Source organism: Peribacillus simplex NBRC 15720 = DSM 1321 (genome assembly GCF_002243645.1).
In the GTDB taxonomy this organism is placed as follows: Bacteria; Bacillota; Bacilli; order Bacillales; family DSM-1321; genus Peribacillus; species Peribacillus simplex.
This window is the reverse complement of the sequence record NZ_CP017704.1, coordinates 2440382-2498052: the sequence shown is the minus strand read 5'-3', so window position 1 is coordinate 2498052 and position 57671 is coordinate 2440382. Positions and strand designations below refer to the sequence as shown.

At 42.2% G+C, this 57671-nt stretch carries 49 protein-coding genes, 1 tRNA gene, 3 rRNA genes and 2 other annotated features (2 of these 55 running past the window's edge); of the genes, 52 read left to right on the top strand and 1 reads right to left on the bottom strand.

All coding sequences use genetic code 11. The features are described 5' to 3' along the window. Nucleotides 1-37: transfer RNA gene (locus BS1321_RS11880), tRNA-Met, on the bottom strand; it reaches 37 nt to the left of the window's first position. Nucleotides 38-364: 327 nt separating this feature from the next. Between BS1321_RS11880 and spoIIE the strand changes: the two genes are divergently transcribed. The 52 genes from spoIIE to rplC form a co-directional block, all read left to right on the top strand. After that, on the top strand, nt 365-2839 hold the full coding sequence (gene spoIIE / locus BS1321_RS11875; protein ID WP_063235925.1) for a stage II sporulation protein E: 2475 nt from the start codon (nt 365-367) through the stop codon (nt 2837-2839). Between the two features lie 192 nt (nt 2840-3031). Continuing rightward, nucleotides 3032-3769, top strand: coding sequence for a VWA domain-containing protein (locus tag BS1321_RS11870; RefSeq protein WP_063235926.1), 738 nt, complete (start codon nt 3032-3034; stop codon nt 3767-3769). Further along, entirely contained in the window at nt 3735-4733 is a 999-nt protein-coding gene (locus BS1321_RS11865) for a protein kinase domain-containing protein (protein ID WP_326152352.1), read from the top strand. The genes BS1321_RS11870 and BS1321_RS11865 overlap by 35 nt, the downstream gene beginning before the upstream one ends. Nucleotides 4734-4826: 93 nt before the next feature. After that, nucleotides 4827-6221: a tRNA lysidine(34) synthetase TilS gene (gene tilS / locus BS1321_RS11860; protein WP_063235927.1), complete on the top strand. Its 1395-nt coding sequence runs from the start codon at nt 4827-4829 to the stop codon at nt 6219-6221. Between the two features lie 32 nt (nt 6222-6253). After that, entirely contained in the window at nt 6254-6793 is a 540-nt protein-coding gene (hpt, locus tag BS1321_RS11855) for a hypoxanthine phosphoribosyltransferase (protein WP_063235942.1), read from the top strand. Between the two features lie 117 nt (nt 6794-6910). After that, on the top strand, nt 6911-8971 hold the full coding sequence (gene ftsH, locus BS1321_RS11850; protein ID WP_081113083.1) for an ATP-dependent zinc metalloprotease FtsH: 2061 nt from the start codon (nt 6911-6913) through the stop codon (nt 8969-8971). A gap of 167 nt (nt 8972-9138) precedes the next feature. Further along, complete coding sequence (locus tag BS1321_RS11845; protein WP_063235928.1) at nt 9139-9918, top strand: type III pantothenate kinase; 780 nt, start codon at nt 9139-9141, stop codon at nt 9916-9918. A 26-nt stretch (nt 9919-9944) separates the two neighbouring features. Beyond that, nucleotides 9945-10826, top strand: coding sequence for an Hsp33 family molecular chaperone HslO (gene hslO, locus BS1321_RS11840; RefSeq protein ID WP_063235929.1), 882 nt, complete (start codon nt 9945-9947; stop codon nt 10824-10826). 18 nt (nt 10827-10844) lie between these two features. Beyond that, nucleotides 10845-11741 carry a peptidyl-prolyl cis-trans isomerase gene (locus BS1321_RS11835; RefSeq protein ID WP_063235930.1) on the top strand — a complete coding sequence of 299 codons (897 nt, stop codon included), beginning with the start codon at nt 10845-10847 and terminating at the stop codon, nt 11739-11741. Nucleotides 11742-11871: 130 nt separating this feature from the next. Then, nucleotides 11872-12798, top strand: a complete 927-nt coding sequence (cysK, locus tag BS1321_RS11830; RefSeq protein WP_063235931.1) for a cysteine synthase A — start codon at nt 11872-11874, stop codon at nt 12796-12798. 163 nt (nt 12799-12961) lie between these two features. Then, the gene (folP, locus tag BS1321_RS11825) at nt 12962-13798 is read left to right on the top strand and encodes a dihydropteroate synthase (RefSeq protein ID WP_063235932.1); all 837 of its coding nucleotides are present in this window, start codon (nt 12962-12964) and stop codon (nt 13796-13798) included. Nucleotide 13799: 1 nt separating this feature from the next. After that, nucleotides 13800-14159, top strand: coding sequence for a dihydroneopterin aldolase (gene folB / locus BS1321_RS11820; protein WP_063235933.1), 360 nt, complete (start codon nt 13800-13802; stop codon nt 14157-14159). Between the two features lie 2 nt (nt 14160-14161). Next, nucleotides 14162-14689: a 2-amino-4-hydroxy-6-hydroxymethyldihydropteridine diphosphokinase gene (gene folK / locus BS1321_RS11815; protein ID WP_063235934.1), complete on the top strand. Its 528-nt coding sequence runs from the start codon at nt 14162-14164 to the stop codon at nt 14687-14689. Continuing rightward, nucleotides 14641-14853, top strand: coding sequence for a helix-turn-helix domain-containing protein (locus tag BS1321_RS11810; protein WP_063235935.1), 213 nt, complete (start codon nt 14641-14643; stop codon nt 14851-14853). The genes folK and BS1321_RS11810 overlap by 49 nt, the downstream gene beginning before the upstream one ends. Before the next feature lie 23 nt (nt 14854-14876). Next, a complete protein-coding gene (gene dusB, locus BS1321_RS11805) occupies nt 14877-15875 on the top strand; it encodes a tRNA dihydrouridine synthase DusB (protein WP_063235936.1) in 999 nt (332 codons plus the stop codon). A 188-nt stretch (nt 15876-16063) separates the two neighbouring features. After that, nucleotides 16064-17563 (top strand): lysine--tRNA ligase, encoded by a 1500-nt coding sequence (lysS, locus tag BS1321_RS11800; RefSeq protein ID WP_174524198.1) that lies wholly within the window; start codon nt 16064-16066, stop codon nt 17561-17563. 423 nt (nt 17564-17986) lie between these two features. Then, nucleotides 17987-19537: ribosomal RNA gene (locus tag BS1321_RS11795) — 16S ribosomal RNA — on the top strand. Nucleotides 19538-19712: 175 nt separating this feature from the next. Then, nucleotides 19713-22645, top strand: a 23S ribosomal RNA gene (locus BS1321_RS11790). A gap of 64 nt (nt 22646-22709) precedes the next feature. Further along, nucleotides 22710-22825 (top strand): 5S ribosomal RNA (gene rrf / locus BS1321_RS11785). The 16S, 23S and 5S rRNA genes sit together here, the layout of an rRNA operon. A 361-nt stretch (nt 22826-23186) precedes the next feature. After that, nucleotides 23187-23648: a CtsR family transcriptional regulator gene (locus tag BS1321_RS11780; protein WP_048677843.1), complete on the top strand. Its 462-nt coding sequence runs from the start codon at nt 23187-23189 to the stop codon at nt 23646-23648. Nucleotides 23649-23669: 21 nt separating this feature from the next. Further along, nucleotides 23670-24221, top strand: a complete 552-nt coding sequence (locus BS1321_RS11775; RefSeq protein ID WP_063235776.1) for a protein-arginine kinase activator protein McsA — start codon at nt 23670-23672, stop codon at nt 24219-24221. After that, nucleotides 24218-25294, top strand: a complete 1077-nt coding sequence (locus BS1321_RS11770) for a protein-arginine kinase McsB (protein ID WP_063235777.1) — start codon at nt 24218-24220, stop codon at nt 25292-25294. The genes BS1321_RS11775 and BS1321_RS11770 overlap by 4 nt, the downstream gene beginning before the upstream one ends. Nucleotides 25295-25424: 130 nt before the next feature. Continuing rightward, complete coding sequence (clpC, locus tag BS1321_RS11765) at nt 25425-27866, top strand: ATP-dependent protease ATP-binding subunit ClpC (RefSeq protein WP_063235778.1); 2442 nt, start codon at nt 25425-25427, stop codon at nt 27864-27866. 197 nt (nt 27867-28063) lie between these two features. Continuing rightward, nucleotides 28064-29452, top strand: a complete 1389-nt coding sequence (gene radA / locus BS1321_RS11760; protein ID WP_063235779.1) for a DNA repair protein RadA — start codon at nt 28064-28066, stop codon at nt 29450-29452. Between the two features lie 2 nt (nt 29453-29454). Continuing rightward, a complete protein-coding gene (gene disA, locus BS1321_RS11755; protein WP_063235780.1) occupies nt 29455-30528 on the top strand; it encodes a DNA integrity scanning diadenylate cyclase DisA in 1074 nt (357 codons plus the stop codon). A 226-nt stretch (nt 30529-30754) separates the two neighbouring features. After that, entirely contained in the window at nt 30755-31852 is a 1098-nt protein-coding gene (locus BS1321_RS11750) for a PIN/TRAM domain-containing protein (protein WP_063235781.1), read from the top strand. A gap of 21 nt (nt 31853-31873) precedes the next feature. Beyond that, nucleotides 31874-32560, top strand: coding sequence for a 2-C-methyl-D-erythritol 4-phosphate cytidylyltransferase (ispD, locus tag BS1321_RS11745; RefSeq protein WP_063235782.1), 687 nt, complete (start codon nt 31874-31876; stop codon nt 32558-32560). Nucleotides 32561-32574: 14 nt separating this feature from the next. Beyond that, on the top strand, nt 32575-33054 hold the full coding sequence (ispF, locus tag BS1321_RS11740; RefSeq protein WP_063235783.1) for a 2-C-methyl-D-erythritol 2,4-cyclodiphosphate synthase: 480 nt from the start codon (nt 32575-32577) through the stop codon (nt 33052-33054). Nucleotides 33055-33144: 90 nt separating this feature from the next. After that, nucleotides 33145-34602: a glutamate--tRNA ligase gene (gene gltX / locus BS1321_RS11735; RefSeq protein ID WP_063235784.1), complete on the top strand. Its 1458-nt coding sequence runs from the start codon at nt 33145-33147 to the stop codon at nt 34600-34602. A gap of 42 nt (nt 34603-34644) precedes the next feature. After that, nucleotides 34645-34893, top strand: a binding site (T-box leader). A gap of 84 nt (nt 34894-34977) precedes the next feature. Further along, nucleotides 34978-35628 (top strand): serine O-acetyltransferase, encoded by a 651-nt coding sequence (gene cysE, locus BS1321_RS11730; RefSeq protein ID WP_063235785.1) that lies wholly within the window; start codon nt 34978-34980, stop codon nt 35626-35628. Between the two features lies 1 nt (nt 35629). Beyond that, nucleotides 35630-37027: a cysteine--tRNA ligase gene (gene cysS / locus BS1321_RS11725; protein ID WP_063235786.1), complete on the top strand. Its 1398-nt coding sequence runs from the start codon at nt 35630-35632 to the stop codon at nt 37025-37027. A 3-nt stretch (nt 37028-37030) separates the two neighbouring features. Beyond that, nucleotides 37031-37453, top strand: a complete 423-nt coding sequence (locus tag BS1321_RS11720; protein ID WP_063235787.1) for a Mini-ribonuclease 3 — start codon at nt 37031-37033, stop codon at nt 37451-37453. Continuing rightward, nucleotides 37450-38193: a 23S rRNA (guanosine(2251)-2'-O)-methyltransferase RlmB gene (rlmB, locus tag BS1321_RS11715; RefSeq protein ID WP_063235788.1), complete on the top strand. Its 744-nt coding sequence runs from the start codon at nt 37450-37452 to the stop codon at nt 38191-38193. The genes BS1321_RS11720 and rlmB overlap by 4 nt, the downstream gene beginning before the upstream one ends. A 4-nt stretch (nt 38194-38197) precedes the next feature. After that, a complete protein-coding gene (locus BS1321_RS11710; RefSeq protein WP_063235789.1) occupies nt 38198-38707 on the top strand; it encodes an NYN domain-containing protein in 510 nt (169 codons plus the stop codon). Nucleotides 38708-38792: 85 nt separating this feature from the next. Continuing rightward, nucleotides 38793-39425 carry an RNA polymerase sporulation sigma factor SigH gene (gene sigH / locus BS1321_RS11705; RefSeq protein WP_094246690.1) on the top strand — a complete coding sequence of 211 codons (633 nt, stop codon included), beginning with the start codon at nt 38793-38795 and terminating at the stop codon, nt 39423-39425. 202 nt (nt 39426-39627) lie between these two features. Next, the gene (gene rpmG, locus BS1321_RS11700; RefSeq protein ID WP_081113075.1) at nt 39628-39777 is read left to right on the top strand and encodes a 50S ribosomal protein L33; all 150 of its coding nucleotides are present in this window, start codon (nt 39628-39630) and stop codon (nt 39775-39777) included. Between the two features lie 51 nt (nt 39778-39828). After that, nucleotides 39829-40011 carry a preprotein translocase subunit SecE gene (secE, locus tag BS1321_RS11695; RefSeq protein WP_034305062.1) on the top strand — a complete coding sequence of 61 codons (183 nt, stop codon included), beginning with the start codon at nt 39829-39831 and terminating at the stop codon, nt 40009-40011. Nucleotides 40012-40268: 257 nt separating this feature from the next. Continuing rightward, nucleotides 40269-40802: a transcription termination/antitermination protein NusG gene (nusG, locus tag BS1321_RS11690; RefSeq protein WP_063235790.1), complete on the top strand. Its 534-nt coding sequence runs from the start codon at nt 40269-40271 to the stop codon at nt 40800-40802. Nucleotides 40803-40976: 174 nt separating this feature from the next. After that, nucleotides 40977-41402: a 50S ribosomal protein L11 gene (gene rplK, locus BS1321_RS11685; RefSeq protein ID WP_063235791.1), complete on the top strand. Its 426-nt coding sequence runs from the start codon at nt 40977-40979 to the stop codon at nt 41400-41402. A 104-nt stretch (nt 41403-41506) separates the two neighbouring features. Next, the gene (rplA, locus tag BS1321_RS11680) at nt 41507-42202 is read left to right on the top strand and encodes a 50S ribosomal protein L1 (RefSeq protein ID WP_061440375.1); all 696 of its coding nucleotides are present in this window, start codon (nt 41507-41509) and stop codon (nt 42200-42202) included. Nucleotides 42203-42248: 46 nt separating this feature from the next. Continuing rightward, nucleotides 42249-42399: a sequence feature (ribosomal protein L10 leader region), on the top strand. Nucleotides 42400-42438: 39 nt separating this feature from the next. Further along, nucleotides 42439-42939: a 50S ribosomal protein L10 gene (gene rplJ, locus BS1321_RS11675; RefSeq protein ID WP_063235792.1), complete on the top strand. Its 501-nt coding sequence runs from the start codon at nt 42439-42441 to the stop codon at nt 42937-42939. 63 nt (nt 42940-43002) lie between these two features. Beyond that, nucleotides 43003-43362 (top strand): 50S ribosomal protein L7/L12, encoded by a 360-nt coding sequence (gene rplL / locus BS1321_RS11670; RefSeq protein ID WP_053349071.1) that lies wholly within the window; start codon nt 43003-43005, stop codon nt 43360-43362. 193 nt (nt 43363-43555) lie between these two features. After that, on the top strand, nt 43556-44161 hold the full coding sequence (locus BS1321_RS11665; protein ID WP_063235819.1) for a class I SAM-dependent methyltransferase: 606 nt from the start codon (nt 43556-43558) through the stop codon (nt 44159-44161). A 238-nt stretch (nt 44162-44399) separates the two neighbouring features. Continuing rightward, entirely contained in the window at nt 44400-47969 is a 3570-nt protein-coding gene (rpoB, locus tag BS1321_RS11660) for a DNA-directed RNA polymerase subunit beta (RefSeq protein ID WP_054398383.1), read from the top strand. Between the two features lie 180 nt (nt 47970-48149). Further along, nucleotides 48150-51749 carry a DNA-directed RNA polymerase subunit beta' gene (rpoC, locus tag BS1321_RS11655; RefSeq protein WP_063235793.1) on the top strand — a complete coding sequence of 1200 codons (3600 nt, stop codon included), beginning with the start codon at nt 48150-48152 and terminating at the stop codon, nt 51747-51749. A gap of 291 nt (nt 51750-52040) precedes the next feature. After that, nucleotides 52041-52289: a 50S ribosomal protein L7ae-like protein gene (locus BS1321_RS11650; RefSeq protein WP_034305040.1), complete on the top strand. Its 249-nt coding sequence runs from the start codon at nt 52041-52043 to the stop codon at nt 52287-52289. Between the two features lie 104 nt (nt 52290-52393). Then, nucleotides 52394-52816: a 30S ribosomal protein S12 gene (gene rpsL, locus BS1321_RS11645; RefSeq protein ID WP_053349068.1), complete on the top strand. Its 423-nt coding sequence runs from the start codon at nt 52394-52396 to the stop codon at nt 52814-52816. Nucleotides 52817-52857: 41 nt separating this feature from the next. After that, a complete protein-coding gene (gene rpsG, locus BS1321_RS11640; RefSeq protein ID WP_034305035.1) occupies nt 52858-53328 on the top strand; it encodes a 30S ribosomal protein S7 in 471 nt (156 codons plus the stop codon). Between the two features lie 44 nt (nt 53329-53372). Continuing rightward, nucleotides 53373-55451, top strand: a complete 2079-nt coding sequence (fusA, locus tag BS1321_RS11635; protein WP_061440380.1) for an elongation factor G — start codon at nt 53373-53375, stop codon at nt 55449-55451. A 120-nt stretch (nt 55452-55571) separates the two neighbouring features. After that, nucleotides 55572-56759 carry an elongation factor Tu gene (gene tuf / locus BS1321_RS11630; protein WP_063235794.1) on the top strand — a complete coding sequence of 396 codons (1188 nt, stop codon included), beginning with the start codon at nt 55572-55574 and terminating at the stop codon, nt 56757-56759. A 422-nt stretch (nt 56760-57181) separates the two neighbouring features. Next, nucleotides 57182-57490: a 30S ribosomal protein S10 gene (rpsJ, locus tag BS1321_RS11625; RefSeq protein WP_019244375.1), complete on the top strand. Its 309-nt coding sequence runs from the start codon at nt 57182-57184 to the stop codon at nt 57488-57490. A gap of 40 nt (nt 57491-57530) precedes the next feature. Beyond that, nucleotides 57531-57671, top strand: the 5' end (the start) of a protein-coding gene (rplC, locus tag BS1321_RS11620; protein WP_034305028.1) for a 50S ribosomal protein L3. It continues 489 nt past the right edge of the window; only the first 141 of its 630 coding nucleotides appear in the window; its start codon is at nt 57531-57533; its stop codon lies beyond the right edge, outside the window.

The window sequence follows — 57671 nt, the reverse complement described above, 5'->3', positions numbered from 1 at the left end:
ATGAACCGTACGCTCTAGCCAGCTGAGCTACGCCGCCATAATGGTAAGTGCTACTGAAGCACAAGTTATATCTTACATTCGTGAAGGAAAAATGTCAACAAAAAAAATAAAGTTTGTCGGTTTCCATTTCCTGATTATTTATTCGTGTTATTTTCCGCAAAAATAACCTAAAAACTTTGCTTTTCTTCAAAAAAAAAAGAACACCCGTTTCTGTATTGAAAAAAAAGGCACAAAAACCTGTATACAAATGATTGTTCAAGAAGAATTTCGTCGAACGTTTTTCTTATCCGCTTATAAAATTCTGACAAAAAAATGGACAAGCCCTCTATATAATAAAAATCACTAATACGAATGGGGTGTTGAAATGGAAAAAGTAGAAAGACCTATGATGGAACCTCTTGGAGATGTTCAGTTAAAAGAAGCGAAGGCAGGGGCCATCAATTGGATCCAACAACTGCAAATGAAGACGGAAGATATATTCATAAAAAAAGGCATCTCTTTAGCAATTATCGGTTTTTTATTAGGACGGGCATTAATTCTTTCGCAGCTGGCACCATTTGGACTTCCGTTTTTCGCAGCCGTTTTTCTCATGAGACGTGACAGGGCGCCACTGGCTTTATTCGGATTGATTGCAGGTGGGCTGACCGTTCACTATTCCAACAGTTTAGTAATCTTTGCATCGGCGTTCCTGCTTCTGTTATTTCATAAGATTAAGAGGCCCGCCGTAGAAGGACAATTCAAGACGATGTCGATGTACGTCTTTGCTTCACTATTCCTGGTCAACCTGGCTGAGCAATATCTGGTATTTCGAACGATTCAGCTGTACGACTTGATGATGATAGGAGTAGAGGCGGGACTCGCAATGATTTTAACCTTAATCTTCATACAGTCCATCCCGATGCTGACCATTCGGACTAAGTCCCAATCATTAAAGACGGAGGAAATCGTCAGCATCATCATCTTGCTGGCTTCGGTGATGACCGGAACCATCGGCTGGATGATATACGATTTATCACTCGATCATATATTCTCGCGATACCTGGTCCTCCTCTTCGGGCTGGCGGGAGGGGCCGCCATAGGCTCCACTGTAGGTGTAGTTACTGGATTGATATTCTCCTTGGCAAGTATTGCGAGTCTTTATCAAATGAGCCTTCTTGCATTTTCAGGGCTTCTGGGCGGTTTGTTGAAGGAGGGAAGGAAGATAGGGGTTGCCGCAGGCCTCTTGATTGCTACGTTACTGATAGGTTTATATGGTGAGGGCACCAGTAATATTATGGTGACCCTTTATGAATCACTTATAGCTGTGGCCCTATTTATATTGACACCGTCATCCATAATCAACAAAATAGCGAAACATATACCGGGCACAGTCGAGAATTCCGATGAACAGCAGCAGTATGCCCGGAAAGTGAGGGATGTCACCGCTCAAAGGGTGGAGCAATTCTCACATGTATTTGAGGCGCTCTCTAATAGCTTTTCCCAAGTGGATGAAAGGGGGAGATTGGAGGAAGATGAGAAAGAATTCGACTACTTCTTAAGTAATGTAACGGAAAAAACGTGCCAGCTTTGTTTTAAAAAAGAACAATGCTGGTCCAAGAACTTTAATACAACCTATGACGGCATGCAGGAAATTATGCTTCAATTAAGTGAAAATAATGGTCAGCTCCCTCAAAAAACTTCGAAAGAATGGGGGAAATATTGTAGCCGCGGGCCTCAGGTCATTGGGGCGATATCACAGGAGCTTACTTATTTTGAAGCAAACCAAAAATTAAAAAGGCAGGTGAAGGAAAGTCGGAAACTAGTGGCGGATCAACTGCGGGGCGTTTCAGCAGTAATGGATGATTTTGCGAAAGAAATTCAAAGGGAAAGGAAGAATCATCATGTACATGAAGAATCCATTTTGGAAGCCATCCAGGATTTTGGACTGCACATAGGTCATGTTGAAATATACAGTCTAGAACAAGGGAATGTTGATATAGAGATGAGTGTCCCATACTGCCAGGGCAGAGGGGAATGTGAAAAGTTGATTGCACCTATGCTTTCTGACATTTTAGGGGAAACGATAGTCGTTCATTCAGAAGAGTGTGCAACGTATCCAAACGGGCAATGTGAGGTGATATTTAGGTCAGCAAAAAAATTCACGGTCGAAACGGGTGTGGCTCATGCTGCCAAGGGGGGAGGGCTTGTATCAGGAGATAGTTATACGACCATGGAAATTGGCTGCGGCAAATTCGCAATAGCCATTAGCGATGGAATGGGAAATGGGGAAAGGGCCCATTTTGAAAGTACAGAGACATTGAAGCTGCTTCAAAAATTTTTACAATCGGGAATAGAAGAAAAAATAGCCATTAAATCCGTAAACTCCGTATTATCTCTACGCACAACCGATGAAATATTTTCGACTCTTGATTTGGCAATGATTGATCTTCAGGACGCAAGGGCTAAGTTTTTAAAAATCTGTTCGATACCGAGTTTCATTAAAAGGGGGGATAGGATAATAAAAATTGAATCAAGTAACCTCCCTATGGGAATCATCCAGGATTTCGATGTTGATGTTGTATCAGAAGAGCTGAAGGCAGGGGACATATTAATCATGATGAGCGATGGAGTGTTCGATGGCCCCTCACATGTCGAAAATATCGAGTTCTGGCTTAAACGAAAAATTAAGGAAATGGAAACAGACGATCCGCAGGAAATCTCTGATTTAATACTGGAAGAGGTCATCCGAACAAAAGGGATCATAGATGATGACATGACAGTGGTAACATCGAAAATTAAGCATAACACACCGAAATGGGCATCCATTCCCGTTTCTCCAAAACGCAAAAAGGCCCAGTAGGGGCCGTTTATATATATATAATAAATAAAACCAAAAATGAGGTGGTGAAATGGAAGAAGGATAAAAGGTAAAGAGATGAACTCTTTTCAATCACTCCACTCTATGATATGACTTGATGCGATGTCTTTGGCGTATAATTTCCCCCTTTTTAGTCAATTATGGTAACAAATTGATAGGAAGGGAGAGCAAAACATGAAAGCAGGAACATTAAGACAGATTTTGCTTATAACCGACGGATGTTCAAATCATGGTGAGGAGCCGTCTGCCATGGCTGAATTAGCAAGGGAGCAAGGCATAACCATCAATGTCATAGGTGTAATGGAAAATGATGTGATAGATGAAAAGGGGCTTAAGGAAATCGAGAAGATTGCTGGTTCAGGAGGTGGAGTAAGTCAAATAGTCTATGCCCAGCAGTTGTCCCAAACCGTCCAAATGGTGACCCAAAAGGCAATGACTCAAACTATACAGGGAGTTATCAATCGCGAACTTCAACAAATACTTGGAGATTCAAAAACGATGGAAGATCTTCCGCCTGATAAACGAGGAGAAGTGATGGAGGTGGTCGATGAGCTTGGGGAAACAAGCAAGCTCGAAGTGCTGATTCTTGTTGATACCAGTGCAAGCATGAAACATAAACTGCCTACAGTAAAAGATTCCTTATTAGATCTTTCCCTTAGTATGAATGCAAGAATGGGTGACAGTCGTTTTTCCGTATTCGTATTTCCTGGGAAAAGAAATGATGTTGAAAAGTTGCTGGATTGGACCCCGAACCTTGAAGCCTTGACGGCAACTTTTCCTAAGCTTAGTACAGGGGGACTCACTCCGACAGGTCCAGCCATTCGTGAAGCTTTAACATATTTCAATAAAAAACGTTCATTGAGGGGATTGTTATCACATGATGATGAACAATACTTTGAGGAATCAATGTAAACTCCTGCCTGGCAGTTTGGTCACCGGAAAATGGAATAAAAACCAGTACAAAATAATTAAGGAATTGGGGTGTGGAGCGAACGGGATCGTCTATTTGGTTGAAAGCGAAAATCGTCATTATGCTTTAAAGCTCAGTGATAATGGGACGTCCATTATTTCGGAGATGAATATCCTAAAATCCTTCTCAAAGGTCCAGGGGTCTACCCTTGGACCTTCCTTTTTGGAAGCAGATGATTTCATGAAAACAGGAAAACAGCTCCCTTTTTATGTCATGGAATATATCCACGGACACGATTTTTTGCGTTTCATCGATAATAAAGGGTCATCGTGGATTGGGGTCTTAATGCTTCAGCTTTTAACCAGTTTGTCTGCCTTGCATACCAATGGCTGGGTGTTCGGGGATTTAAAACCTGAGAATTTGATCGTGACTTCACCAGCCTATAAGGTACGGTGCGTGGATGTTGGCGGAACCACCTTAATTGGGCGATCAGTTAAAGAATTCACCGAGTTCTTTGACAGAGGTTACTGGGGACTTGGATCAAGAAAGGCCGATCCGCAATATGACTTGTTCGCTGTGGCGATGATTATAATCAATTCTGCCTATCCTGGACGTTTCCACAAGAAAGGGGAAGGGTATAGACAGCTTAACGACTTGATTAAGCAGAAAAAGGAATTGCACCCATATAGAAAGATGTTGGATAAAGCACTCCATGGGCAATATGATTCTGCCCTCCAAATGCGGGAGGATTTAGTCACGGTGCTAAGTAAGCAAAACCACTCGAAGAAAAAGGGCCCGATTCAGGCAGCGACAGGTCAGCCACAAACAATGCAACCTTCAACGAGGCAAGCAAGAAGGTCCCAAAACCATTCAAATAAAAAAAGTGGCGGTTTTTTTGAAACTTTCTTGCTGGTTGCCATCATATCGATGCTCTATGTTCTTTACATATATGAACAGTTGTTATGATATAGTTATTAGGTGAATGCCATGGAATAGTTGAAACCATTTCATGTTTGAATCGTATAATACTAATACCTGTCCATAAAGAAGGAAGATTGTATGTTAAAGGAAAAAGTTCTGAGCACCATTTATAGAAACGAATTGATTGAGGAAAACTCGAAGTTGCTAATAGGCGTTTCCGGAGGACCGGACTCGTTAGTTCTTCTCCATATCCTTAAGGAAATTCAATCTCTTTTTCATTACGAGATGATCGTTGCAAGTGTTGACCATATGTTTCGTGGTGAAGAATCCTATGAGGATTATAAATATGTCGAGCATATATGTGAACGATGGGGCATTACATTTGAGGGAAAAAGAATCGATGTTCCTGCCCGGATGGAGCAGACGGGGGAAAGTTCACAAATAACGTCAAGAAAATTGCGTTTTGCTTTCTATGAAGAAATGATGGATAAGCATCAAGCCTTCACTCTTGTCCTGGGGCATCATGGAGATGATCAAATCGAAACGATGCTCATGCGTTTAACTAGAGGCGCGACAGGTAAGGCAAGAGCAGGTATTCCTATAAAGAGACGTTTCCATACCGGGAATCTGATCAGGCCTTTTCTTGAGATCACGAAAAGCCAAATAATCGCATATGCAGGCCTTCATAGTATTGAACCAAGGTTTGATCCGAGCAATGAAACGGGTGTCTATGCAAGAAATCGTTTTAGACATGAAGTTCTTCCATTTTTAAAGAAAGAAAATAGAAAGGTTCATGAGCATTTTCAACGTTTCAGTGAAGAGCTTTATGAAGATGAAGAGTTTTTTTTGAACCTGGTTTCAAGCAAAATGTCCGAGGTTTGGATCCAACAGGATAAAGATCAAGCGGTTATTCAGATTGATAAGGTTCTCGCGATGCCTAAACCTTTACAAAGAAGGGCGATTCAACTAATATTAAATTATCTTTATTTGGAGAGACCTTCATCGCTTTCGGCATTACATATTGACCAACTTTTAGTTTTGTTTTTGAATCCTCAACCATCTGCAGAATTGCATCTTCCGGAGGGCCTTATTGTGGAAAAATCATATCAAACTTGCACTTTTAGATTTTTCCGGCAAAAAAGCCATAAATATTCCCTTAAATTACAAATTCCCGGTGAGACTATTCTTCCGAATGGATATAAGATTAAAGCGCACTATATAAAAGAAGAAATTCCGGTACTTAGAGGAAATCATTCTTTTATTCTTCCCGAATCAGCTGTTCAGTTTCCTCTTACAGTCCGAACCAGGAATGAAGGCGAACGGATGGCCGTCAAGGGATTAGGTGGAACTAAAAAGTTGAAGGATATTTTTATTAATGAAAAGATCCCGATGCTAGAAAGAAATGTGTGGCCGGTCATCATCGATCAAACGGGAACGGCCATTTGGCTACCTGGTTTAAAGAAATCGAATGTTGAGCCGGATATAATTTCTGATGAAAAATCTTTAATCTACTTAGAATATAAAAAAGCTTAATTCTTCATGGGGGGCAATTAATTACAATGACCATGCAAAACGACATTGAAAAGGTTTTAATAACAGAGGAAGAACTTCAAAAAAAAATCAGGGAATTGGGTGCGCAGATTGAAGCTGATTACCAAGGTAAGTTCCCGTTGGCCATCGGAGTGCTGAAAGGCGCCATGCCATTTATGTCAGATTTACTGAAGCGTGTGGATACACATCTTGAAATGGACTTTATGGATGTTTCAAGCTATGGTAACTCCACTGTATCTTCCGGTGAAGTGAAAATCCTCAAAGATCTTGATACATCAGTTGAAGGCCGGGATATTTTAATCATCGAAGATATTATCGACAGCGGTTTAACTCTTAGCTATCTAGCGGAACTTTTCCGTTATCGAAAAGCAAAATCAATTAAAATCGTTACCTTATTGGATAAACCAACAGGCAGGAAAGCGGATATCACTCCGGACTATGCCGGTTTTATCGTTCCGGATGCATTTGTTGTCGGATATGGTCTTGATTTCGCGGAAAAGTATCGTAATCTCCCGTATATTGGCATATTGAAGCCTGAAATTTACTCGAATTAATCGTACCTGTTTGAAAGAGATGACCAGATAAAAACAGCGGTGTTAAATTATTGTAATTCATTAATTTTGTATGATAGTATTTACTATAGTTTGTTTACCCGTGGGAGGAGGTAAGGGATGAATCGGATCTTCCGTAATACCATATTTTATTTACTGATCTTTTTGGTCATCATTGGGATTGTAAGCATTTTTAATAATAACAATGAACCAAACGTAAAATTGACCCAAGATGAATTCTATAAGCATTTGGAGAGTGGGGACGTTACATCACTTACGATGCAGCCCGAAAGCAGTGTATTTGAAATCACAGGAAAGCTCAAAGGTTATGAGGAAAACAAATTCTTTGTGACGTACGTGCCTTTCAGTGAGTATTCGCAAAGCCGAATCAATGACGCTGTAACTAAGCTGGATAAAGACATCATTACTGTCGAACCTCCAGAAAAGACAAGTGGCTGGGTGACATTTTTCACTTCCATCATTCCATTTGTAATCATTTTTATCCTCTTCTTCTTTTTACTTAACCAAGCTCAAGGCGGCGGTGGTGGCCGCGTCATGAACTTCGGGAAAAGTAAGGCGAAATTGTATAATGATGATAAGAAAAAAGTACGCTTCAATGATGTTGCCGGAGCGGACGAAGAAAAGCAGGAACTTGTCGAGGTCGTTGAATTCTTGAAAGATCCTCGCAAATATGCCGAGCTTGGAGCCCGTATTCCTAAAGGGGTACTTTTGGTTGGGCCTCCTGGTACAGGTAAAACTTTACTAGCACGAGCAGTAGCTGGTGAAGCCGGAACTCCTTTCTTCTCAATCAGTGGTTCTGATTTTGTTGAAATGTTTGTGGGTGTCGGTGCATCCCGTGTTCGTGATTTGTTTGAAAATGCTAAGAAGAATGCACCATGTATCATCTTTATCGATGAAATTGATGCAGTCGGACGTCAACGTGGAGCAGGTCTTGGTGGCGGTCACGATGAACGTGAACAGACATTGAATCAACTCCTGGTGGAGATGGATGGTTTCGGTGGTAATGAAGGAATCATAATCATTGCTGCGACTAACCGTGCTGATGTATTGGATCCGGCATTATTGCGTCCAGGACGTTTTGACCGTCAAATAACGGTAGGCCGCCCTGATGTTAAGGGCCGTGAAGAAGTGCTGAAAGTGCATGCGCGTAATAAACCTTTAGCGGAAACAGTCGATTTGAAAGCGATCGCTCAGCGTACTCCAGGATTTTCTGGTGCAGATCTTGAAAACTTACTGAATGAAGCGGCGCTTGTTGCTGCCCGTCAAGATAAGAAGAAGATCGACATGTCCGATTTGGATGAAGCTTCGGATCGCGTTATCGCTGGACCTGCCAAGAAAAACCGTGTCATTTCCAAAAAGGAAAGAAATATCGTAGCGTGGCATGAAGCAGGCCATACCATTATTGGATTGGTTCTGGATGATGCTGAAGTCGTTCATAAAGTTACGATTGTCCCTCGTGGTCAAGCTGGCGGTTATGCAGTTATGCTGCCGAAAGAAGATCGTTTCTTCATGACGGAACCTGAGCTTAAAGATAAAATCGTAGGACTATTGGGTGGCCGTGTATCCGAAGAAGTTACATTCGGAGAAGTGAGTACCGGTGCGCATAACGACTTCCAGCGTGCAACGGGCATAGCTCGGAGCATGGTTATGGAGTATGGTATGAGTAAGCTCGGACCACTTCAATTCGGTAATTCTCAAGGTCAGGTCTTCCTAGGCCGCGATTTCAACAATGATCAAAACTATTCAGATGCAATAGCATATGAAATCGATCTTGAAATTCAACGTATCATCAGGGAAGCTTACGAAAGATGTAAGAAGATTCTTACTGAAAATCGTGAAAAACTTGATTTGGTTGCAAAAACCTTGCTTGAAGTGGAAACACTTGATGCTGAACAAATCAAAAGTTTATTCCATAATGGTAAATTGCCAGAGCGGGATTATACGGCTCTGAATGGGAATTTAACCACTGATGAGAATGTCAAGGTGAACATCAATACGAAGAAGGAAGAAAAAGAGGCCTTATTAGATCCATTGGATAAGAGAGGACCTGAGGACCTTGAAATAACGGAGGAAGGATTGAATACTCCTCCAATCAAAGAAGGTGCACCTCAAGATCAGCCGCTTTCCTTCCCGAACGAAGATGACAATAAAAAGTCTTAAGTTGACTAAATTCAAAAGGGTATTTCCGCCTCGGAAATACCCTTTTCTTAACTCTTAAATTAATTATGATAAAGTTTCTGGGATACCTTTCGAAAAGTGCGACTAATAGCGTGGGAAATAACAGTGTGGTATGATGTTGGAGAATAATTTACCGGAGTGATGAAACGATGATTTTTGTATTGGATGTTGGGAATACGAATACTGTATTAGGCGTATACGATGAAGATATTTTAAAATATCATTGGCGAATAGAGACTAACCGTCACAAAACAGAAGATGAGTATGGAATGGTCATAAAGTCTTTGTTGCAACATGAAGGTCTTTCGTTTGATCAATTTGATGGAATCATTATTTCTTCGGTAGTTCCGCCAATTATGTTTGCGCTTGAACGCATGTGCAAAAAATACTTTGGAATTAAACCGCTTATAGTTGGACCTGGAATAAAAACTGGATTGAATATCAAATACGAAAATCCCCGTGAAGTGGGAGCGGACCGAATCGTTAATGCTGTTGCAGGCATTCAGGAATATGGAAGCCCTCTCATTATCGTGGATTTTGGCACGGCAACGACATATTGCTACATAAATGAGGATAAACAATACATGGGCGGAGCCATTGCTCCGGGTATAAACATTTCTACTGAAGCACTTTATTCAAAGGCAGCCAAACTTCCAAGAATAGAAATCAGCCGGCCAGAAGGGATTATTGGGAAAAATACGGTATCCGCCATGCAGGCTGGTATTTTGTATGGGTATGTTGGACAGGTAGAAGGAATCGTTAATCGAATTAAGGCGCAAAGTAATCTAGAACCAACGGTAATAGCGACAGGTGGACTGGCAACCTTAATTGCTAATGAGTCTACTGTGATTGACGTTGTGGAGCCATTTTTGACCTTGAAGGGGTTGCAGCTGATTTATAAACGTAATCGTGAGCAAGTGAAGAAGTAATACACAGCATGGAAGGAGCAAAATAAATGAAGGATTATCTAATCAAGGCGTTAGGCTATGAAGGACAGGTTCGGGCATATGCTGTTTCAACAACAGACACCGTAGGAGAAGCTCAACGACGCCATTATACATGGCCTACTGCTTCAGCTGCCCTTGGACGGGCTATGACAGCAGGCGTTATGATGGGTGGAATGTTAAAAGGTGAAGAAAAGCTGACGATTAAAATCGAGGGCGGTGGACCGATTGGTTCCATCCTGGTCGACAGCAATGCAAAGGGAGAAGTCCGCGGATATGTCACTCACCCGCAAACCCACTTTGATTTGAATGAGCAAGGAAAGCTGGATGTAAGGAAAGCGGTAGGCACCGATGGATTGTTGACTGTTGTCAAAGATATTGGTCTTCGTGATTACTTTTCAGGGCAAGTACCGATTGTATCGGGAGAATTGGGTGAAGATTTCACTTATTACTTTGTTACTTCCGAACAGGTGCCTTCATCTGTGGGGGTTGGGGTTCTGGTGAATCCGGATAACTCAATCCTTGCAGCGGGAGGATTTATCATTCAGTTGATGCCAGGTACATCCGAAGATACGATTTCCAAAATCGAAAATCGACTAAGCACGATAACTCCTGTTTCTAAGATGATTCAAAGTGGCATGACTCCTGAAGAAATCCTAACCGAAATTTTAGGTGAGGGCAATGTGAATATACTAGAAAAAATGGATGTCCAATTCTCCTGTCAATGTTCTAGGGAAAGAATTGCGAATGCATTGATTAGCCTAGGGAAAGCTGAGATTCGTGATATCATTGAGACAGAGGGACAAGCCGAGGCACAATGTCATTTTTGTAATCAGACCTACCAATTCTCGAAGGAAGAACTCGAGGAACTAGAAGCAGAAACCAAAAATTAATATACGGGGGATAAGGGTTTGCCAAAACAAAAGCTTCGGGCGATTATTGCCGGCCTTGCCTTGTTGAACCTATTGACTATCATTATCTTTGTCATAAAACCACTAATCATTTCTAAATCCGTCATTGGGGAAGAAACGGCCGCAAAGGTTGGATCCAAGGATATTTCCCGGGACGCATGGATGACTGAGCTCGAAAAAAGATATGGGGAAGATGTACTTGAGGAAATGGTCGATAAAGAGGTAGTGAAACAGGCAGCTGAAAAATACAAAGTGAAAACTTCTGATAAAGAGCTTGATCGGGAACTTAAAATGATGAAAACGATGTATGGAACTGCTGGTCAGAACCTTAATAAAAGTAACGATCAACTGAGGCAGGAAATTCAGTCGAGTCTCCTCCTCGAGAAGCTCCTCACCAAGGACGTTTCGGTTTCTGAAACAGCAATGCGGAATCATTATGATAATAATAAGGATATCTACAGAATTCCTACTGCTTTCCATATTTCCCATATTACCTCGTCTACAAAAAAGCAGGCAGACCAAATCATCCGTGAATTGGAGAAAGGTGTCTCCTTTGATGTCTTAGCGATGGAAAAGTCCCTTGATGAATTCACTGCCAATCAAGGAGGGGACATGGGTTATATATCAGAGGATAACGAGCAAGTCTCCAAGGAGTACATTACCGCTGCCGAGAAAATGAAGGTAAAAAAGTGGAGTGATGCAATCCAAACGGAAGATGGCTGGGCCGTTCTCTATCTGCATGAAAGGATAGAGGGCAAGCAGTATGAATACGAAGAAGTTAAAGACAAGATTCACCGCCAAATAGCTCTTGAACAGATTCAGTCACCGGTCTCAGGGAAAATTTTCTGGGACGAATTTGATGTAGATTGGTTTTATGGATTGAAAGAACAAAAGTAGGTCAATGGTTGTGTGAGAAAATTTAGAATATAGTATATAATTATTGACAATGAACTATTAAAACTGGTAACTTTAAATAAATAAAACCAATAAACATACTCGGTATTGAAAATGATAAGGAGTGGAGAAAATGGCACGTATAGCTAATTCTGTAATCGATTTAATTGGACAAACACCTATTGTGAAGTTAAACAAGCTTCAAAGTGAAAACAGTGCAGATATTTATCTAAAACTTGAGTATTTTAACCCAGGCAGTAGTGTAAAAGACCGTATCGCCCTTGCGATGATCGAAGCGGCAGAAAAAAATGGTAACCTTAAACCAGGTGATACGATCATTGAACCTACAAGCGGAAATACTGGAATAGGACTAGCGATGGTAGCTGCGGCAAAGGGCTATAAATCAATTCTGGTTATGCCGGAGACGATGAGTTTGGAACGCCGTAACTTGCTTCGCGCTTATGGCGCAGAGTTAGTTCTTACTCCTGGACCTGAAGGAATGAAGGGTGCAATCGCAAAGGCGACTGAGCTGTCTAAAGAAAAAGGTTACTTCATTCCACAGCAATTCGAGAATGAAGCCAACCCTGAAGTTCATCGGAACACTACAGGCCCTGAAATCGTTGAAGCCTTTGGTGATGAAGGCCTGGATGCATTCGTTGTCGGAATCGGTACTGGCGGAACCATAACAGGTGCTGGTGAAGTCCTACGTGAAAAATACCCTGACATTAAAATTTATGCTGTTGAGCCTGCGGACTCTCCGGTATTATCGGGTGGGACTCCAGGACCACATAAAATCCAAGGAATCGGTGCAGGCTTCGTTCCAAGTATTTTGAATACAGATCTCTATGACGAAATCATTCAAGTCAATACAGAGGAATCGTTTGATTATGCCCGCCGCGCAGCAAAAGAGGAAGGAATCCTCGGTGGAATTTCTTCTGGTGGCGCAATTGCAGCTGCCATTAAAGTGGCTGACAAACTGGGAAAAGGCAAAAAGGTACTTGCTATCATACCAAGTAATGGTGAACGCTACTTAAGTACACCATTATATAACTTTGAGTAAGAGCAGACACTAATAATGAGAAGCGAAGTTCCTTAGGGGCTTTGCTTTTCTTTTTGTAGTAAAGTCTGCAGAAGTGTTCCAAATCTTCATGGAGCTTGCACTATGCCTATGTAAATGGGTAAACTCGTATATATAGATTTCTTTAGGCGAAGGAGAACGTTGAATGTCATTAGCTGGAGCGTCAAAAATAAAATGCGGTTCATTTGATTTGGATTACAGCAATAAAACCTTAATTATGGGGATTTTGAATGTTACGCCGGACTCCTTTTCGGATGGCGGGAAATATAATCGGATAGATGCTGCTTTGAAGCATGCCGAACGGATGGTCAACGACGGAGCGGATATATTGGATGTGGGCGGAGAGTCCACCCGTCCTAACTATGAGAGGATATCGGATGACGAGGAAATAGAGAGAGTCGCCCCAATTATTGAAGCCATATCCCGTAATATTGAGGTTCCAATATCGGTCGATACGTATAAATCAAGAGTTGCAGAAGCGGCGGTAAAAGCAGGAGCCCATATATTAAATGACATTTGGGGAGGTAAAGCCGATTCCTTGATGTCAAATGTTGCTGCGGAATATAAGGTGCCGATTATCTTGATGCATAACAGGGATAATATGGGTTATGAACATTTTGTCCGGGATGTACTTCAAGATTTATTCGAAAGCATCATGATGGTGAAGGATGCGGGAGTCAAGGATGAAAACATCATTCTCGATCCAGGTATTGGTTTTGCGAAAGATTTAAAGTTAAATTTGGAAATGATGAGGAATCTTGATAAGCTGGTATCATTAGGTTATCCTGTGCTGCTAGCCACATCAAGAAAGTCCATGATTGGACATGTTCTGGACCTGCCGCCTAGTGAGCGGATGGAAGGAACAGCCGCTACAATCTGCCATGGAATTCAACAAGGCTGTCAAATGGTTCGTGTACATGATGTGAAGGAAATGGCACGGACTGCAAAGATGATGGACGCTCTATTAGGAAAAGGTGAATGAAATGGATAAGATATATGTGAATAGAATGGAGTTTTACGGATATCATGGAGTTTTTCCGGAAGAAACGAAGCTTGGTCAGCGGTTTAAAGTGGATTTAATCGTCCAGACTGATTTAGCCAAGGCTGGGAAGAGTGACAATCTGGAAGACTCAATCAACTATGGCGAGTTATATGAAGTGTGTAAAAGTGTTGTTGAGGGAGAACCTTTTAAGTTAGTGGAAGCTGTCGCTGAAAAAATTGCCTCTGAACTACTTAATAAATATTCTTCCATCGAGACATGCACCGTGAAGGTCTATAAACCAGACCCTCCAATAGCAGGTCACTATGATTCGGTTGCTATAGAGATTGTAAGGGGACGCTGATTGTGGGAAATATTGCTTACCTTTCAATAGGGTCGAACTTAGGGGATCGCCTTGAAACATTCCAGAGGGCTTTCCAATTATTGTCTGAAAATCCGCATATCAAGTTAGTGGCCTGCTCTTCTTTATATGAAACGGACCCGGTAGGATATGAAGACCAGGACTGTTTTTTAAATGCTGTCCTTAAAGTGAAAACCGATTTAGAACCCGAAAAATTACTTCACGCTTGTATGAAAATTGAACAAGATTTAGGGAGAAAAAGGGAAATTAGGTGGGGTCCCCGTACTTTAGACCTTGACATTTTGTTATATAATCAAGAAAATATTGAGACAGAGATTCTTTCAGTCCCGCACCCTCGTATGCACGAGAGGGCTTTTGTTATTGTGCCTTTAATGGAAGTGGACTCTGATATATCACTTCCGCAAATGCATGCACCTTTGAGCGACCTGCTTGAACAGATTTCGGATAAAGAAGGAGTTCGATTATGGAAGGTGAAAAATGGGGAAGGCGTATTCGCGCTTTTCGAAAGTTAAAGGGTTATACCCAGGAAGGGTTTGCGAAAGAAATAGGCGTTTCCGTTTCCTTGTTGGGAGAAGTCGAACGAGGGAACCGCAACCCTTCAGAAGCATTTTTACTGGAAGTGGCGGAAATTCTTCATGTTTCCATTGAGGAGCTTCAGCCACCTGAGGATAAATGAAAGAATGTTATAGGAGGCACAAAGTGTTAAAAATAGGCGATATAGAAATGAAGAATCCGGTAGTGCTAGCACCGATGGCGGGAGTCTGTAACTCGGCATTTCGCTTGACCGTTAAGGAATTTGGTGCTGGCCTTGTTTGTGCGGAGATGGTCAGTGACAAGGGAATCGTTCTTCAAAATGCTAGAACGATGAATATGCTTTATATAGATGAAAGAGAAAAGCCGTTAAGTTTACAAATATTTGGCGGTGAAAAGAAATCTTTGGTGGAAGCTGCACAATTCGTAGATAAAAATACAAATGCTGATATCATTGATATCAACATGGGTTGCCCTGTCCCTAAGATCACTAAATGTGACGCAGGGGCAAAGTGGCTTCTCGATCCGAATAAGATTTATGAAATGGTTTCAGCTGTGGTCGATGCCGTTGAAAAGCCGGTAACGGTGAAAATGCGCATAGGCTGGGATGAAGAGCATGTCTTTGCTATTCAAAATGCCCAGGCTGTTGAACGCGCAGGTGGTAAAGCTGTTTCCATGCATGGCAGAACTCGAGTGCAAATGTATGAAGGAAAGGCTAACTGGGACATCATTCGTGAAGTGAAGAAATCGATCAATATTCCTCTTATTGGGAACGGTGATGTGGAAACTCCACAGGATGCCGAAAGAATGCTGAAAGAAACTGGTGTTGACGGAGTCATGATCGGCCGTGCGGCTCTAGGTAACCCATGGATGATTTACCGAACTGTAAAATATTTAGAAACCGGACAATTGATGGATGAGCCTTCTGTTCGTGAAAAGATGGATGTTTGCGTTCTTCACATGGATCGTCTAATTGCATTGAAGAATGAAAATGTCGCCGTTCGTGAAATGCGCAAGCATGCATCTTGGTATTTAAAAGGTGTTAAAGGGAATGCTAAGGCTCGTAAAGGGATCAATGATTGTGAAACAAGGGAAGATGTTGTAAGTCTTCTTTATGGACTTGTTGATGATATTGAAGCGAAGCAACAGAATATCCAAATGGTCTGATGTTTGACATTACCTTCCTGTTTTCCTATAATACGCTTATCTTGAACTGCCAGTAATCCTGGCAGTTTTTATATGTACATAAACAAGATTTTAAGATAAAAAGCTGTTGAATTCCTTTACTTTATGTAAGAATAAATAAGTATGCAAAAGAATTTTTGATTAATTATATAAGGCTTTTATTAATAAAGATGGAGATGATTTTCGTGAGTCATGAAGAATTGAATGACCAACTGCAGGTAAGACGCGATAAAATGCAGACCATGATTGATAATGGTCAAGACCCTTTCGGGAGCAGATTCGAGCGCACCCATACAACTAAGGAGATAGTCAGTGCCTATGGGGAATTAGAAAAAGAAGACCTTGAGGAAAAAGAAATTGAGGTTACGATTGCTGGCCGTGTCATGACGAAGCGTGGAAAAGGGAAAGCGGGATTTGCCCATATCCAGGATATTAGCGGTCAAATCCAAATCTACGTCCGTTTGGATAACATAGGTGAAGATTCTTACCAAATTTTCAACCAAACCGATCTTGGCGATATCGTAGGAGTAACTGGCGTTATTTTCAAAACGAAAGTCGGGGAACTTTCCATTAAAGCTAAAGAATATGTGTTCCTTGCTAAAGCGCTTCGCCCGTTACCTGATAAATTTCATGGTCTAAAGGATGTTGAAGAGCGTTATCGGAAACGTTATGTCGATTTAATTACAAATGAGGAAAGTAAAAACACGTTGATCATGCGCAGTCGTATTGTACAAGCCATGAGACGGTATTTGGACGATCAAGGATACCTTGAAGTGGAGACGCCTCTATTGCACTCTGTTGCTGGTGGAGCTGCTGCACGCCCTTTCCTTACTCACCATAATGCCTTGGATATGCCTTTGAATTTAAGGATTGCCATTGAACTTCACCTAAAACGCTTAATCGTTGGCGGATTGGAGAAAGTTTATGAAATTGGCCGGGTTTTCAGAAATGAAGGAGTATCCACAAGACATAATCCTGAATTCACATTGATTGAATTATACGAGGCTTATGCGGATTACCAAGATATCATGAGTTTAACGGAAAACCTGATTGCCCATATAGCTCAAGAAGTTTTGGGGACTACTACCATCCAGTATGGGGAGTATGAGATAGAGTTAAAACCGGAATGGAAACGACTTCACATGGTTGACGCTGTAAAAGAATATACTGGCGTGGACTTCTGGACTCAAATGAGTAAAGAAGAAGCGCAACAGCTTGCTAAAGAAAATGGGATTGAAATTAAGGAATCCATGGAGTTCGGCCATATCGTAAATGAATTCTTTGAACAAAAGGTGGAAGATAAGTTAATTCAACCTACATTCATCTATGGACATCCTGTGGAAATCTCTCCTTTAGCAAAGAAAAATCCGGAAGATTCCCGTTTCACAGATCGTTTTGAGTTATTCATTGTAGGTAGGGAGCATGCAAATGCCTTCACGGAACTTAATGATCCTATTGATCAACGTCAACGCTTTGAAGCTCAATTAAAAGAACGAGAGCAAGGTAATGATGAAGCTCATGAAATGGATGAAGATTTCTTGGAGGCGTTAGAATACGGAATGCCGCCTACTGGCGGACTGGGAATTGGTGTTGACCGTTTGGTTATGCTATTGACCAATTCTCCTTCTATACGTGACGTCCTGTTATTCCCGCTAATGAGACATCGCTAATATAAGCAAAATGAGTTTTGATTGCAGGGCCGAATTCGGATGGCTGGGATCATTGGGCGTAGCTCTTGATCCTGGTTAGTCCAATTCGGTTTTTGTTTTTTAATTATAATTTCATGTCTTTTAATAGATTGGATTATAGGGTTTGAAAGAAAAATAACATTATCTCGAAAAAACTTTATAAAAGGTATTGCGCAGTTAACGTAATGGTGTTATATTTATATCTGTCGTTACGAACGAGTTGCAAACAGATTACAAACTTTTAAAAAGTTTTAAAAAGTTGTTGACTCAGAGTAAAGAAAATGTTATTATAAATAAGCTGTTCCGAAAGAGATTGCTCTTTGAAAACTGAACAAAACAAAGCGCCAACGTTAAATTTTAAGTGAGCACACACTATTAAAAAAGCAAATGAGCAAGTCAAACATTTCTTCGGAGAGTTTGATCCTGGCTCAGGACGAACGCTGGCGGCGTGCCTAATACATGCAAGTCGAGCGAATCGACGGGAGCTTGCTCCCTGAGATTAGCGGCGGACGGGTGAGTAACACGTGGGCAACCTGCCTATAAGACTGGGATAACTTCGGGAAACCGGAGCTAATACCGGATACGTTCTTTTCTCGCATGAGAGAAGATGGAAAGACGGTTTACGCTGTCACTTATAGATGGGCCCGCGGCGCATTAGCTAGTTGGTGAGGTAATGGCTCACCAAGGCGACGATGCGTAGCCGACCTGAGAGGGTGATCGGCCACACTGGGACTGAGACACGGCCCAGACTCCTACGGGAGGCAGCAGTAGGGAATCTTCCGCAATGGACGAAAGTCTGACGGAGCAACGCCGCGTGAACGAAGAAGGCCTTCGGGTCGTAAAGTTCTGTTGTTAGGGAAGAACAAGTACCAGAGTAACTGCTGGTACCTTGACGGTACCTAACCAGAAAGCCACGGCTAACTACGTGCCAGCAGCCGCGGTAATACGTAGGTGGCAAGCGTTGTCCGGAATTATTGGGCGTAAAGCGCGCGCAGGTGGTTCCTTAAGTCTGATGTGAAAGCCCACGGCTCAACCGTGGAGGGTCATTGGAAACTGGGGAACTTGAGTGCAGAAGAGGAAAGTGGAATTCCAAGTGTAGCGGTGAAATGCGTAGAGATTTGGAGGAACACCAGTGGCGAAGGCGACTTTCTGGTCTGTAACTGACACTGAGGCGCGAAAGCGTGGGGAGCAAACAGGATTAGATACCCTGGTAGTCCACGCCGTAAACGATGAGTGCTAAGTGTTAGAGGGTTTCCGCCCTTTAGTGCTGCAGCTAACGCATTAAGCACTCCGCCTGGGGAGTACGGCCGCAAGGCTGAAACTCAAAGGAATTGACGGGGGCCCGCACAAGCGGTGGAGCATGTGGTTTAATTCGAAGCAACGCGAAGAACCTTACCAGGTCTTGACATCCTCTGACAACCCTAGAGATAGGGCTTTCCCCTTCGGGGGACAGAGTGACAGGTGGTGCATGGTTGTCGTCAGCTCGTGTCGTGAGATGTTGGGTTAAGTCCCGCAACGAGCGCAACCCTTGATCTTAGTTGCCAGCATTCAGTTGGGCACTCTAAGGTGACTGCCGGTGACAAACCGGAGGAAGGTGGGGATGACGTCAAATCATCATGCCCCTTATGACCTGGGCTACACACGTGCTACAATGGATGGTACAAAGGGCTGCAAACCTGCGAAGGTAAGCGAATCCCATAAAGCCATTCTCAGTTCGGATTGTAGGCTGCAACTCGCCTACATGAAGCCGGAATCGCTAGTAATCGCGGATCAGCATGCCGCGGTGAATACGTTCCCGGGCCTTGTACACACCGCCCGTCACACCACGAGAGTTTGTAACACCCGAAGTCGGTGAGGTAACCTTTATGGAGCCAGCCGCCTAAGGTGGGACAGATGATTGGGGTGAAGTCGTAACAAGGTAGCCGTATCGGAAGGTGCGGCTGGATCACCTCCTTTCTAAGGATAATTACGAGAGCGCTTTTGTTTTGTTCAGTTTTGAATGAGTAATTCATTCAGATAGGAAAGACAACATCACGATGTGATGGATTCTTTCTGCTTTGTTCCTTGAAAACTAGATAATAGATAGAAGGCAATTAATTTTTTTCAAAGCATCTGTAAGATCTTTTTTAACGGTTAAGTTAGAAAGGGCGCACGGTGGATGCCTTGGCACTAGGAGCCGATGAAGGACGGGACTAACACCGATATGCTTCGGGGAGCTGTAAGTAAGCTTTGATCCGGAGATTTCCGAATGGGGAAACCCACTGTTCGTAATGGAACAGTATCTTTACCTGAATACATAGGGTACTGAAGGCAGACCCGGGGAACTGAAACATCTAAGTACCCGGAGGAAGAGAAAGCAAATGCGATTTCCTGAGTAGCGGCGAGCGAAACGGAATTAGCCCAAACCAAGAGGCTTGCCTCTTGGGGTTGTAGGACACTCAACATGGAGTTACAAAGGAACGGGGTAAATGAAGTGATCTGGAAAGGTCCGTCAAAGAAGGTAAAAACCCTGTAGTTGAAACTTCGTTCCCTCCTGAGTGGATCCTGAGTACGGCGGGACACGAGAAATCCCGTCGGAAGCAGGGAGGACCATCTCCCAAGGCTAAATACTCCCTAGTGACCGATAGTGAACCAGTACCGTGAGGGAAAGGTGAAAAGCACCCCGGAAGGGGAGTGAAATAGATCCTGAAACCGTGTGCCTACAAGTAGTCAAAGCCCGTTAATGGGTAATGGCGTGCCTTTTGTAGAATGAACCGGCGAGTTACGATTTCATGCGAGGTTAAGTTGATAAGACGGAGCCGCAGCGAAAGCGAGTCTGAATAGGGCGAATGAGTATGAGGTCGTAGACCCGAAACCAGGTGATCTACCCATGTCCAGGGTGAAGTTCAGGTAACACTGAATGGAGGCCCGAACCCACGCACGTTGAAAAGTGCGGGGATGAGGTGTGGGTAGCGGAGAAATTCCAATCGAACCTGGAGATAGCTGGTTCTCTCCGAAATAGCTTTAGGGCTAGCCTCAAGATGAGAGTATTGGAGGTAGAGCACTGATTGGACTAGGGGCCCCCAACGGGTTACCGAATTCAGTCAAACTCCGAATGCCAAATACTTATTCTTGGGAGTCAGACTGCGAGTGATAAGATCCGTAGTCGAAAGGGAAACAGCCCAGACCACCAGCTAAGGTCCCAAAGTATACGTTAAGTGGAAAAGGATGTGGAGTTGCTTAGACAACCAGGATGTTGGCTCAGAAGCAGCCACCATTTAAAGAGTGCGTAATAGCTCACTGGTCGAGTGACTCCGCGCCGAAAATGTACCGGGGCTAAACGTATCACCGAAGCTGTGGATTGACACCGTATGGTGTCGATGGTAGGAGAGCGTTCTAAGGGCGTTGAAGTCAGACCGGAAGGACTGGTGGAGCGCTTAGAAGTGAGAATGCCGGTATGAGTAGCGAAAGAAGGGTGAGAATCCCTTCCACCGAATGCCTAAGGTTTCCTGAGGAAGGCTCGTCCGCTCAGGGTTAGTCGGGACCTAAGCCGAGGCCGAAAGGCGTAGGCGATGGACAACAGGTTGATATTCCTGTACCACCTATACATCGTTTGAACGATGGGGGGACGCAGAAGGATAGGGTAAGCGCGCTGTTGGATATGCGCGTCCAAGCAGTTAGGCCGGAAACGAGGCAAATCCCGTTTCCATTAAGGCGGAGCTGTGATGGCGAGGGAAATATAGTACCGAAGTTCCTGATTCCACGCTGCCAAGAAAAGCCTCTAGTGAGATGTAAGGTGCCCGTACCGCAAACCGACACAGGTAGGCGAGGAGAGAATCCTAAGGTGTGCGAGAGAACTCTCGTTAAGGAACTCGGCAAAATGACCCCGTAACTTCGGGAGAAGGGGTGCTTTTTAGGGTGAATAGCCCAGAAAAGCCGCAGTGAATAGGCCCAGGCGACTGTTTAGCAAAAACACAGGTCTCTGCGAAGCCGCAAGGCGAAGTATAGGGGCTGACACCTGCCCGGTGCTGGAAGGTTAAGGGGAGAGGTTAGCGCAAGCGAAGCTTTGAACCGAAGCCCCAGTAAACGGCGGCCGTAACTATAACGGTCCTAAGGTAGCGAAATTCCTTGTCGGGTAAGTTCCGACCCGCACGAAAGGTGTAACGATCTGGGCACTGTCTCAACGAGAGACTCGGTGAAATTATAGTACCTGTGAAGATGCAGGTTACCCGCGACAGGACGGAAAGACCCCGTGGAGCTTTACTGCAGCCTGATATTGAATTTTGGTACAGCTTGTACAGGATAGGTAGGAGCCTGAGAAGCCGGAGCGCTAGCTTCGGTGGAGGCGTTGGTGGGATACTACCCTGGCTGTATTGAAATTCTAACCCGCGCCCCTTATCGGGGTGGGAGACAGTGTCAGGTGGGCAGTTTGACTGGGGCGGTCGCCTCCTAAAGAGTAACGGAGGCGCCCAAAGGTTCCCTCAGAATGGTTGGAAATCATTCGTAGAGTGTAAAGGCACAAGGGAGCTTGACTGCGAGACCTACAAGTCGAGCAGGGACGAAAGTCGGGCTTAGTGATCCGGTGGTTCCGCATGGAAGGGCCATCGCTCAACGGATAAAAGCTACCCCGGGGATAACAGGCTTATCTCCCCCAAGAGTCCACATCGACGGGGAGGTTTGGCACCTCGATGTCGGCTCATCGCATCCTGGGGCTGTAGTCGGTCCCAAGGGTTGGGCTGTTCGCCCATTAAAGCGGTACGCGAGCTGGGTTCAGAACGTCGTGAGACAGTTCGGTCCCTATCCGTCGCGGGCGCAGGAAATTTGAGAGGAGCTGTCCTTAGTACGAGAGGACCGGGATGGACGCACCGCTGGTGTACCAGTTGTCTTGCCAAAGGCATAGCTGGGTAGCTACGTGCGGACGGGATAAGTGCTGAAAGCATCTAAGCATGAAGCCCCCCTCAAGATGAGATTTCCCATGGCGCAAGCTAGTAAGATCCCTGAAAGATGATCAGGTTGATAGGTCAGAGGTGGAAGCGTGGCGACATGTGGAGCTGACTGATACTAATAGATCGAGGACTTAACCAACGCTTTTTAAAAAATGAAATACCTTCTTATTATCTAGTTTTGAAGGAACAACGTTCCTTTCATGTTTGGTGGCGATAGCGAAGAGGTCACACCCGTTCCCATTCCGAACACGGCAGTTAAGCTCTTCAGCGCCGATGGTAGTTGGGGGTTTCCCCCTGTGAGAGTAGGACGCCGCCAAGCCATTTCAAAGATCAGCCATTCTGGCTGGTCTTTTTTGATGTTCGTAATTAAAAAAGGTTTTATAATTCAAGGGACAGCATAGGGCTGGCCTTATTTGAATTGGTTACAATATCATGAGGGGGAATGGGGCAAAATTCAAGTGGTGAAACCTTAAGGAGAAGAAAAAATATCAGGTTTTGCATTTATCGTTTTAGGGTATTTATGTAAGATATTTCAACTTTAATGTTCAATGAGGTATGTAATTACATATAATTTGGAGAAAATGGATAATACAGAAAGAAAGTGCGTTTAAGTTGCAAAATGGATTATTCCTTGTATAATAATAGTCAAATATAGTCAAAGTCAGAATGGAGGAGGCTGAGTGAGAAACATATCTGATGTTATCGAAACTTATTTGAAGCAAGTACTTGAAATAAGTCAAAAAGATATCTTAGAGATTAAAAGAAGTGAAATAGCAGATAAATTTCAGTGTGTGCCTTCTCAAATCAATTACGTAATCAATACCAGGTTTACCATCGAGAGAGGTTATGTTGTAGAGAGTAAGCGTGGAGGCGGCGGTTATATACGCATCATGAAAGTCGAATCACAGGATTCCGTGCAACTTATCAACCAATTATTATCGCTTATTGGTTCCAGGGTAACTCAATCGATGGCTGAAGGAGTAATTTCAAGGCTGATGAATGAAGACGTCATTAATGAAAGAGAAGCAAAGATTATGATGAGCGTCATAGATAGATCGGTGATTTATATCGACCTACCTGACCGCGATGAGCTTAGGGCAAGAATTTTAACTGCGATGCTTACGACTTTAAAATATAAATGAAACTGGCAGAGGTGATGAACGTTGATTTGCCAAGAATGTCATCAAAGGCCTGCTACCCTGCACTTCACCAAAATCATCAATGGAATAAAGACTGAAGTCATGATTTGTGAGAAATGTGCTCAGGAAAAAGGTGAAATGTTCATGGATGCAGGTGGACCTGGTTTTTCAATAAATAATTTATTAGCAGGATTGTTGAATATGGAGTCGAATATTCAACAGACAAAGGCAAATGCATTTCCCAAAACGGAAGAGAGGCGTTGCCCGCATTGTCATCGATCTTATAAAGAATTTGTCCATATTGGTAAGTTTGGCTGTGCCGAATGTTATAAGACGTTCAATGAACAGTTAAATCCCATTTTAAAGAGGGTTCATAGCGGCAATACAGCACATATAGGGAAAATTCCAAAAAGGATTGGTGGCACCATATATCTTCGAAAGCAAATTTTGGATTTGAAAGAAGTTTTAAAGGTCCACATTGATCAAGAGGAGTTTGAGAAAGCGGCAGAGGTAAGAGATAAGGTTCGTTCCCTTGAAAAAAGGTATGAAGCACAAGAGGGAGGCGAGGAATTATGAGCTTGGAAAAGTTTGTAGAAAACGCCTTGAGTTCCTGGATGAGTGCCGAAGGGCCGGAAATCGATATTGTATTGAGTTCGCGGATTCGGCTGGCTAGGAATTTCAAAGACTTTACCTTCCCAACCTCCTTTTCTAACGAAGAAGCTAAAAAAATCATTGAATTGGTCAAAAAAAGAATCGAAGAGGAAGTAACTCCAGAGATTGGAAAACTGGAACTTTTAGAGATTGACCAATTGCAGCCACTGGAAAAGCGCGTTCTTGTTGAAAAACATTTAATCAGTCCTCATTTAGTTGAAGACTCAGCGAAAAGCGCATGTCTCCTTTCAGAAAATGAAGAAATAAGTATCATGATAAACGAGGAGGATCATCTCCGTATTCAATGTTTAATGTCGGGGTTGCAGCTAAAGGAAACCTTAAAGATTGCAAATGTTCTTGACGATTGGATTGAAGAATCCATAGACTATGCATATGATGAAGAAAGAGGTTACCTAACTAGTTGTCCGACTAATGTGGGAACAGGATTAAGGGCTTCAGTCATGATGCATCTTCCGGGCCTGGTCCTTACACAACAGATGAATAATATCATACCGGCTATCAACCAATTGGGGTTGGTGGTTCGAGGGATTTATGGAGAGGGCAGTCAAGCGTTAGGAAATATTTTTCAAATCTCTAATCAAATTACTCTTGGAAAGTCGGAAAGGGATATCGTTGAAGATTTAACAAGTGTAGTGCAACAAATCATAGCTCAGGAACGGTCAGCGAGGGATGCATTAGCAAGGACTTCCCACATACAATTAGAAGATAGAATTTTCCGTTCATATGGGATTTTGTCCAATGCTCGAATCATCGAGACCAAGGAAGCTGCTACTTGTATCTCCGATGTTAGGTTAGGGATAGATCTTGGGTATATAAAAAATATATCTAAAAGCATTCTAAATGAGTTGATGATTTTGACGCAGTCGGGATTTTTACAAAAGTACGCAGGTGGCCCTTTAAGACCCCATGAAAGGGATATCCGTAGAGCAGCACTCATCCGGGAACGCTTGAATTTCACGGAACATTCCTCCTCATAGAGGTCATTGACCTCTTTAGGGAGTATTAAATTTCATGTAATAGATATGGAGCAAGAAGAAGCTTCTGCCATTACTTAGAGAATTGCCAGCAACTTTATTCAAAACGAAAATTCTTAAGGAGGAATTCCCTATGATGTTTGGTCGTTTTACTGAAAGAGCCCAGAAAGTATTAGCATTAGCCCAAGAAGAGGCAATCCGTTTAGGTCATAATAATATTGGTACGGAACATATTTTACTGGGCCTGGTCCGAGAAGGTGATGGTATTGCAGCCAAAGCGTTATATGCTCTTGGATTGGGCCCGGAAAAGATTCAGAAAGAAGTGGAAAATTTAATCGGCCGTGGACAGGATACGGCTCAAACGATACATTATACCCCAAGAGCCAAGAAAGTGATTGAGCTTTCCATGGATGAGGCAAGAAAATTAGGTCACTCATATGTTGGGACAGAGCATGTTCTTCTAGGTCTTATACGAGAAGGGGAAGGTGTAGCTGCCCGCGTATTGAATAATCTGGGAGTAAGTTTAAATAAAGCTCGACAACAAGTATTACAACTCTTGGGCAGCAATGAATCAGGTGGTCATCAAGGTTCAGCCGCTTCAAATGCAAGCACGCCGACACTGGATGGCCTAGCCCGTGATTTAACGGCGATTGCCAGGGAAGGAAGCTTGGATCCCGTTATCGGAAGAGGTAAGGAAATACAGCGTGTCATTGAGGTATTAAGCCGTCGTACGAAAAATAACCCCGTATTAATCGGTGAACCTGGGGTAGGTAAAACAGCCATTGCTGAAGGGCTTGCCCAACAGATTATCAATAATGAGGTACCTGAAATTTTACGTGATAAACGCGTAATGACACTTGATATGGGTACTGTAGTGGCTGGTACTAAATACCGTGGTGAATTTGAGGACCGATTGAAGAAAGTTATGGATGAAATACGTCAGGCGGGTAATATCATCTTATTCATCGATGAATTGCATACATTGATTGGTGCAGGTGGTGCAGAAGGTGCCATTGATGCCTCCAATATCCTTAAACCATCATTGGCACGTGGTGAATTACAATGTATCGGTGCTACAACTTTAGATGAGTACCGTAAGTATATTGAAAAGGATGCTGCGCTTGAACGTCGTTTCCAGCCAATCCAAGTCGATGAGCCGACTATTTTGGAATCCATCCAAATTCTCAAGGGGTTGCGTGACCGTTATGAGGCACATCACCGCGTATCGATTACTGACGAAGCGATTGATGCCGCAGTCAAATTATCAGACCGTTATATTTCCGATCGCTTTTTACCGGATAAAGCGATTGACTTGATTGATGAAGCTGGTTCCAAGGTTAGGCTGCGCTCATACACAACGCCACCTAACTTAAAGGAACTTGAAGTGAAGTTAGATGATGTTCGTAAGGAAAAGGATGCTTCCGTTCAGAGCCAGGAATTTGAAAAAGCTGCTTCGCTTCGCGATACAGAACAACGCTTAAGAGAACAATTGGAAGAAACGAAAAAAACTTGGAAAGAAAAACAAGGGCAGGAGAACAGTGAAGTGACTGTGGATGACATTGCACACGTCGTATCCAGCTGGACGGGAGTGCCAGTCACTAAATTGGCGCAAACAGAGTCAGACAAACTGCTTAATATGGAGTCAATCCTCCATGATCGTGTTATTGGGCAGGAAGAGGCCGTCATTGCGGTTTCTAAAGCAGTACGACGTGCAAGGGCAGGTTTGAAAGATCCTAAACGTCCAATTGGTTCATTCATCTTCTTGGGACCTACAGGGGTCGGTAAAACCGAGCTGGCCCGTGCTTTAGCCGAATCCATTTTTGGTGATGAAGATGCCATGATCCGCATCGATATGTCCGAATATATGGAGAAACATTCGACTTCACGTCTTGTTGGATCCCCTCCAGGATATGTTGGATACGAAGAAGGCGGTCAGTTAACGGAAAAAGTGCGGAGGAAACCATACTCGGTCGTTCTGCTTGATGAAATAGAAAAGGCGCATCCGGATGTCTTCAATATTCTTCTTCAAGTATTGGAAGACGGAAGACTGACAGATTCCAAGGGGCGTACTGTTGATTTCAGGAATACCATTCTGATTATGACATCGAATGTAGGGGCGTCGGCCTTGAAAACTGATAAGTATGTCGGCTTTAACATCCAGGATACTGGCCAGGACTATAAAAATATGAAAGGGAAAGTGATGGAAGAACTCAAACGTGCATTCCGTCCGGAATTCCTGAATCGTATTGATGAAACTATCGTGTTCCACTCATTAGAGAAGGATCATTTGAAACAAATCGTTACATTAATGTCAAATCAGCTTACTACCCGTTTGAAAGAACAGGAGATTTACTTGGAGCTGACAGATGCGGCTAGAGAAAAAATTGCTACGGAAGGTTTTGATCCGGAATATGGGGCACGACCAATCCGCAGGGCGCTTCAGAAGCATGTAGAAGATTATCTATCCGAAGAGTTACTTAAGGGCAACGTGAAAAAAGGGCAAACGGTCGTAATGGATGTCGTGAATAATGAGTTTGCAATCCGACAAGGCGAGCCTGTTAATGTAAGTGAATAACCTGATCCTAAACTTCGAGGTACACGCAGATTCTTTTGCAGTGTACCTCTGTTTTTTATCCATAGGTAGATATGAGTATAAATGGGACAAGTAGGGTGAATATTTTTTTAAAAAACTTAGCCTTAAGAAGGTTTAAATAAAACAGAGATATAATATCCTTAATATAGATATTTTTTCCAAAGGAAGAGGAGTAATTTATGGCTGTAAAGAAGAAAACGAAATTTATGTGTCAGTCTTGTGGTTATGAGTCCGCGAAATGGATGGGGAAATGTCCAGGATGCGGTGAATGGAACAAAATGGTCGAGGAAACCGAAATCGTTAAACCAGCTAGAAAAGGCGCTTTTACCCATTCAGAGGTTAGAGGTTCCGGGGAACGGGAGAAGGCAGCACCCATAACGACTATTCAATCAGAAAAAGAACCACGGATTAAGACGGATTTAATGGAATTGAATCGTGCTCTTGGGGGCGGGATCGTACAGGGATCCCTTGTATTGATTGGTGGGGACCCGGGTATCGGTAAGTCCACCCTGCTTTTACAGGTATCATCCCAATTGGCGCATAAACAGAAAAAAGTGCTTTATATATCAGGTGAAGAATCAGTCAAGCAGACCAAATTGAGAGCGGACCGGCTTGGGACCATGTCGGAAAATCTATTCGTTTATGCTGAAACCGATATGGACTACATCCAACAGGCAATTACAGATGTAAAACCGGATTTGGTCATTATTGACTCCATTCAAACGGTATACCATTCAGAGGTTACATCTGCCCCAGGAAGCGTTTCACAAGTGAGGGAATGCACAGCCTCACTCATGCGCATTGCTAAAACGAACGGGATCGCGATTTTTATCGTCGGACACGTTACAAAGGAAGGGGCCATTGCGGGGCCACGGCTGCTTGAGCACATGGTTGACACCGTATTATATTTTGAAGGAGAAAGACACCATACATATCGAATTATACGTGCGGTCAAAAATCGCTTTGGTTCGACGAATGAGATGGGTATTTTTGAGATGAAAGAACATGGATTGGAAGAGGTCGCGAATCCATCGGAAATTTTCCTTGAAGAACGGTCGCAAGGAGCTTCGGGCTCCACAGTCGTCGCATCCATGGAGGGCACAAGGCCAGTGCTTGTAGAAATTCAAGCATTGATTTCACCTACGAGTTTTGGCAATCCAAGACGAATGGCCACGGGAATTGACCACAATCGAGTTTCGCTTTTAATGGCTGTTCTGGAAAAGAGAGTTGGATTGCTGCTCCAAAACCAAGATGCGTATTTAAAGGTTGCTGGTGGCGTCAAGCTGGATGAACCGGCAATTGACCTCGCTGTTGCAATAAGCATTGCATCAAGCTTCCGTGATAAACCAACAAACCCTACCGATTGCATCATTGGTGAAGTGGGGCTGACTGGGGAAGTAAGAAGGGTTTCACGAATTGAACAAAGGGTGCAGGAAGCAGCGAAGTTAGGGTTTGAGCGGGTTATAATACCGGCTAATAATATAGGAGGATGGACCGCGCCGAAAGGTATTAAGATCGTTGGTGTTTCATCGGTTTCGGAGGCTCTTAAACAAACGTTAGGGGGTTAAGTATGACAGATAAAAAAGGGTATGAGAAAACAAAATTGGAAATTCTGCAAATTGTAGCTCCGGGTACCCCGCTTCGGGAGGGTATTGAAAATGTCCTGAGGGCAAATACAGGTGGTTTGATAGTCGTCGGATATAACGAGAAGGTGCGAACGATCGTAGATGGCGGCTTCGAAATCAACTGCAACTGTACCCCAAGCACATTATATGAATTGGCGAAGATGGACGGGGCCATCATTTTAAATGAAACTGCCGATAAGATCATTTTCGCAAATGCCCAATTAGTGCCGGATAATAGTACACCTTCCACTGAAACGGGAATGCGTCATAGGACAGCGGAACGTGTGGCAAGGGAGACCAAGTCGTTGGTCGTCGCAATTTCACAACGCCGGAATGTCATCACTTTATATCAAGGCAATTTCCGGTATGCCCTTAAAGATATAGGAGTCATACTTGCTAAGGCTAATTTAGCCATCCAGACCTTGGAAAAATACAAGGTGGTCCTGCAGCAGAGCATATCGGTTTTAGGAGCGCTCGAGTTTGAGGAAATTGTGACCTACGCCGACCTTTTGCAGGTATTTCACCGTTATGTAATGGTGCTCAGAATCAAGGCGGAGCTATTAACGTACCTTAATGAGCTTGGGACGGAAGGAAGATTGATCCGTTTGCAAATGAATGAAATCCTGGCAGATATTGAAACGGAAGGGAAATGGCTTATCAAGGATTATACCTCCAGTAATGATGAAAATCCTGAGGAAATCATTTTTAGGCTTCAAGAGTTGGCCATGCAGGAAAAACTGGATGAAAGCATTCTTCTAAAGGTGCTGGGCTATCATGGATACATACATCTTGATGAGTCAGTACATCCCCGTGGTTACCGTATTCTTCATAAAATCCCACGCTTGCCGGGTTTGATCATCGAAAATTTAGTGAAACAGTTCGGAAGCTTTAGTGAAGTCAATAAAGCAACGGTTGAAAACCTTGACGATGTGGAGGGTATAGGCGAAGTCCGGGCCAATAAAATCAAAGAAGGACTCCGCATTTTAAAAAATCAACTGGTCACAAATAGAAGGATGTAAAGTGCAGCTGACCTTCAAAATTTTCCTGAATTATCCTGAAATTGATTGGTGTTTATTTTTGACACTCAAAACTCAGGGTGCTAGGCTAATATTACGAAAAAGAGAAGAATTCATATTTGTAAATCCACTAATTCCTTAAGTGAATTTAACGTATATAATGAAAACGAATTTTCGAAGGTTTCATTTTATTTTATTGGTCAATAATGAGTAGAGGGAGGTGAAAGGGATGTTAAAACGCATTATACAAGCATGCTTCTTAATAGTCGGCGGAACACTTGGTATGTTACTTATTCCAGAATTATTAATTGTTTTACATGCAGACGATATTGCTTTAATAAACAATCCTTATGTAAGTGTACTGTTGGGTGCCATTATCTTTTATCTTATTACTTTTTGGGCAGTAGATCATGTGATCTATTTTATGAAGTGGCTGGAGGAACAGCTTGTAAAGATACCAAGTACGGATATAATCTTTGGCAGCGTCGGTCTTTTAGTGGGACTGCTTGCGGCGTTCTTGGTTGGCTCCGCCTTTAGTGCCATCAAGGTTCCTATTTTAAATACAGTGGTTCCTATCATCCTTACGCTTTTATTTGGTTATCTTGGTTTCCAGGTGGGCTTTAAAAAACGTGATGAACTATTGAATTTATTCACGAAAAGCAATAAGAAAAAAAATACTGACGGTGAAGCAAGCGAAGAGGATGAAGAGGGGTATAGCAAGCGGTTGAAGATTCTCGATACAAGCGTCATCATTGACGGTAGAATTGCGGATATCTGTCAGACAGGCTTTCTCGAGGGTACAATAGTCATTCCTCAATTCGTATTAAACGAACTGCAGCACATTGCCGATTCATCTGATGCATTGAAAAGGAATCGTGGGAGACGTGGTTTGGATATCTTGAATCGGATTCAAAAAGACCTTCCGATTAAAGTGGAGATGTACGAAGGGGATTTTGAAGACATTCAGGAAGTGGACAGTAAACTGGTGAAGCTTGCCAAAATATCGGGCGGAATGGTCGTTACCAATGATTTCAATTTAAACAAAGTATGCGAGTTTCAAAATGTGGCGGTCCTTAATATCAATGACCTGGCCAATGCCGTTAAACCTGTTGTACTTCCTGGGGAAGAGATGAATGTTCAGGTCATCAAGGACGGGAAAGAGCAGAACCAGGGCATCGCTTATTTAGACGATGGCACGATGATCGTTGTCGAGGGTGGCCGTGACCATATCGGGAAACGCATCGATGTACTTGTCACAAGTGTATTGCAAACATCTGCAGGCCGAATGATATTCGCTAAACCGAAACTATTAGAAAAAGCATTATAAAGAAGAGTAGGAGAAACCGTTATGTTTTATGAAGTAGTGATACCTGCGGCTGGACAAGGCAAAAGAATGAAGGCGGGCAAGAATAAACTTTTTATTGAACTATCGGGCATCCCGATTATTGTTTATACACTGCGTGTCTTCGAAGAAGATCCTGACTGTCGGGGGATTATCCTTTCGATAAACCCGGCAGAAAAGGATTATTTTAGTCAATTGATAGCAGCATATGGACTTAAAAAGGTCAAGAAACTGGTCATGGGTGGCAAGGAGCGCCAACAAAGCGTTCATAATGGACTGCAACATGCAGGAGAAGAAATCATTCTGGTCCACGACGGTGCCCGCCCTTTTATCAATCTTGGGCAAATCAGTGAATTGACTACTGCCGCCTCCCTTCATGGAGGTGCCGTAATTGCAGTGCCCGTTAAGGATACGATTAAAAAAGCGGCAAATAAAAAGGTAGTGGAAACTGTGGAACGATCAAGCTTGTGGGCGGTACAAACTCCACAAGCTTTTCGTGTATCCATATTAAAAAGGGCATATGAACAGGCAGAAGCGGAAGCGTTTTTAGGGACGGATGATGCAAGTTTGCTAGAGCGGATCAATGAACAGGTAGTTATTATTGAGGGCAATTATGATAATATTAAAATTACGACTCAGGAAGACCTATATTTTGCAGAAGCGATTTTACATAAACAACATGGAAAACGATGATTGGGGAGAATGATATGTTTAGAATAGGACAAGGATATGACGTTCATCAGCTTGTGGAGGGCAGACCTTTGATTATTGGCGGGATTACGATTCCGTATGAGAAAGGTTTGCTAGGGCATTCGGATGCGGATGTCCTTCTGCATACTGTTGCTGATGCCTGCTTGGGGGCAATTGGTGCAGGGGATATCGGTAAGCATTTTCCGGATACCGATCCTGAATTTAAAGATGCTGATTCGGCAAAACTGCTGCAGTATATTTGGGCGATTGTAAAAAAAGAAGGATATTCCCTAGGCAATGCGGACTGTACAATCATTGCACAAAGCCCGAAAATGGCACCGTATATTGAGGAAATGCGAGGCAGGATTGCTGAACTTTTAGATGAGTCGATAGACAGAATTAATGTAAAGGCGACCACTACCGAGAAACTTGGATTTACAGGCAGGAGCGAAGGAATCGCGGCACAGGCTGTGGTCTTATTGGTTAAATCAAACTAAATTCGTTTTTAGAGTGGATGCCTTTATCCCAATGTATTTAAATGATAATATATACAATAGAATAGAACGACTGGGAGGTCTATATATATCATGAGCAGCGATATTCGAGTTCGCTATGCACCGAGTCCGACTGGACATTTACATATTGGTAATGCACGGACTGCTTTATTTAATTATTTATACGCACGAAATAAAGGCGGGAAATTCATCATCCGTATTGAAGATACCGACCAAAAGAGAAATATTGAAGGCGGAGAAGAAAGTCAGCTTAAATATTTGAAATGGCTTGGTATGGATTGGGATGAAGGTGTTGATGTTGGCGGTGAATACGGGCCATATCGTCAATCCGAAAGGAACGACCTTTATCAGGAATTGTATCAAGAGCTTTTAGATAAGGGTTTGGCATATAAATGCTATTGTACGGAAGAAGAGCTTGAAGCTGAACGTGAAGGACAGGTCGAGCGTAATGAAACGCCAAAATATTCAGGGAAGTGCAAGCATTTAACTGAAGAAGAGCAAGCGAAACTAGTGGCTGAAGGAAGAAAGCCTAGCATTCGTTTTGCCGTTCCAGCTGGGAAGGTCCTTACTTTCAAAGATATGGTTAAGGACGACGTTTCGTTTGAAACAGATGGCTTTGGTGATTTTGTCATCGTTAAAAAAGATGGCATTCCAACCTATAACTTTGCAGTGGCCGTCGATGATCACTTGATGAAGATTTCCCATGTCCTTCGCGGTGATGATCATATCTCCAATACTCCAAAACAATTGATGATTTATGAAGCTTTCGGCTGGGAACCGCCGGTATTCGGACATATGACGCTGATTGTAAACGAAAGCAGGAAGAAACTGAGTAAACGTGATGAGTCGATCATTCAATTCATTGAGCAATATGAAGAGCTTGGTTATGTACCTGAAGCTTTATTCAATTTCATTACATTACTAGGATGGTCTCCGGTCGGGGAAGAAGAGATTTTCACGAAGGAAGAATTCATTAATCTATTCGATGCTGATCGGTTGTCTAAATCACCTGCACTTTTCGATAAACAAAAGCTTACATGGATGAATAACCAATATGTGAAGCAATTGGACGGAAATCGTGCAGTGGAATTGTCAATGCCTCACTTAATTAAAGCCGGGAAGGTTTCAGCGACACTGACTGCCGAAGAAGAAGAGTGGGTACATGGGCTAGTTTCCCTTTTTCAAGAGCAGATGAGCTATGGAGCGGAAATAGTTGAGCTATCTGAACTATTTTTCAAGGATGAGGTCGTGTTCGAGGAAGAAGCTAAGGAAGTACTGGCTGAAGAACAGGTACCGGAAGTCATGAAAGCTTTCCTTCAGGAGATCGAAGGGCTTGAAGAATTTAACGCGGATGAAATCAAGAAATCGATTAAAGCCGTACAAAAAAGCACAGGTCATAAAGGGAAAAAATTATTTATGCCGATAAGGGCGGCCGTCACGGGTCAAACACATGGTCCTGACTTGCCTAAGGCGATTTCATTACTGGGCAAAGAAAAAATTAAACAGCGTATTCAGAGTATTTTATATTAACAATTTGTCGAAAATGTAATATAGTATTTAATAATCTTACAAAAGAACGCGTAGATGGGGAGAAGTAAGTAAACGAAGCTTTTTAGAGAGAACCATAACCTGCTGAAAGTGGTTCAAGCCTCTCGTTTTCTGAAATGCACCCTTGAGTCCTTTGCTGAACTAACCTATAGTAGGCACAGGCGGAATGTCCTCCGTTACAGGGATTAAAGTTGGGGATGGAAAAACAGGAAAAAGCTTTACCTGATTCTTACATTCCAAACAGAGTGGAACCGCGCTTTAAGCGTCTCTGTCTATTTGGACAGAGACGCTTTTTTATATGCTTTAAAAGCTTCAAAAGGGGATGTTGGAAAAGGACGGAACATAGGGGGAATCATTTTGTTAAAGATGTTTAAAGAGGATATCGAAGTGGTTTTTGATCAAGATCCTGCTGCGCGCAGCTATTTGGAAGTCATATTGACGTACGCGGGTTTACATGCAATTTGGAGTCATAGGATGGCTCACGCACTATTTAAGAAGAAATTCTTTTTCCTGGCAAGAAGTATATCTCAAATCAGTCGGTTTTTTACCGGAATTGAAATTCATCCAGGGGCTACCATTGGCCGTCGTTTCTTCATTGACCATGGAATGGGGATCGTCATTGGCGAAACTTGTGAGATTGGCGACAATGTATCTGTCTTTCAAGGTGTAACCCTTGGGGGGACAGGAAAGGAAAAGGGAAAACGACATCCTACGATAAAGGATAATGTGTTGATTGCTACAGGAGCAAAAGTGCTGGGTTCCATCACTGTTGGGGAAAACTCAAAAATCGGTGCAGGATCGGTCGTTTTAAAGGAAGTGCCGCCTAATTCTACAGTGGTGGGCATTCCAGGCAAAGTGGTCATTCAAGATGGCATCAAAATCAAAAAAGACCTAAATCATTCAGATCTTCCTGATCCAATCGCTGATCGCTTTAAGGAATTGGATAGTGAAATCAGGGCCTTAAGAGCGAAGTTGGCTGAGCAGAAGCAGGAAGAAAGGAGTCTATAATATGGCGATTAAAATATATAACACAGCTACAAGAAAAAAGGAAACCTTCGTCCCGATTGAAGAGGGAAAGGTGAAGATGTACGTATGCGGACCAACTGTCTATAATTACATTCATATTGGTAATGCAAGACCAGCAATCGTATTCGATGCAGTTCGTAGGTATTTGGATTACCGTGGTTATGATGTGCAATTCGTTTCGAACTTTACGGATGTGGATGATAAGCTGATTCGTGCGGCAAAAGAATTGGGGGAAGATGTCCCTACCATATCAGAGCGTTTCATCAAGGCTTATTTTGAAGACGTGTCAGCATTGGGTTGCAAAAAAGCGGATGCTCACCCAACCGTAATGGAGAACATGGATGCAATCATTGAATTCATCTCGGCATTAATTGAGAAAGGATTCGCTTATGAATCTGAAGGGGATGTGTATTACCGCACTCGTAAGTTTGAGGGGTATGGAAAACTTTCACATCAGTCCATCGATGAGCTGCGAGTGGGGGCACGTATTGAAATAGGGGAGAAAAAACAAGATGCCCTTGATTTTGCCCTTTGGAAAAAGGCCAAGGATGATGAAATATCTTGGGAGAGCCCATGGGGTAAGGGGCGTCCTGGCTGGCATATCGAATGCTCCGCAATGGTCAAAAAGTATTTGGGCGATACAATCGATATTCATGCAGGAGGTCAAGATCTGGCTTTCCCGCATCATGAAAATGAAATTGCACAATCCGAAGCATTGACGGGTAAAACGTTTGCGAATTATTGGATGCATAATGGGTATATAAATATTGAGAATGAAAAAATGTCTAAGTCCTTAGGCAATTTCGTCCTTGTGCATGACATCATTCAGAAGCATGATCCACAAGTGCTACGCTTCTTTATGTTATCTGTACATTACCGTCATCCCATCAATTATAGTGAAGAAGTGCTTGAAAATGTAAAAGCGTCCCTTGATCGCTTAAGGACATCATATCAAAACTTAAAGCATCGTCTTCAAGTAAGTGACGGATTGACTGAGAATAATGATGTTTGGTTGGAGAAGCTGAATGAATTACATGAACAATTCATTAAGGAAATGGACGATGATTTCAACACAGCTAATGCAATATCCATACTCTTTGAACTTTCCAAACAGGCAAATTATTACTTGATGGAGAAAAACACAGACAAGGAAGTGATTGAGGCTTTCCTTGATAAATTCAACAACTTATTTTCTGTCCTGGGTTTGTCTCTTGGAGAAGAGGGGCTATTGGATGAAGAAATTGAAGGGTTGATACAGCAGAGAATTCAAGCGCGGAAAGACCGCAACTTTGGGTTATCTGATGAAATTCGTGATCGCTTGAAAAACATGAATATCATATTAGAGGATACCCCTCAAGGTACAAGATGGAAAAGAGGGTAATTAATGCTTCATTACGATAGTAAGGTAGATGCAAAAATGCTGAACAGTCTTGCTTTAGCATATATAGGTGATGCTGTATACGAAACGTATATACGGCATCACCTCATTCAAAAAGGAGCGGTCAAGCCCAATCTACTTCACAAAAAAGCTACATCTTTTGTAGCTGCTAAAGCGCAAAATAAAATCATCCACTTTTTTCTGGAGTCAGATTGGTTATCGGAAGAGGAATCGGCTGTCGTTCGGCGCGGCCGAAATGCAAAATCCGGTTCGGTACCGAAGAATACAGATGTGCAAACATATCGCTACAGTACAGCCTTCGAGGCACTTATGGGATTTTTGTATTTATCAGGTCGAATAGAAAGAATGGAAGAACTCATCAAAAAATCCATTGAATACATTGAAGAAGAAAAGGGGAGTAACCCATGAGCGAAGAATATATCATTGGCAGAAACCCCGTATTGGAAGCACTTCGCTCCGAACGGGATATTAATAAAATCTGGATAGCCGAGGGCTCACAAAAAGGCTCGATGCAACCACTAATCGGTCTGGCGAAGGAAAAGAAGGTATTCGTGCAAATCGTACCGAAGAAAAAAATTGACCAAATGGCAGAAGGCATCCATCAAGGCGTTATCGCACAAGTGGCTGCATATGAATATGTGGAATTGGATGACCTATTCGCAAAAGCGGCTGAACGGGACGAAGCACCTTTTTTCATGATCCTTGATGAAGTTGAAGACCCGCATAATTTAGGTTCGATCATGAGGACGGCTGATGCAGTCGGGGCCCATGGAATCATCATACCAAAAAGAAGAGCGGTGGGCTTGACGGCAACAGTGGCAAAAGCTTCGACGGGTGCAATCGAATATATTCCGGTAGCTCGCGTTACAAATTTGGCAAGAGCAGTGGAAGAGTTGAAAGAGCGTGGGGTATGGATAGTCGGTACCGACGCGAAAGGCAGCGATGATTACCGTAACATGGATGGAAAGATGCCTATCGGACTTGTTATCGGCAGCGAAGGAAAAGGCATGGCCCGGTTAATGAAGGATAAATGTGATTTTCTCATCCGTCTCCCTATGGCAGGACAAGTAACTTCGTTAAATGCATCGGTAGCAGCCGGTTTATTGATGTATGAGGTTTATAGAAAAAGAAATCCCCTAGGGCAATGATGCAATGAATATTCTGTTGGTGGACGGTTATAACATTATTGGAGCTTGGCCGGAACTGAGAGAATTAAAAGAACGGGATCTTGCTGCTGCAAGAGATCGATTGATAGAAATGATGGCGGAATATCAAGCATTTACCGGATTCCGTGTAATTGTCGTATTTGACGCTCAATATGTTCAGGGAATTGCCCGCATATTCAAAAATCACAATGTTGATGTAATTTTTACAAAAGAAAATGAAACTGCGGATGAAAGAATAGAAAAGATGGCTATTGAACTGAATAATGTCAAAACGCAAATTCAAGTGGCAACTTCCGACTTCACGGAACAGTGGGTGATCTTTGGCCAAGGGGCCCTAAGGAAATCCGCTCGTGAACTGCTTATTGAAATGGAAGAAATTCAAGGCGAAATCAAGAAAGATGTAAGAAAAACAACGACGATAAGACCCGTGGCTAAAATTCCTTTAAGTGAAGAAGTGGCAGAAATTTTCGAAAAATGGCGCCGAGGTAAAATATGAACCATTGACGGGTAAAATTTACCTGCTGTATAATATTTCTATCTGAGTCAGGTCAGGGGGATATAATGTGGGTCTCAAATTCGGAATGAAGCTGAACGAAAAGTATCTGCAGTTTGAGGATGATGAATTGATAGGGTTGGTGCACACTGGAGACAGTGAAGCACTGGATTATTTGATCCAAAAGTATCGTAATTTTGTAAGAGCGAAGGCAAGGACTTATTTCTTGATTGGTGCCGATAAGGAAGACATCGTGCAAGAAGGTATGATTGGTTTATATAAAGCAGTCCGTGATTTTAAAGGGGATAAGTTATCTTCTTTTAAAGCATTTGCAGAACTATGCATTACAAGGCAGATCATTACAGCTATCAAAACAGCAACACGTCAAAAACATATTCCGCTCAATTCCTATGTTTCCCTGGACAAGCCCATTTATGATGAGGAATCGGACCGAACTCTAATGGATATTATATCGGGTACGAAAGTTTTGGACCCGGAAGAACTGATCATCAACCAAGAAGAGTTTGACGATATCGAATTAAAGATGGCCGAGCTCCTGAGTGATCTTGAGAGAAAAGTGTTAGCTCTTTACCTGGATGGGCAAACCTACCAAGAAATTTCGGAAGAGTTGAACCGGCATGTTAAGTCAATCGACAACGCCCTTCAGCGGGTGAAAAGAAAGCTCGAGCGCTATCTGGAAGTAAGGGAAATCAGTTTATAATCCCTCCGCTTTTTCCGCTTAATTTCATCTGTCCCTTCTCCACATGGAAGTTTATTATTCACTAAGATTTTTTAATGGATGTTAAGTAAACCTATGTTTTGATTTCCGGTGTCCATAATGGGCTAAACCCGCTTTGATATTGACAATAAAAAACAGTCGTGATAAGGTTTTATGGATATAGTAGATAGGATAGGTGTATCTAATGCGAAAAAAAATAGTTCTTGCCTGCACTGATTGCGGTTCAAGGAATTATAGTTATGAGAGCAAACAATCGACAAGCGGCGAACGACTGGAAATCAAGAAATTTTGCAGTACGTGCAACTCACACTCGATTCATAAAGAAACGAAATAACCGTTTTATAAATAGATTGACAGAAGCTTCTAATGCTTGGAGGATACATTCATGAAACGTTTTACCGAATTTTTCAGCGGAGTAGCTCGCGAAATGCAAAAGGTAAGCTGGCCGAAACGCAAGGAGCTTACCAAATATACAATCGTGGTAGTAACGACTGTAGTGTTTATGGCTTTATTCTTTACAGTGGTCGATTTGGGCATTTCTGAATTAATTCGCTTGGTTATTGAATAAGAGATTCGAAAATAAGGTATAATAGTGATAGAATAATATGTGTCAGCAGAAAAGCCCGGAAACGGGTTTTTTAATTTGTCTTTTTTAAGAAGTGAAGAAGATCAAAATCGAGCACTGCTGTAATATGAATCATCACAATATATTCTAGCTAAGTCGGGTTGACGCCGGTATGGTTTTTTGGCTAAAACGTTCAAAGATAAAGATTAATAAAGAAAATGATTGATTGCAGGGAGGGAAGGACGATAAAGTCCTAACACATGGAAAAGAATTGGTATGTAGTTCACACCTATTCAGGTTACGAGAACAAAGTTAAGGCTAACTTGGAAAAACGTGTTGAAACTATGGGGATGGAAGACAAGATCTTTCGCGTTGTAGTTCCAGAAGAAGAAGAAACAGAAGTGAAAGATGGCAAAAAGAAAGTGACCAAAAAGAAAGTGTTTCCAGGTTATGTATTGGTTGAGATCATCATGACGGATGATTCATGGTATGTTGTCCGGAATACGCCTGGCGTAACAGGTTTCGTAGGTTCATCTGGAGCTGGGTCAAAACCGACTGCATTGCTGCCGGAAGAAATTGAAGTCGTTCTTAAACGAATGGGCGTAGATGAAAGTAAAATCGAAGTTGATTTTGAACTCGGTGATACGGTTCAAGTTAAAGAAGGACCATTTGCAACCTTTGCAGGGCCGATTGAAGAACTTGATAAAGACAAAGGGAAAGTAAGGGTCCTAGTCAATATGTTCGGTCGTGATACACCGGTTGAACTTGATTTTAATCAGGTGGAAAAATTATAAACGGAAAAAAACTTGAAATTGCCTTTTGAAAGTGGTAAAATTTCAAAGGTCAGTATGTTTCAATTTTTAGGCCTCAACGATACAAGCATTCTTTATTAATATATAAAGAATTCAAGATGAGTGGGAGGGTATTACCCTATTACCACATCACGGACTTATAAGGAGGTGTGTCTCGTGGCTAAAAAAGTAATTAAAATGGTTAAATTGCAAATTCCTGCTGGTAAAGCGAATCCTGCACCGCCGGTCGGTCCTGCATTAGGTCAAGCTGGTGTAAACATCATGGGATTCTGTAAGGAGTTCAACGCTCGTACAGCAGATCAAGCTGGTCTAATTATTCCTGTTGAAATCACGGTATTTGAAGACCGTTCATTTACATTCATTACAAAAACTCCACCGGCTGCAGTATTGCTTAAGAAAGTAGCTGGTATCGAGTCTGGTTCTGGTGAACCTAACCGTAAAAAAGTTGCTACAGTCAAGCGTGATCAAGTGCGCGAGATTGCTGAAACTAAAATGCCTGACCTAAACGCTGCAAGCGTTGAAGCTGCAATGCGTATGGTTGAAGGTACTGCTCGCAGCATGGGTATTGTCATCGAAGACTAATCCATGTAATTGCTATTTGTTTCTACGGGGTTGCGATTGATACTCGCAACCTTTATTCGTGGGAGGTCATTCCGTTAAAACCACAATTTAGGAGGATTTATATCATGGCGAAAAAAGGTAAAAAGTATCTTGAAGCAGCTAAGCTTGTAGAAGTTTCTAAGGCTTATGCTGTAACTGAAGCAATCGAAGTTGCTAAAAAAGCAAACTTCGCAAAATTCGATGCGACTGTTGAAGTTGCTTTCCGTTTAGGTGTAGACCCTAAGAAAGCTGACCAACAAATTCGTGGAGCTGTTGTGCTTCCGAATGGTACTGGTAAAACTCAACGCGTATTAGTGTTCGCTAAAGGCGAAAAAGCAAAAGAAGCGGAAGCTGCTGGTGCTGACTACGTTGGCGAATCTGACTTCATCAACAAAATCCAACAAGGATGGTTCGAATTCGATGTAATCGTAGCGACTCCAGACATGATGGGTGAAGTTGGTAAACTTGGCCGTGTATTAGGACCTAAAGGATTAATGCCTAACCCTAAAACTGGTACAGTAACATTCGACGTAACGAAAGCTGTTAATGAAATCAAAGCTGGTAAAGTTGAATACCGCGTAGATAAAGCTGGTAACATCCACGCTCCAATCGGTAAAGTATCTTTCGAAGATGCTAAACTAGTGGAAAACTTCACGACTATCTATGATACATTAATGAAAGTTAAACCTGCGGCTGCTAAAGGGACTTACATGAAAAACGTTTCTGTAACAACTACTATGGGCCCTGGCGTGAAAGTTGATCCTTCTACTTTCAATAAATAATTGACATTCCAAAACTATTATTGTTATAATAAGTTTTGTTGTGAATAAATGAATATCATTTGTACCGTAGACAGTAGGTGCTCGTTACGAGCTTAATTCCCTGCCGAGGTAATTCGATAATAATAGTCCTTGACTATGACTTTTGAAATTACTGCCTTCATGTCTGCAATAGAGATGAAGGCTTTTTCTTTGAAACGGTATAAATGTTTTCAAGCAAATCTACAGGAGGTGTAAGGATGAACGCAATTATTGAACAAAAGCAAAAAATCGTTGCTGAGATTACTGATAAATTAACTGCAAGCCAATCAACAGTAGTTGTTGACTACCGTGGATTGACTGTTGCTGAATTAACAGAACTTCGTAAGCAACTTCGTGAAGCTGGCGTTGAGTTTAAAGTTTACAAAAACTCTATGACTCGTCGTGCTGCGGAAAGTGCTGAACTTAGCGCTTTGAACGAATCATTAACAGGACCAAACGCAATTGCATTCTCAACTGAAGATGTTATTGCGCCAGCAAAAATCCTTAACGATTTTGCGAAAAAACATGAAGCTTTAGAAATCAAAGCTGGAGTTATCGAAGGAAATGTTGCAACTGCTGAAGAAATTAAAGCTCTTGCAGAACTACCTTCACGCGAAGGCCTACTTTCAATGCTACTCAGCGTGCTACAAGCACCTATGCGCGGACTTGCTCTTGCTACAAAAGCAGTTGCAGATCAAAAAGAAGAACAAGGCGCGTAAGCTAATCGCTTATTTAGCCTATTGATTCAAAAAAAAACCAACCATTTCGAGGAGGAAATAAAAATGACTAAAGATCAAATCTTAGAAGCAGTTAAAAACATGACTGTTTTAGAATTAAACGACCTTGTAAAAGCAATCGAAGAAGAATTTGGCGTAACTGCTGCTGCACCTGTAGCTGTAGCTGCTGCTGGTGGCGCTGCTGCTGAAGAGCAAACTGAGTTTGATGTAATCCTTACATCTGCTGGAGATCAAAAAATCAAAGTTATCAAAGCTGTACGTGAAGTAACAGGTCTTGGACTTAAAGAAGCAAAAGAACTTGTTGACAACACTCCAAAAGCAATCAAAGAAGGCGCTTCTAAAGAAGAAGCTGAAGAAGTTAAAGCTAAACTTGAAGAAGTTGGAGCTGGCGTTGAAGTTAAGTAATCTTGCATAAACAAAAAGCTCGCTATCACTGGCGGGCTTTTTTTCTTCATTTTAAAGAAATGACGAAAAAAAGCCGTTAATGGTTTGATTAAAGGGTTTAGTTTTTCAAACATTCCGGCGTGCAAGCATCCATTCTTCAATTCTCTTCTCTCATTAAATCTTCAATATTCCTTTCTGATAGGGGGAGATGACTCTGACAGAGCATTACTACTCACATAAACCGGATGTCGTAAGTAATCCGAAATTTTGGGATTTCACATTAAAGGGACGTGCCTTTCGCTTTAAAAGTGATAATGGTGTTTTTTCGAAAAAGGAAGTTGATTTCGGATCGCGTCTTTTGGTTGAGAGTTTTAACCTTAATGAAGCTGTGGAAGGAGATATTCTCGATGTTGGTTGCGGTTATGGCCCAATCGGAATATCGATTGCGGCAGCTTATCCCGATAGAACGCTAGAAATGATTGATATAAATAGCCGAGCAGTTGAATTGTCAAAAGAGAATGCCGCTTCTAATGGGATCGCAAATGTGAAGATTTACGAAAGTGATCGTTTTGACAAAGTTGGCTCCAATCAATTCGCGGCAATTCTTACGAACCCTCCCATTCGCGCAGGCAAAAGTGTAGTCCACGAAATTTTAGAAGAAAGCTATCGCAGTTTGGTAGCTGGTGGAGAATTATGGGTTGTCATTCAAAAAAAACAAGGTGCTCCATCCGCAATGGATAAAATGGAGCAATTATTTGGAAATATTGAGGTGCCAATTAAGAAAAAGGGTTACTATATACTATTATCCAAAAAGGTTTGACTCTAAATTTTCGCTATGTTAGTATTATAAAATGCATATATATAATTCCGTAACTATGCAATTTTTATACCATTGGTGTATAACCAATGGATAATATGGGAAAAATATATAAATAATAGTTCGTTTTATGAGAAATAGTGGTTTTTAAAATAAAAACCATTTTCTTTTTGTCTATGGAAATGATTCCTTTTCCGAGGCAAATGGATCCTTATAACGCTTGATTTAAGGGGTGAATCAGTTGACAGGTCAACTTGTTCAGTATGGACGACACCGCCAACGTAGAAGTTATGCAAGAATCAGTGAGGTTTTGGATCTTCCGAATCTGATTGAAATTCAAACAGCTTCTTATCAATGGTTTCTAGATGTAGGTTTAAAGGAAATGTTCCAGGATATTTCTCCTATTGAGGATTTTACAGGTAATTTATCGTTAGAATTCATCGATTACAGCTTAGCTGAGCCGAAGTATTCTGTGGAAGAAACAAAAGAACGCGATGTTACGTATTCTGCACCACTTCGTGTGAAAGTGCGCCTTGTTAACAAAGAAACAGGGGAAGTGAAAGACCAGGATGTATTTATGGGAGACTTCCCGCTGATGACTGAAACAGGTACATTTGTCATCAATGGTGCTGAACGGGTAATTGTATCCCAATTAGTGCGCTCACCGAGTGTTTACTACAATGGGAAAATGGATAAAAACGGTAAGCTTGGTTTCTCTGCGACCGTAATTCCTAACCGTGGCGCATGGCTCGAATATGAAACAGACGCCAAGGATGTTGTGTATGTTAGAATCGATCGCACCAGGAAATTACCGATTACGGTATTGATGCGTGCCCTTGGATTCGGAACTGATCAAGAAATCATCGATTTAATCGGAGACAACGAATACCTTCGTAACACTCTCGAAAAGGACAACACTGAGAGTGTGGAAAAAGCATTACTGGAAATCTATGAGCGTCTACGCCCAGGTGAACCGCCTACTGTCGAAAACGCGAAAAGTCTTTTAGTATCACGCTTTTTTGATCCGAAACGTTATGATTTAGCTAATGTAGGCCGTTATAAAATAAACAAAAAACTGCATATTAAGAACCGTTTATTCGGACAACGTATTGCGGAGACTTTGATTGACCCTGAAACAGGTGAAATCATCGTCGAAAAAGGTACAATGCTTGATCGTCGGACCCTTGATAGGATTCTGCCTCATATCGAAGCTGGAATCGGATTCAAAACATTCCATCCATCAGGTGGTGTAGTAGAAGAAGAAACTCTTCTTCAACCTATTAAAGTGTTTGCACCAAACGATGCTGAAGGCGAAAAAGTGATCAATATCATCGGTAATGCTTACGTGACCGACCAGGTTAAAAACATTACACCGGCTGATATCATTTCTTCCATCAGTTATTTCTTTAACTTATTGCATGGTGTAGGAATCACAGATGATATTGACCATTTAGGAAACCGTCGTCTGCGTTCTGTTGGTGAATTGCTGCAAAACCAATTTAGAATTGGTTTATCTCGTATGGAACGTGTCGTTCGTGAAAGAATGTCTATTCAGGATACGAATACAATCACTCCACAGCAACTAATTAACATTCGTCCAGTTATTGCATCTATTAAAGAATTCTTTGGAAGCTCACAGCTTTCTCAATTCATGGATCAAACGAACCCGTTGGCTGAATTGACGCATAAACGTCGTCTATCTGCATTGGGACCTGGTGGTCTGACACGTGAGCGTGCTGGCTTTGAAGTACGTGACGTTCATTACTCCCACTATGGCCGCATGTGTCCAATTGAAACGCCTGAGGGACCGAATATTGGTTTGATTAACTCATTATCCAGTTTTGCAAAGGTTAACCCATATGGCTTCATTGAAACACCATATCGCCGTGTGGACCCTGAAACAGGCAAAATTACAAGCCAAATCGATTACTTAACAGCTGATGAGGAAGATAATTATGTAGTTGCCCAAGCGAATGTACGTCTATCAGATGACGGATCATTCCTTGATAATGATGTTGTTGCACGTTTCCGCGGTGAAAATACCGTTGTTCCGCGTGATCGCGTCGATTACATGGATGTATCTCCTAAACAGGTTGTATCTGCTGCGACAGCATGTATTCCTTTCTTGGAGAATGATGACTCCAACCGTGCCCTTATGGGAGCTAACATGCAACGTCAAGCGGTGCCTTTGCTGCAACCGGAAGCCCCTCGAGTTGGGACGGGTATGGAGTATGTTTCAGCGAAAGACTCCGGTGCTGCTGTCATTTGTAAACACCCTGGTATCGTAGAACACGTTGAATCACGTGAAGTATGGGTACGTAGGGTAAGTGAAGTTGACGGACAGCAAGTAAAAGGAAACCTTGATAAATACCGTCTATTAAAATTCATTCGTTCTAACCAAGGAACGTGCTATAATCAACGCCCTATCGTCAGTGTTGGCGACAACGTCGTAAAAGGTGAGATTCTTGCTGATGGTCCTTCAATGGAACAGGGTGAGTTGGCACTTGGACGTAACGTATTGGTTGCCTTCATGACATGGGATGGATATAACTATGAAGATGCCATCATCATGAGTGAACGATTGGTTAAAGATGATGTGTACACTTCTATTCATATTGAAGAATATGAATCTGAATCACGCGATACAAAATTAGGGCCTGAAGAAATCACCCGTGATATCCCTAACGTAGGGGAAGATGCGCTTCGCAATCTTGATGAGCGAGGAATTATCCGTGTGGGTGCTGAAGTGAAAGACGGAGACCTTCTCGTTGGTAAAGTGACGCCAAAAGGTGTAACGGAACTGACTGCTGAGGAACGTCTATTACATGCAATCTTCGGTGAAAAAGCACGTGAAGTAAGGGATACATCACTTCGTGTACCTCACGGCGGCGGCGGAATCGTTCTTGATGTTAAAGTATTCAACAGAGAAGACGGCGATGAACTGCCTCCTGGTGTAAACCAATTAGCACGTGTATATATCGTTCAAAAACGTAAAATCCATGAAGGCGATAAAATGGCTGGACGACATGGTAACAAAGGGGTAATCTCTAGGATCCTTCCTGAAGAAGATATGCCTTATTTACCAGATGGCACTCCAGTCGACATCATGTTAAACCCATTGGGTGTACCTTCACGTATGAACATCGGTCAGGTGTTGGAGCTTCACTTAGGTATGGCTGCACGCGCACTTGGCATTCATGTAGCATCTCCTGTATTCGATGGTGCCACTGAGGAAGATGTTTGGGGTACGATTGAAGAAGCCGGAATGTCCCGTGATGCAAAAACTGTCCTTTATGATGGCCGTTCAGGTGAAGCATTCGATAACCGTGTATCAGTTGGTGTCATGTATATGATCAAACTGGCACATATGGTCGATGATAAACTTCATGCACGTTCAACTGGACCTTACTCCCTTGTTACGCAACAGCCACTTGGTGGTAAAGCGCAATTTGGTGGACAGCGTTTCGGTGAGATGGAAGTATGGGCACTTGAAGCTTATGGTGCTGCTTATACATTACAAGAAATCCTAACCGTTAAATCAGATGATGTCGTAGGTCGTGTTAAAACTTACGAAGCGATTGTCAAAGGCGAAAATGTCCCTGAGCCAGGCGTTCCTGAGTCCTTCAAAGTATTGATTAAGGAGCTTCAAAGTTTAGGATTGGATGTTAAAATTCTTAATGCTGAAGATCGTGAAATCGAAATGCGTGATTTGGAAGATGAAGAAGAAGCCAACCAAGCAGACAAATTAAGCCTTGATTCAGAAACTAAAGATATGGTTGCTTCCGAAGTAGGGGCACCTGTCAAAGAATAAAATTATAAACATATCTAGTTATATATTACCCGCTCTGACTGGCAGCAAGATGTTCCTTTGAAGATCATGCTGCCTTGTTAGAGCCTTATTGATTCAATCAACCATCATCCGGTGTAAGATTGCCTGATATTTGACGGCAATCAAGGGTTAAACCTGGAGATTAAAAGGGAGGTAGGCCCCTTGTTAGACGTTAATAATTTTGAGTATATGAAAATTGGTCTTGCTTCACCAGACAAGATTCGTTCTTGGTCCCATGGAGAAGTTAAAAAACCAGAAACAATCAACTATCGTACGTTAAAGCCAGAAAAAGACGGTTTATTCTGTGAGAGAATTTTTGGACCTCAAAAGGACTGGGAATGTCATTGCGGAAAATATAAACGTGTTCGTTATAAAGGCGTAGTCTGTGACCGTTGTGGCGTTGAAGTCACTCGTGCTAAGGTGCGTCGTGAGCGTATGGGTCATATTGAGCTGGCAGCTCCAGTTTCACACATATGGTACTTTAAAGGTATCCCAAGCCGTATGGGACTTGTACTTGACATGTCTCCACGTGCATTGGAAGAAGTTATTTACTTTGCATCTTACGTAGTAACTGAAACGGGCGATACAACTTTAGAAAAGAAACAGCTTCTTTCTGAAAAGGAATATCGTACATACCGTGAAAAATACGGTAAGAAGTTCCAAGCTGCCATGGGTGCGGAAGCTATTAAAAAACTTTTACAAGATATTGATACGGAAAAGGAAGTAGAGTCGTTGAAAGAGGAGCTTAAAACAGCTCAAGGACAACGCAGAACCCGTGCAATCAAACGCTTGGAAGTGCTTGAAGCATTCCGTAACTCCGGAAATGAGCCTTCATGGATGATCCTTGACGTGCTTCCGGTCATTCCACCGGAACTTCGTCCTATGGTTCAACTTGATGGAGGGCGTTTTGCCACATCTGATCTAAATGATTTATATCGCCGTGTTATCAACCGTAATAATCGGTTGAAAAGATTACTGGATCTTGGAGCACCAAGCATTATCGTTCAAAACGAGAAGCGTATGCTGCAAGAAGCCGTCGATGCTCTTATCGATAATGGCCGTCGCGGCCGTCCGGTAACTGGACCTGGTAACCGTCCGTTAAAATCTTTATCTCACATGTTAAAAGGTAAACAAGGACGTTTCCGTCAAAACCTTCTTGGTAAACGTGTTGATTATTCTGGCCGTTCCGTTATCGTAGTCGGACCAAACTTAAAGATGTACCAATGTGGTCTTCCAAAAGAAATGGCGATTGAATTATTCAAACCATTCGTTATGAAGGAGCTTGTTCAAAGAGGTCTAGCGCATAACATCAAATCAGCTAAGCGTAAAATTGAACGTTTATCTCCTGAAATATGGGATGTACTAGAAGAAGTTATTAGAGAACACCCAGTACTATTGAACCGTGCACCGACACTTCATAGACTTGGTATCCAAGCATTTGAACCAACGTTGGTTGAAGGTCGCGCAATTCGTTTGCATCCGCTCGTATGTACAGCTTACAACGCTGACTTTGACGGTGACCAAATGGCGGTCCACGTTCCTCTATCTTCTGAAGCCCAAGCCGAAGCACGCATGCTTATGCTTGCAGCACAGAACATTTTGAACCCTAAAGATGGTAAACCTGTCGTTACACCTTCACAAGATATGGTATTAGGTAACTATTACTTAACATTGGAAAGAGAAGGCGCTATCGGTGAAGGTATGATCTTTAAAGATACAAGTGAAGCATTACTTGCATACCAAAACGGATATGTACACTTGCATTCCCGTTGTGCTGTACATGCATCGTCACTAAATAATGAAACACTCACTGAAGAACAAAACGGCCAACTTCTAATTACCACTGTCGGTAAATTGATCTTCAATGAAATTTTACCAAAATCATTCCCGTATATTAACGAACCAACACGATATAATTTGGAAACGAAAACTCCAGAGAAATATTTTGTGGAAAAAGGCGCTAATATCCCTGAATTGATTAAGGCTCAACCTGCTATTGATCCTTTCAAGAAACAAATTCTTGGAAATATCATTGCGGAAGTCTTTAAACGCTTTAAAATTACCGAAACATCCAAAATGCTTGACCGGATGAAAGATCTTGGATTCAAATATTCGACAAAAGCTGGTATTACCGTTGGTGTGGCTGATATTGTCGTTTTAAAAGAAAAACAAGAAATCATTACTGAGGCTCAAACCAAAGTGGATAACGTCTTGAAACAATTCAGACGTGGTCTTATTACAGAGGATGAGCGTTATGATCGCGTTATTTCAATTTGGAGTGCTGCCAAGGATACCATTCAGTCCAAACTTATGGACTCATTGGACCGACGCAACCCAATCTTCATGATGAGTGACTCCGGTGCCCGTGGTAATGCTTCCAACTTTACGCAGCTTGCGGGTATGCGTGGTTTGATGGCCAACCCGGCTGGACGTATCATTGAATTACCGATCAAATCAAGTTTCCGTGAAGGTTTAACAGTGTTGGAGTACTTCATCTCTACACATGGTGCGCGTAAAGGTCTTGCCGATACAGCACTTAAAACAGCCGATTCCGGTTACCTTACTCGTCGACTTGTTGACGTTGCCCAAGATGTCATCATCCGTGATGACGATTGTGGAACCGACCGCGGCTTGAAAATTTCAGCCTTGAGAGAGGGCACTGAAATAATTGAGCATCTTGAAGAGCGCCTGATTGGCCGTTATGCAAGAAAAGCGATCAAACATCCAGAAACAAATGAAGTAATCGTGGCTGAAAATGATCTTATTACTGAAGATCTTGCTAATTATATTGAATCACTTGGAATTGAAACAGCATGGATCCGTTCTGCCTTTACATGTAACACCAGCCATGGTGTATGTAAAAAATGTTATGGACGCAACTTGGCTACAGGTCAAGAAGTTGAAGTGGGCGAAGCAGTCGGTATTATTGCCGCTCAATCAATCGGAGAACCTGGTACACAGTTAACGATGCGTACATTCCATACAGGTGGGGTTGCTGGGGACGATATCACTCAAGGTCTTCCTCGTATCCAAGAAATATTTGAGGCGAGAAACCCTAAAGGTCAAGCTGTCATTTCTGAAATCGAAGGAACAGTTGTTTCGATTAATGAAATTCGGGATAAACAACAGGAAATCGTTGTTCAAGGTGCAGTTGAATCACGCACATATACTGCGCCATACACTGCGCGTTTAAGAGTAACTGTTGATACTCCTGTCCGTCGCGGTGAAGAGTTAACAGAGGGTTCTATCGATCCGAAAGAATTGCTGAAGGTTACAGACGTGCTTACTGTTCAGGAATACCTGCTTCATGAAGTTCAAAAAGTATACCGGATGCAAGGTGTTGAGATCGGTGATAAACATATCGAGGTAATGGTTAGACAAATGATGCGTAAAGTCCGTGTGCTTGATGCTGGCGAAACTGAAGTGCTTCCAGGAACATTATTGGATGTTAACCAGTTCACCACTGCAAACACAGATGCATTGCTGACTAACAAATTACCAGCTACAGGCCGTCCTGTATTGCTAGGTATCACAAAAGCATCCCTAGAAACGGATTCCTTCTTGTCCGCCGCGTCATTCCAAGAAACAACCAGAGTCTTGACTGATGCAGCGATTAAAGGAAAACGTGATGAATTGCTTGGTCTTAAAGAAAATGTCATCATCGGTAAACTTGTCCCTGCAGGAACGGGAATGCTTAGATACAGAAAAGCAAACCCTGTCGTTGTTGGTGAAGAAAGTACCGATACTGTAACAGTGGATTAAAGGAAAAGGACCAGCTCAATAATTTAAACTGAAAACCACACTCCTGTATCCTATTGGAGCTGAAGGTTCAGAATTTATTGAGCTGGTCTCTCTTATTACTCATGGCTGACTGAAAGCCGTACGAGGATCGGATATATTCCCTTTAGGCAAATAGATAATCTTAAAAGAATTATATAAGGAAAACCTTTTGCTTGAATTATTTTTTTGAAAGAAGTTGACAGTATCCGACTAATAATGATACTATAGCAAAGGTGCTCCTATGTTACCCTGTAACTTTGGAGGATATGGACCATGTCTTATGAAAAAGTAATACAGGCAAAGTCAGTGATTATAGGGACGAAACAAGCAGTTAGAGCTCTTAAAAACAATTTAATTCAAGAAGTTATCATCGCAGATGATGCAGATATATACTTGACTGGGCGTGTCGTTGAGACCGCCAAAGAATTGGACGTTCCTATCACATATGTTGATTCGATGAGAATGCTTGGCAAAGCATGTGGTATTGATGTCGGAGCAGCAACTGTTGCCATTAAAAAGTAAAAATGTTTTTGCAATTATATTTGCAAAGACTTTGTTTTTACCCATTTATGAACCACCTGGATGTGTGGTACTAGAAATGAAAACGTGAAGGGAGGAAAAATGTAATGCCTACTATTAATCAATTAGTGCGTAAAGGACGCGAGTCTAAAGAGGTTAATTCAAAATCTCCAGCACTTAACAAAGGCTACAACAGCTTTAAAAAAGCACAAACTAACGTATCATCTCCGCAAAAACGTGGTGTTTGTACTCGTGTGGGAACTATGACACCGAAAAAACCAAACTCCGCGTTACGTAAATATGCGCGTGTACGTTTAACAAACGGTATCGAGGTAACAGCTTATATCCCAGGTATCGGTCACAACCTACAAGAACACAGCGTGGTTCTTATCCGTGGCGGTCGTGTAAAAGATTTACCAGGGGTACGTTACCATATCGTACGTGGTGCTCTTGATACTGCTGGAGTTAACAATCGTATGCAAAGCCGTTCTAAATACGGTACTAAGCGTCCGAAAGCAGCAAAAAAATAATCTTAAACAAAAATTGAACTTTCTTGAAAGGAGGAAATATAATGCCTCGTAAAGGACCTGTAACGAAAAGAGACGTATTACCAGATCCAATTTATAATTCAAAACTTGTGACTCGCTTAATCAACAAATTAATGGTTGATGGACAAAGAGGTAAATCACAAAAAATTCTTTACTCTGCATTTGATTTAATCAAAGAACGTACTGGCAATGAGTCAATCGAAGTTTTCGATCAAGCACTTAAAAACATCATGCCTGTATTAGAAGTAAAAGCACGCCGTGTAGGTGGAGCTAACTACCAAGTACCAGTTGAGGTGCGTCCAGACCGCAAATCAACTCTAGGACTTCGTTGGTTAGTGAAATACTCTCGTCTTCGTGGAGAAAAAACGATGGAAGAGCGCTTAGCTTATGAAATCATGGATGCTGCTAACAATACTGGAGCAGCTGTTAAGAAACGTGAAGATACACACAAAATGGCTGAAGCTAATAAAGCATTCGCTCATTATCGCTGGTAAGATATATCACTATAAAATCCTTATAAAAGGAAGGAGAAAGACAAATGGCAAGAGAGTTCTCCTTAGCAAACACTCGTAATATTGGTATCATGGCTCACATCGATGCTGGTAAAACGACAACAACAGAACGCGTTCTATACTATACTGGTAAAATTCATAAAATTGGTGAAACACACGAAGGTGCTTCACAAATGGACTGGATGGAACAGGAACAAGAACGTGGAATCACGATCACATCCGCTGCAACAACTGCACAGTGGAAAGGTCACCGTGTAAACATCATCGATACGCCAGGACACGTAGACTTCACAGTTGAAGTTGAACGTTCATTGCGTGTACTTGATGGAGCTGTAGCTGTACTTGATGCCCAATCAGGTGTTGAGCCTCAAACTGAAACAGTTTGGCGCCAAGCTACAACTTATGGTGTACCACGTGTCGTATTCGTAAATAAAATGGACAAAATCGGTGCGGATTTCCTATATTCAGTTGGAACAATCCACGATCGTCTACAAGCTAATGCTCACCCGGTTCAGTTACCAATCGGTGCTGAAGATCAATTCTCTGCAATCATTGACCTTATTGAAATGAAAGCTCATTTCTATGCCAATGATCTAGGAACTGATATCACTGTTGGTGAAATTCCTGAAGAACATAGGGAATTAGCTGAAGAATACCGTGAAAAGTTAATTGAAGCAGTAGCAGAAGTTAATGAAGACTTAATGGAAAAATACCTTGGCGGCGAAGAAATCAGCATTGCTGAATTAAAAGCAGCTATTCGTACAGCAACTGTTAACGTTGAATTCTTCCCAGTTATCTGTGGATCAGCTTTCAAAAACAAAGGTGTTCAATTAATGCTTGATAACGTTATCGACTTCCTTCCATCTCCATTAGACGTGCCGGCTATTAAAGGTACTCTACCGGATACAGAAGATGAAGTAGAACGCCATTCAGATGATTCTGAACCGTTCTCCGCTTTAGCGTTTAAAGTTATGACTGACCCTTACGTTGGTAAACTTACATTCTTCCGCGTGTACTCAGGTACATTAGAATCAGGATCTTATGTAATCAACTCAACAAAAGGTAAACGTGAACGTATTGGACGTATCCTTCAAATGCATGCAAACAGCCGTGAAGAAATCTCAACTGTATATGCAGGGGATATCGCTGCTGCTGTTGGTTTGAAAGATACTACAACTGGTGATACTCTATGTGACGACAAGAACCAAGTAATTCTTGAATCCATGGTATTCCCAGAACCAGTTATCTCACTGTCAGTTGAACCGAAATCCAAAGCAGACCAAGACAAAATGGGTCAAGCTTTACAAAAGCTACAAGATGAAGATCCAACATTCCGTGCGCATACTGACCAAGAAACTGGTCAAACGATTATCGCTGGTATGGGTGAACTTCACTTGGACATCCTTGTTGACCGTATGCGTCGCGAATTCAAAGTGGAAGCTAACGTTGGTGCTCCTCAAGTAGCATACCGTGAAACTTTCCGTGGTTCAGCTAAAGTTGAAGGTAAATTCGTTCGCCAATCAGGTGGTCGTGGACAATTCGGACACGTATGGATCGAATTTGGTCCAAACGAAGAAGGTAAAGGATTCGAATTTGAAAATGCTATCGTCGGTGGTGTAGTACCACGTGAATATATCCCTGCTGTACAAGCTGGATTAGTTGATTCACTTGACCGTGGTGTACTTGCTGGTTACCCGCTAGTCGACATCAAAGCAAAATTATTTGACGGTTCTTACCATGACGTTGACTCCAACGAAATGGCATTTAAAATTGCTGCATCAATGGCACTTAAAAATGCTGCATCTAAATGTAAGCCGGTTATCCTTGAACCAATCATGAAAGTGGAAGTAGTTATTCCAGAAGATTACCTAGGCGACATCATGGGAGATATCACATCTCGTCGTGGTCGTGTAGAAGGTATGGAAGCTCGCGGTAACACACAAATGGTTAAAGCGATGGTTCCACTATCTGAAATGTTCGGATATGCTACATCTCTACGTTCTAACACACAAGGACGCGGAACATTCTCTATGCACTTCGATCATTATGAAGAAGTACCTAAGAGCATTTCTGAAGAAATCATCAAAAAAAATAAAGGTGAATAATTGATTTTCATCTCTTATTAAAGTATAACTATCTTATGTAAGCTGTGATGGAAGAATTAGTCTTCTTTCACAGCCCTATATACTTAATCTTTTATTTATAATTTTAAGGAGGAATTCCTAATGGGAAAAGCTAAATTTGATCGTTCAAAACCGCACGTTAACGTTGGAACTATTGGTCACGTTGACCATGGTAAAACAACTCTAACAGCTGCAATCACAACTGTACTTGCTAAAACTGGTGGCGCAGAAGCTCGCGCTTATGACCAAATCGATGGTGCTCCAGAAGAAAGAGAACGTGGTATCACAATCTCTACTGCACACGTTGAGTACGAAACAGCTACTCGTCACTATGCACACGTTGACTGCCCAGGACATGCTGACTATGTTAAAAACATGATCACTGGTGCTGCACAAATGGACGGCGGAATCTTAGTAGTATCTGCTGCTGATGGCCCAATGCCACAAACTCGTGAGCACATCCTTCTTTCTCGTCAAGTAGGTGTACCATTCCTAGTAGTATTCATGAACAAATGCGACATGGTTGATGACGAAGAACTTCTTGAATTAGTAGAAATGGAAATCCGTGATCTTCTATCTGAATACGAATTCCCTGGCGATGACATTCCAGTTATCAAAGGATCTGCACTAAAAGCTCTTCAAGGAGAAGCTGCTTGGGAAGAAAAAATTCATGAATTAATGACAGCTGTTGACGAGTATATCCCAGAACCAACTCGTGACACTGAAAAACCATTCATGATGCCAGTTGAGGATGTATTCTCAATCACTGGTCGTGGAACAGTTGCAACTGGTCGTGTTGAGCGTGGACAAGTTAAAGTCGGTGACGTTGTTGACATCATCGGTTTCAACGAAGAGTCTAAACCAACTACAGTAACTGGTGTTGAAATGTTCCGTAAACTTCTTGACTATGCTGAAGCTGGTGACAACATCGGTGCACTACTTCGTGGTGTATCCCGTGAAGATATCCAACGTGGACAAGTACTTGCTAAACCAGGTACAATCACTCCACACACAAAGTTCAAAGCTGAAGTTTATGTTCTTTCTAAAGAAGAAGGTGGACGTCACACTCCATTCTTTACAAACTACCGTCCTCAGTTCTACTTCCGTACAACTGACGTAACTGGTATTTGTAACCTTCCAGAAGGCGTAGAAATGGTTATGCCTGGAGACAACATCGAAATGACTGTAGAACTTATCGCTCCAATCGCTATCGAAGAAGGTACTAAATTCTCTATCCGTGAGGGTGGACGTACTGTAGGCGCTGGCGTAGTTGCTACAATCACAGAGTAATTGATTCATAAAACAATATTGGAAGGGACGCCTTCCGGGAGAAGCAGATGGGACGCCATCTGCTTCTTTTCTATTTTCTAAAGGTTTTTCATTTTGTTCTTCTATAATATCGATAAAAAAATTAGTGGATTTATTAAGTTTCATGAGGATTTTCGAATTGAAGAAAATGGATATGAAAGACCATGTAGAATCTACTTGTAAATACTTGTGATAGTATGTATAATAATAAAAGTGTGTTGCACAAGAAAAGTTTAAGTTTAACTTGCATTTTACTTGTGCATTATGTATAATAGACAATGTTGGTCTTTGACTGCGATGATATGGAAGGTTGCTGACACACCCGGCCGCTTTGCCATGGCGAGTGTGTGGGAAATTTCCATTGAGAAGGTCTATTTTAAAATAGGCGAAAAGGAGGGAAAATTATGGCAAAACAAAAAATTCGTATCCGTTTAAAAGCATATGATCACAGAATTCTTGATCAATCTGCTGAGAAAATTGTTGAAACTGCAAAACGTTCTGGTGCGGCTGTATCTGGTCCAATTCCATTACCTACTGAAAGATCGGTATATACGATCCTACGTGCGGTTCATAAATACAAAGATTCTCGTGAACAATTCGAAATGCGTACGCATAAACGTCTAATCGACATCGTTAATCCAACTCCACAAACAGTTGATTCATTGATGCGTTTAGATTTACCATCAGGCGTTGACATTGAAATCAAATTATAATTCATATAAATATGAACAATTACTCTAGGAGGTGTGACTTATGACCAAAGGAATCTTAGGAAGAAAAATCGGTATGACTCAAGTTTTTGCTGAAAACGGTGAACTTATTCCGGTAACAGTTATCGAAGCTGCTAATAACGTGGTTCTTCAAAAGAAAACTGTTGAAACTGATGGCTATGAA

Coding starts and splice junctions, on each gene's coding strand:
- spoIIE (WP_063235925.1), top strand. CDS start 365: ATGGAAAAAGTAGAAAGACCTATGATGGAACCTCTTGGAGATGTTCAG.
- BS1321_RS11870 (WP_063235926.1), top strand. CDS start 3,032: ATGAAAGCAGGAACATTAAGACAGATTTTGCTTATAACCGACGGATGT.
- BS1321_RS11865 (WP_326152352.1), top strand. CDS start 3,735: ATGATGATGAACAATACTTTGAGGAATCAATGTAAACTCCTGCCTGGC.
- tilS (WP_063235927.1), top strand. CDS start 4,827: ATGTTAAAGGAAAAAGTTCTGAGCACCATTTATAGAAACGAATTGATT.
- hpt (WP_063235942.1), top strand. CDS start 6,254: ATGCAAAACGACATTGAAAAGGTTTTAATAACAGAGGAAGAACTTCAA.
- ftsH (WP_081113083.1), top strand. CDS start 6,911: ATGAATCGGATCTTCCGTAATACCATATTTTATTTACTGATCTTTTTG.
- BS1321_RS11845 (WP_063235928.1), top strand. CDS start 9,139: ATGATTTTTGTATTGGATGTTGGGAATACGAATACTGTATTAGGCGTA.
- hslO (WP_063235929.1), top strand. CDS start 9,945: ATGAAGGATTATCTAATCAAGGCGTTAGGCTATGAAGGACAGGTTCGG.
- cysK (WP_063235931.1), top strand. CDS start 11,872: ATGGCACGTATAGCTAATTCTGTAATCGATTTAATTGGACAAACACCT.
- folP (WP_063235932.1), top strand. CDS start 12,962: ATGTCATTAGCTGGAGCGTCAAAAATAAAATGCGGTTCATTTGATTTG.
- folB (WP_063235933.1), top strand. CDS start 13,800: ATGGATAAGATATATGTGAATAGAATGGAGTTTTACGGATATCATGGA.
- BS1321_RS11810 (WP_063235935.1), top strand. CDS start 14,641: ATGGAAGGTGAAAAATGGGGAAGGCGTATTCGCGCTTTTCGAAAGTTA.
- lysS (WP_174524198.1), top strand. CDS start 16,064: ATGGAGATGATTTTCGTGAGTCATGAAGAATTGAATGACCAACTGCAG.
- BS1321_RS11770 (WP_063235777.1), top strand. CDS start 24,218: ATGAGCTTGGAAAAGTTTGTAGAAAACGCCTTGAGTTCCTGGATGAGT.
- clpC (WP_063235778.1), top strand. CDS start 25,425: ATGATGTTTGGTCGTTTTACTGAAAGAGCCCAGAAAGTATTAGCATTA.
- radA (WP_063235779.1), top strand. CDS start 28,064: ATGGCTGTAAAGAAGAAAACGAAATTTATGTGTCAGTCTTGTGGTTAT.
- disA (WP_063235780.1), top strand. CDS start 29,455: ATGACAGATAAAAAAGGGTATGAGAAAACAAAATTGGAAATTCTGCAA.
- BS1321_RS11750 (WP_063235781.1), top strand. CDS start 30,755: ATGTTAAAACGCATTATACAAGCATGCTTCTTAATAGTCGGCGGAACA.
- ispD (WP_063235782.1), top strand. CDS start 31,874: ATGTTTTATGAAGTAGTGATACCTGCGGCTGGACAAGGCAAAAGAATG.
- ispF (WP_063235783.1), top strand. CDS start 32,575: ATGTTTAGAATAGGACAAGGATATGACGTTCATCAGCTTGTGGAGGGC.
- gltX (WP_063235784.1), top strand. CDS start 33,145: ATGAGCAGCGATATTCGAGTTCGCTATGCACCGAGTCCGACTGGACAT.
- cysS (WP_063235786.1), top strand. CDS start 35,630: ATGGCGATTAAAATATATAACACAGCTACAAGAAAAAAGGAAACCTTC.
- BS1321_RS11720 (WP_063235787.1), top strand. CDS start 37,031: ATGCTTCATTACGATAGTAAGGTAGATGCAAAAATGCTGAACAGTCTT.
- rlmB (WP_063235788.1), top strand. CDS start 37,450: ATGAGCGAAGAATATATCATTGGCAGAAACCCCGTATTGGAAGCACTT.
- BS1321_RS11710 (WP_063235789.1), top strand. CDS start 38,198: ATGAATATTCTGTTGGTGGACGGTTATAACATTATTGGAGCTTGGCCG.
- sigH (WP_094246690.1), top strand. CDS start 38,793: ATGAAGCTGAACGAAAAGTATCTGCAGTTTGAGGATGATGAATTGATA.
- rpmG (WP_081113075.1), top strand. CDS start 39,628: ATGCGAAAAAAAATAGTTCTTGCCTGCACTGATTGCGGTTCAAGGAAT.
- secE (WP_034305062.1), top strand. CDS start 39,829: ATGAAACGTTTTACCGAATTTTTCAGCGGAGTAGCTCGCGAAATGCAA.
- nusG (WP_063235790.1), top strand. CDS start 40,269: ATGGAAAAGAATTGGTATGTAGTTCACACCTATTCAGGTTACGAGAAC.
- rplA (WP_061440375.1), top strand. CDS start 41,507: ATGGCGAAAAAAGGTAAAAAGTATCTTGAAGCAGCTAAGCTTGTAGAA.
- rplJ (WP_063235792.1), top strand. CDS start 42,439: ATGAACGCAATTATTGAACAAAAGCAAAAAATCGTTGCTGAGATTACT.
- rplL (WP_053349071.1), top strand. CDS start 43,003: ATGACTAAAGATCAAATCTTAGAAGCAGTTAAAAACATGACTGTTTTA.
- BS1321_RS11650 (WP_034305040.1), top strand. CDS start 52,041: ATGTCTTATGAAAAAGTAATACAGGCAAAGTCAGTGATTATAGGGACG.
- rpsL (WP_053349068.1), top strand. CDS start 52,394: ATGCCTACTATTAATCAATTAGTGCGTAAAGGACGCGAGTCTAAAGAG.
- rpsG (WP_034305035.1), top strand. CDS start 52,858: ATGCCTCGTAAAGGACCTGTAACGAAAAGAGACGTATTACCAGATCCA.
- fusA (WP_061440380.1), top strand. CDS start 53,373: ATGGCAAGAGAGTTCTCCTTAGCAAACACTCGTAATATTGGTATCATG.
- tuf (WP_063235794.1), top strand. CDS start 55,572: ATGGGAAAAGCTAAATTTGATCGTTCAAAACCGCACGTTAACGTTGGA.
- rpsJ (WP_019244375.1), top strand. CDS start 57,182: ATGGCAAAACAAAAAATTCGTATCCGTTTAAAAGCATATGATCACAGA.